This is a genomic window from Microbacterium thalassium (assembly GCF_014208045.1).
GTDB classification, from domain to species: Bacteria; Actinomycetota; Actinomycetes; order Actinomycetales; family Microbacteriaceae; genus Microbacterium; species Microbacterium thalassium.
The window spans coordinates 3,652,847-3,696,012 of record NZ_JACHML010000001.1 but is presented as its reverse complement, the minus strand read 5'-3'; the positions used below and the strand labels follow the sequence as shown (position 1 = coordinate 3,696,012).

General features: G+C 70.8%; 47 protein-coding genes and 1 tRNA gene (1 of these 48 cut by a window edge). 19 read left to right on the top strand and 29 right to left on the bottom strand.

Features of this window, described 5'->3' with window-relative positions; all coding sequences use genetic code 11:
- The coding region (locus HD594_RS17140) for an oxygenase MpaB family protein (protein ID WP_184752383.1) at positions 1 to 899 on the bottom strand (899 nt) is incomplete at its 3' end.
- A gap of 148 nt (positions 900 to 1,047) precedes the next feature.
- Between HD594_RS17140 and HD594_RS17135 the strand changes: the two genes are divergently transcribed.
- Genes HD594_RS17135 through HD594_RS17125 form a run of 3 tightly spaced genes read left to right on the top strand, consistent with a single transcriptional unit; the run spans position 1,048 to position 3,913 of the window.
- Positions 1,048 to 2,487 carry a ferredoxin reductase family protein gene (locus tag HD594_RS17135; protein ID WP_184752381.1) on the top strand — a complete coding sequence of 480 codons (1,440 nt, stop codon included), beginning with the start codon at positions 1,048 to 1,050 and terminating at the stop codon, positions 2,485 to 2,487.
- Positions 2,488 to 2,501: 14 nt separating this feature from the next.
- Entirely contained in the window at positions 2,502 to 3,101 is a 600-nt protein-coding gene (locus HD594_RS17130) for an FMN-binding protein (RefSeq protein ID WP_184752379.1), read from the top strand.
- Positions 3,101 to 3,913, top strand: coding sequence for an FAD:protein FMN transferase (locus tag HD594_RS17125; RefSeq protein ID WP_184752377.1), 813 nt, complete (start codon positions 3,101 to 3,103; stop codon positions 3,911 to 3,913). Before HD594_RS17130 ends, HD594_RS17125 begins: the two co-directional genes overlap by 1 nt.
- On the opposite strand, the gene HD594_RS17120 is transcribed toward HD594_RS17125, so the two are convergent.
- Entirely contained in the window at positions 3,876 to 4,898 is a 1,023-nt protein-coding gene (locus HD594_RS17120) for a sensor histidine kinase (protein WP_184752375.1), read from the bottom strand. The genes HD594_RS17125 and HD594_RS17120 overlap by 38 nt on opposite strands.
- Positions 4,895 to 5,587 carry a response regulator transcription factor gene (locus tag HD594_RS17115; RefSeq protein WP_246414094.1) on the bottom strand — a complete coding sequence of 231 codons (693 nt, stop codon included), beginning with the start codon at positions 5,585 to 5,587 and terminating at the stop codon, positions 4,895 to 4,897. The genes HD594_RS17120 and HD594_RS17115 overlap by 4 nt, the downstream gene beginning before the upstream one ends.
- 125 nt (positions 5,588 to 5,712) lie before the next feature.
- Here HD594_RS17115 and HD594_RS17110 point away from each other — a divergent pair, with 125 nt between their 5' ends.
- The 4 genes from HD594_RS17110 to HD594_RS17095 all read left to right on the top strand — a co-directional run bounded on the left by HD594_RS17110 (position 5,713) and on the right by HD594_RS17095 (position 10,519).
- Entirely contained in the window at positions 5,713 to 7,446 is a 1,734-nt protein-coding gene (locus HD594_RS17110) for a tetratricopeptide repeat protein (protein WP_221446658.1), read from the top strand.
- 52 nt (positions 7,447 to 7,498) lie between these two features.
- A complete protein-coding gene (locus HD594_RS17105; RefSeq protein ID WP_184752371.1) occupies positions 7,499 to 7,960 on the top strand; it encodes a MarR family winged helix-turn-helix transcriptional regulator in 462 nt (153 codons plus the stop codon).
- 62 nt (positions 7,961 to 8,022) lie between these two features.
- Positions 8,023 to 9,405, top strand: a complete 1,383-nt coding sequence (locus tag HD594_RS17100) for an alpha/beta hydrolase family protein (protein ID WP_184752369.1) — start codon at positions 8,023 to 8,025, stop codon at positions 9,403 to 9,405.
- A gap of 100 nt (positions 9,406 to 9,505) precedes the next feature.
- Positions 9,506 to 10,519, top strand: a complete 1,014-nt coding sequence (locus tag HD594_RS17095; protein ID WP_184752367.1) for a tocopherol cyclase family protein — start codon at positions 9,506 to 9,508, stop codon at positions 10,517 to 10,519.
- Positions 10,520 to 10,549: 30 nt separating this feature from the next.
- On the opposite strand, the gene HD594_RS17090 is transcribed toward HD594_RS17095, so the two are convergent.
- Genes HD594_RS17090 through HD594_RS17080 form a run of 3 tightly spaced genes read right to left on the bottom strand, consistent with a single transcriptional unit; the run spans position 10,550 to position 11,813 of the window.
- Positions 10,550 to 11,068, bottom strand: a complete 519-nt coding sequence (locus HD594_RS17090; RefSeq protein WP_184752365.1) for a ribonuclease H family protein — start codon at positions 11,066 to 11,068, stop codon at positions 10,550 to 10,552.
- Between the two features lie 50 nt (positions 11,069 to 11,118).
- Complete coding sequence (locus HD594_RS17085; RefSeq protein WP_246414085.1) at positions 11,119 to 11,460, bottom strand: DUF202 domain-containing protein; 342 nt, start codon at positions 11,458 to 11,460, stop codon at positions 11,119 to 11,121.
- A complete protein-coding gene (locus HD594_RS17080; RefSeq protein WP_184752363.1) occupies positions 11,460 to 11,813 on the bottom strand; it encodes a YidH family protein in 354 nt (117 codons plus the stop codon). The genes HD594_RS17085 and HD594_RS17080 overlap by 1 nt, the downstream gene beginning before the upstream one ends.
- 112 nt (positions 11,814 to 11,925) lie before the next feature.
- Between HD594_RS17080 and HD594_RS17075 the strand changes: the two genes are divergently transcribed.
- Together HD594_RS17075 and HD594_RS17070 are read left to right on the top strand one after the other, a co-directional pair.
- Positions 11,926 to 13,284, top strand: coding sequence for a pyridoxal phosphate-dependent decarboxylase family protein (locus HD594_RS17075; RefSeq protein WP_184753004.1), 1,359 nt, complete (start codon positions 11,926 to 11,928; stop codon positions 13,282 to 13,284).
- Positions 13,285 to 13,369: 85 nt separating this feature from the next.
- Complete coding sequence (locus HD594_RS17070) at positions 13,370 to 14,545, top strand: IS30 family transposase (protein WP_184752361.1); 1,176 nt, start codon at positions 13,370 to 13,372, stop codon at positions 14,543 to 14,545.
- 89 nt (positions 14,546 to 14,634) lie between these two features.
- On the opposite strand, the gene HD594_RS17065 is transcribed toward HD594_RS17070, so the two are convergent.
- The 5 genes from HD594_RS17065 to HD594_RS17045 form a co-directional block, all read right to left on the bottom strand.
- On the bottom strand, positions 14,635 to 15,306 hold the full coding sequence (locus tag HD594_RS17065) for an arsenate reductase ArsC (RefSeq protein ID WP_184752359.1): 672 nt from the start codon (positions 15,304 to 15,306) through the stop codon (positions 14,635 to 14,637).
- The gene (locus HD594_RS17060) at positions 15,303 to 15,719 is read right to left on the bottom strand and encodes an arsenate reductase ArsC (protein ID WP_184752357.1); all 417 of its coding nucleotides are present in this window, start codon (positions 15,717 to 15,719) and stop codon (positions 15,303 to 15,305) included. Before HD594_RS17060 ends, HD594_RS17065 begins: the two co-directional genes overlap by 4 nt.
- A 64-nt stretch (positions 15,720 to 15,783) precedes the next feature.
- A complete protein-coding gene (locus HD594_RS17055; protein WP_184752355.1) occupies positions 15,784 to 16,686 on the bottom strand; it encodes a metalloregulator ArsR/SmtB family transcription factor in 903 nt (300 codons plus the stop codon).
- Between the two features lie 149 nt (positions 16,687 to 16,835).
- Positions 16,836 to 17,330, bottom strand: coding sequence for a GNAT family N-acetyltransferase (locus HD594_RS17050; RefSeq protein WP_184752353.1), 495 nt, complete (start codon positions 17,328 to 17,330; stop codon positions 16,836 to 16,838).
- A gap of 14 nt (positions 17,331 to 17,344) precedes the next feature.
- Positions 17,345 to 18,655: an FAD-dependent oxidoreductase gene (locus HD594_RS17045; protein WP_184752351.1), complete on the bottom strand. Its 1,311-nt coding sequence runs from the start codon at positions 18,653 to 18,655 to the stop codon at positions 17,345 to 17,347.
- A gap of 85 nt (positions 18,656 to 18,740) precedes the next feature.
- Between HD594_RS17045 and HD594_RS17040 the strand changes: the two genes are divergently transcribed.
- Both HD594_RS17040 and HD594_RS17035 read left to right on the top strand, forming a co-directional pair.
- Positions 18,741 to 19,091 carry an ArsR/SmtB family transcription factor gene (locus HD594_RS17040; protein WP_184752349.1) on the top strand — a complete coding sequence of 117 codons (351 nt, stop codon included), beginning with the start codon at positions 18,741 to 18,743 and terminating at the stop codon, positions 19,089 to 19,091.
- Positions 19,088 to 19,771 (top strand): aquaporin, encoded by a 684-nt coding sequence (locus tag HD594_RS17035; RefSeq protein WP_184752347.1) that lies wholly within the window; start codon positions 19,088 to 19,090, stop codon positions 19,769 to 19,771. Before HD594_RS17040 ends, HD594_RS17035 begins: the two co-directional genes overlap by 4 nt.
- A gap of 7 nt (positions 19,772 to 19,778) precedes the next feature.
- Here the strand turns inward: HD594_RS17035 and HD594_RS17030 are convergent, their stop codons facing one another.
- Positions 19,779 to 20,132, bottom strand: a complete 354-nt coding sequence (locus tag HD594_RS17030) for a DUF2834 domain-containing protein (protein WP_184752345.1) — start codon at positions 20,130 to 20,132, stop codon at positions 19,779 to 19,781.
- A gap of 109 nt (positions 20,133 to 20,241) precedes the next feature.
- Here HD594_RS17030 and HD594_RS17025 point away from each other — a divergent pair, with 109 nt between their 5' ends.
- The 3 genes from HD594_RS17025 to HD594_RS17015 all read left to right on the top strand — a co-directional run bounded on the left by HD594_RS17025 (position 20,242) and on the right by HD594_RS17015 (position 22,652).
- Entirely contained in the window at positions 20,242 to 20,997 is a 756-nt protein-coding gene (locus HD594_RS17025; RefSeq protein WP_184752344.1) for a maleylpyruvate isomerase N-terminal domain-containing protein, read from the top strand.
- A gap of 77 nt (positions 20,998 to 21,074) precedes the next feature.
- Complete coding sequence (locus tag HD594_RS17020) at positions 21,075 to 21,566, top strand: bifunctional nuclease family protein (RefSeq protein ID WP_184752342.1); 492 nt, start codon at positions 21,075 to 21,077, stop codon at positions 21,564 to 21,566.
- A 54-nt stretch (positions 21,567 to 21,620) separates the two neighbouring features.
- Positions 21,621 to 22,652: an alcohol dehydrogenase catalytic domain-containing protein gene (locus tag HD594_RS17015; RefSeq protein WP_184752340.1), complete on the top strand. Its 1,032-nt coding sequence runs from the start codon at positions 21,621 to 21,623 to the stop codon at positions 22,650 to 22,652.
- 10 nt (positions 22,653 to 22,662) lie between these two features.
- On the opposite strand, the gene HD594_RS17010 is transcribed toward HD594_RS17015, so the two are convergent.
- The 5 genes from HD594_RS17010 to HD594_RS16990 form a co-directional block, all read right to left on the bottom strand.
- Complete coding sequence (locus HD594_RS17010) at positions 22,663 to 23,304, bottom strand: DnaJ family domain-containing protein (RefSeq protein ID WP_184752338.1); 642 nt, start codon at positions 23,302 to 23,304, stop codon at positions 22,663 to 22,665.
- Positions 23,305 to 23,309: 5 nt separating this feature from the next.
- Complete coding sequence (locus HD594_RS17005; protein WP_184752336.1) at positions 23,310 to 24,155, bottom strand: NAD-dependent epimerase/dehydratase family protein; 846 nt, start codon at positions 24,153 to 24,155, stop codon at positions 23,310 to 23,312.
- A 70-nt stretch (positions 24,156 to 24,225) separates the two neighbouring features.
- Positions 24,226 to 25,479, bottom strand: a complete 1,254-nt coding sequence (locus HD594_RS17000) for an MFS transporter (protein ID WP_184752334.1) — start codon at positions 25,477 to 25,479, stop codon at positions 24,226 to 24,228.
- Between the two features lie 155 nt (positions 25,480 to 25,634).
- Positions 25,635 to 26,621: an alpha/beta hydrolase gene (locus HD594_RS16995; RefSeq protein ID WP_184752332.1), complete on the bottom strand. Its 987-nt coding sequence runs from the start codon at positions 26,619 to 26,621 to the stop codon at positions 25,635 to 25,637.
- A gap of 139 nt (positions 26,622 to 26,760) precedes the next feature.
- Positions 26,761 to 27,078 carry a hypothetical protein gene (locus HD594_RS16990; RefSeq protein WP_184752330.1) on the bottom strand — a complete coding sequence of 106 codons (318 nt, stop codon included), beginning with the start codon at positions 27,076 to 27,078 and terminating at the stop codon, positions 26,761 to 26,763.
- A gap of 153 nt (positions 27,079 to 27,231) precedes the next feature.
- Here HD594_RS16990 and HD594_RS16985 point away from each other — a divergent pair, with 153 nt between their 5' ends.
- The gene (locus HD594_RS16985) at positions 27,232 to 28,173 is read left to right on the top strand and encodes an aldose 1-epimerase family protein (protein ID WP_184752328.1); all 942 of its coding nucleotides are present in this window, start codon (positions 27,232 to 27,234) and stop codon (positions 28,171 to 28,173) included.
- An 85-nt stretch (positions 28,174 to 28,258) separates the two neighbouring features.
- Here the strand turns inward: HD594_RS16985 and HD594_RS16980 are convergent, their stop codons facing one another.
- Both HD594_RS16980 and HD594_RS16975 read right to left on the bottom strand, forming a co-directional pair.
- Entirely contained in the window at positions 28,259 to 28,456 is a 198-nt protein-coding gene (locus tag HD594_RS16980) for a hypothetical protein (RefSeq protein WP_184752326.1), read from the bottom strand.
- 110 nt (positions 28,457 to 28,566) lie between these two features.
- Positions 28,567 to 29,412 (bottom strand): SDR family NAD(P)-dependent oxidoreductase, encoded by an 846-nt coding sequence (locus HD594_RS16975; RefSeq protein WP_271171125.1) that lies wholly within the window; start codon positions 29,410 to 29,412, stop codon positions 28,567 to 28,569.
- A gap of 98 nt (positions 29,413 to 29,510) precedes the next feature.
- Here HD594_RS16975 and HD594_RS16970 point away from each other — a divergent pair, with 98 nt between their 5' ends.
- Both HD594_RS16970 and HD594_RS16965 read left to right on the top strand, forming a co-directional pair.
- Complete coding sequence (locus HD594_RS16970) at positions 29,511 to 30,140, top strand: asparagine synthase (protein ID WP_184752322.1); 630 nt, start codon at positions 29,511 to 29,513, stop codon at positions 30,138 to 30,140.
- 84 nt (positions 30,141 to 30,224) lie between these two features.
- Positions 30,225 to 30,297: transfer RNA gene (locus tag HD594_RS16965), tRNA-Arg, on the top strand.
- A 65-nt stretch (positions 30,298 to 30,362) separates the two neighbouring features.
- Here HD594_RS16965 and HD594_RS16960 read toward each other — a convergent pair.
- The 10 genes from HD594_RS16960 to HD594_RS16915 form a co-directional block, all read right to left on the bottom strand.
- Positions 30,363 to 32,267 carry an alpha-amylase family protein gene (locus HD594_RS16960; protein ID WP_184752320.1) on the bottom strand — a complete coding sequence of 635 codons (1,905 nt, stop codon included), beginning with the start codon at positions 32,265 to 32,267 and terminating at the stop codon, positions 30,363 to 30,365.
- Between the two features lie 127 nt (positions 32,268 to 32,394).
- Positions 32,395 to 32,850: a MaoC family dehydratase gene (locus HD594_RS16955; protein ID WP_184752318.1), complete on the bottom strand. Its 456-nt coding sequence runs from the start codon at positions 32,848 to 32,850 to the stop codon at positions 32,395 to 32,397.
- A 27-nt stretch (positions 32,851 to 32,877) separates the two neighbouring features.
- On the bottom strand, positions 32,878 to 33,756 hold the full coding sequence (locus tag HD594_RS16950; RefSeq protein ID WP_271171126.1) for an amidohydrolase family protein: 879 nt from the start codon (positions 33,754 to 33,756) through the stop codon (positions 32,878 to 32,880).
- Positions 33,757 to 33,758: 2 nt separating this feature from the next.
- The gene (locus tag HD594_RS16945; RefSeq protein WP_184753000.1) at positions 33,759 to 34,682 is read right to left on the bottom strand and encodes an SDR family oxidoreductase; all 924 of its coding nucleotides are present in this window, start codon (positions 34,680 to 34,682) and stop codon (positions 33,759 to 33,761) included.
- Between the two features lie 102 nt (positions 34,683 to 34,784).
- The gene (locus tag HD594_RS16940; protein ID WP_184752316.1) at positions 34,785 to 36,047 is read right to left on the bottom strand and encodes an ABC transporter substrate-binding protein; all 1,263 of its coding nucleotides are present in this window, start codon (positions 36,045 to 36,047) and stop codon (positions 34,785 to 34,787) included.
- A gap of 5 nt (positions 36,048 to 36,052) precedes the next feature.
- Positions 36,053 to 37,177, bottom strand: a complete 1,125-nt coding sequence (locus HD594_RS16935; RefSeq protein WP_184752314.1) for a branched-chain amino acid ABC transporter permease — start codon at positions 37,175 to 37,177, stop codon at positions 36,053 to 36,055.
- Between the two features lie 37 nt (positions 37,178 to 37,214).
- Entirely contained in the window at positions 37,215 to 38,102 is an 888-nt protein-coding gene (locus HD594_RS16930; RefSeq protein ID WP_184752312.1) for a branched-chain amino acid ABC transporter permease, read from the bottom strand.
- The gene (locus HD594_RS16925) at positions 38,099 to 38,929 is read right to left on the bottom strand and encodes an ABC transporter ATP-binding protein (protein ID WP_184752310.1); all 831 of its coding nucleotides are present in this window, start codon (positions 38,927 to 38,929) and stop codon (positions 38,099 to 38,101) included. Before HD594_RS16925 ends, HD594_RS16930 begins: the two co-directional genes overlap by 4 nt.
- Complete coding sequence (locus HD594_RS16920; RefSeq protein WP_221446656.1) at positions 38,926 to 39,684, bottom strand: ABC transporter ATP-binding protein; 759 nt, start codon at positions 39,682 to 39,684, stop codon at positions 38,926 to 38,928. Before HD594_RS16920 ends, HD594_RS16925 begins: the two co-directional genes overlap by 4 nt.
- 276 nt (positions 39,685 to 39,960) lie before the next feature.
- Positions 39,961 to 40,428: a MarR family winged helix-turn-helix transcriptional regulator gene (locus tag HD594_RS16915; protein WP_271171127.1), complete on the bottom strand. Its 468-nt coding sequence runs from the start codon at positions 40,426 to 40,428 to the stop codon at positions 39,961 to 39,963.
- Between the two features lie 79 nt (positions 40,429 to 40,507).
- Between HD594_RS16915 and HD594_RS16910 the strand changes: the two genes are divergently transcribed.
- On the top strand, positions 40,508 to 42,097 hold the full coding sequence (locus HD594_RS16910; RefSeq protein WP_184752304.1) for an acyl-CoA synthetase: 1,590 nt from the start codon (positions 40,508 to 40,510) through the stop codon (positions 42,095 to 42,097).
- Positions 42,098 to 42,108: 11 nt separating this feature from the next.
- On the top strand, positions 42,109 to 43,166 hold the 5' portion of the coding sequence (locus HD594_RS16905) for an acyl-CoA dehydrogenase family protein (protein ID WP_184752998.1). 106 nt of this gene lie beyond the right edge of the window; only the first 1,058 of its 1,164 coding nucleotides appear in the window; the start codon lies at positions 42,109 to 42,111; its stop codon lies beyond the right edge, outside the window.

Sequence of the window (43,166 nt, the reverse complement as noted above, 5' to 3'; positions counted from 1 at the left end):
GCAGTTCGCTCCGTCTGCGCGTGGCGCAGCCGCGCGAGGCGCTCGCGCGCACGATCGTTCGCGCGTGGGCCCCCGCTCTCCAGCGAGCGGCGGACGATCGGCAGCAGCATCCTCGCGAGCGTGAGGACCGGCAGCGGCGATCGGCGGACGCCGAGCAGCGTGCGATACTCCCGCGGAATCGTCGCGACAGCGGCGGCGAAGAGCACGCGATAGCCGACGCCCATCATCACCCCCGGGGTCTTCGGCCGTCGCAGGAACCGCACCACCTCGTCGACGTGCGCTCCGCCGGCGAGCTCGCCGCGCTCGAGGAAGCCGTGCATGCGTGCGCGGAGATCTTCGGCCGTGCGCGGAGGATCGGGGACGTGCATGAGCGAGCCGGCCGTGGCCCAGTCCGCGACGTAGGCATCGGCGCCCCCGGGGACCGGGCCCTCGAGCGACTCGTGGCATGTCAGGAAGGCATCCGTGAACGCCAGATGCACCCACTCGACGAGGTCGCGATCGGCGGCGGTGTACGAATGGGTCGAACCGTCACCTGCGGTGTACGCGCCCCGAACCCGCTCGTGCAGCCTCGCGACCCGCCGGGTCTCGGCATCCGCCTGCTCACGCGAGCCGTACGTCACGCACATCACCCAGCGCACCGTACCGGCCAGCCGCCCGAGCGGATCCTCGCGATACCGCGACCAGTCCTGAACGCCGGCGAGCGCGCCCGGGTGGAGCGCCTGGACGAGCAGAGCGCGGATGCCGGCCACCAGCGTGCCCATGCCGGCGTGCACCGTCCACGCGGGCCCGTCCTCGGCGAAGCATCCGTCGTCGTCGCCCTCGGCGAGCCGGAGCACCCACGCCGGTGCCCCCTCCGGGTCGCCGGAGAGGGCGGTGAGCAGACGGGCGCGCAACGGCATGCTGTCAGCATCGCATCGCCCGCTGTGCACTGGCCAGGGGAATCCGGGGTGGGCCCCGAGCATGCCCCCGCTATGCGGAACCTATGAGCTTCCCCAGAACGGCCGATTCTTGGCGCAGTCTCAGAACGCCCGCTCCAGCATGAGGGACATGGCAACCCTGACCTCCCCTCGCATCGCGGCCCCCGCGCCGCGGACCGCGCCGGCCGCCCCTCCCTTCCCCGTCGGGCGGCGCTCGTCGCGGTCCCGCGCCGTGTGGAACGCCGTCGCGGTCACCGTGATCTGGCTCACGAGCCTCGTCGTCGTGGCCCTCTGGGTCAGCGGCGGCGCCGTGCAGGACCTCTTCGCGGGCGGCGCGGCGATGCTCAACACGCTGGGCCGGATCACGGGACTGGTCTCGGCGAACCTGCTGCTGTACCAGGTGCTGCTGATGGCGCGGATTCCGCTCTTCGAGCGCGGCTTCGGGCGCGACGGCATCACGCGAATGCACCGCCTGGTCGGGTTCTGGTCGTTCTGGCTGCTGGTCGCGCACATCGCGCTGCTGGTGGCGGGGTATGCGGCGCAAGCGGCGATCAATCCCTTCGTTCAGCTGTGGCAGTTCATCTGGGAGTACCCCGGCATGCTGCTGGCCACCGCGGGGACGATCCTGCTCGTCATGGTGGTCGTCACCTCCATCCGCAAGTCCCGACGCAAGCTCCGCTACGAGTCGTGGCACCTGCTGCACCTCTACGGCTACCTGGGTGTCGGCCTCGCGATCCCGCACATGCTGTGGACGGGCGCGGACTTCCTGACATCCCCGGTCGCAACCGCGTACTGGTGGTCGCTGTGGGCGGTCACCGCCGCCGCCGTCCTCATCTGGCGGCTGGGCATCCCCGCATGGCGGTCGTGGCGTCAGGGCCTCCGCGTCTCAAGCGTCCGCCGTGACGGCAGCAACGGCGTCGAGGTCCGCATGACCGGCCGCGATGTGTCGCGGCTGCGGGCCGAGGCCGGACAGTTCTTCGTGTGGCGCTTCCTCGACGGAGCCGGCTGGACACGCGGCCACCCGCTCTCCCTCGCCGCGGCGCCGACGGCGAGCGAACTCACGATCTCGGCACGCATCGTCGGCGACGGCACCCGCCGCATGACGACGCTCAAGCCCGGCACACGCGTGATGTTCGAGGGGCCCTACGGGCACATGACCGAGTCCGCGCGCAGCGGCACCAAGCTCCTCATGATCGGTGCGGGAGCGGGCGTCGCGCCGCTCGTGTCGATCCTCGAGGGCGCCGCGTTCGCGCCCGGCGCCGCCACGCTGCTGACGCGTGATCACTCGGATGCCGAGGCGCTCCGCCTCGATGCCATCGCCCGTCTCGTCTCCCAGCGCGGCGTGCGCCACTTCACGCTCAACGGCCCGCGCTCGCGTACCGGATCCGCGTGGCTTCCCGCCGGGGTCAGCGCGAACGGGCGTGATGTGATCCGCAGTCTCGCTCCCGACCTCAGCGCCTACGACGTCTACCTGTGCGGGCCGGTCCCCTGGATGGACGAGGTCAAGCGCGACCTGCGCGCCGCCGGCGTCTCCTCCACCCGCATCCACAGCGAAGCGTTCGCCGTCTAGCCCCAGGAGTCATCATGAAGAAGATCATCTACAGCGTGCTGGCGACCCTCAGCGGTCTCGTCCTGCTGTTCAGCTACAAGACGTCGTGGAACGAGTCGGTCGTCGACACCTCCGCGGCGACGATCAGCAGTGACACGACGAGCGCCGACAGCACGACCTCGGACACCGATTCCAGCGCGTCCGACTCGTCGAGCGACGACGACGAGGACGAATACGAGGACGACGAGGACGGCGAAGACGACGAGGACGACTCGTCGGCGAGCTCGGGCTCCACCTCTTCCGGCTCGAGCTCGTCGTCGTCATCGTCGTCCTCGTCCACGAGCTCGTCGAGCCTCGCGGACGGGACCTACACCGGCGACGCCGCGAACACCCGGTACGGCGCCGTCCAGGTGGCGATCACGGTCTCGGGCGGAGAGATCACATCGGTCGACGTGCCGCAGTACCCGTCGCACGATCACCACGACGTCCAGATCAACTCGTACGCGCTGCCGATCCTGGTCGACGAGACCATCAGCGCTCAGTCGTCGTCGATCAGCATGGTCTCGGGCGCCACCTACACCAGCCAGGGATACATCCAGTCGCTGCAGAGCGCGATCGACCAGGCGCAGCAGTGATGGGCGCCGCACCCGGGCGGCAGGTCGAGGTCCGCCACATCATGGGCACCGCCGTCAGCATCCATGCGCTGACCGCTCCCGGCGCCGACGTCGACGCGCGGCCTGCGATGGAGGCCTGCTTCGCCGAGCTCCGGGAAGCCGACCGCGTGTTCTCGCCCTACCGCGAGGACTCCGACATCTCGCGGATCCGCCGCGGCGAGCTCACGATCGAACAGGCCGCGCCGGACGTCGCCGAGGTGGCGGCGGCGTGCTCGCAGTGGGAGGAGTCGACGCAGGGACGGTTCTCCGCCCGCTGGCGCGGAGGCTTCGACCCGACCGGCTACGTCAAGGGATGGGCGGTGGAGAGGGCCGCGGTCCGGCACCTCGCGCCGCTCGTGCTCCAGCCGGGAGTGATCGCCGCCGGGATCAACGCCGGCGGGGACATACAGCTGTTCACCGCCGACGACTCCGACTGGGTGTGGCATGTCGGCATCGCCGATCCCGGCCGGCCGGGCGAGGTCGTCGCCACCGTCGACGTGCGCAACGGGGCCGTCGCGACGAGCGGCTCCGCCGAGCGCGGCCGGCACATCATCGATCCGCGCACAGGAGAACCGGTCGACCACGTGGTGTCGGCGACGGTCGTCGGCGACGGCCTCGCCGCCGCCGACGTGTGGGCGACCGCGGCCGCGGTCGCCGGGTTCGACGACCTGTCGTGGCTCGCCGGCGCCGACACGCGCATGGGCATCCTCCTGGACGGCGCCGGGCGCGTGCGCCGGTGGACCGGTGCGACTCCGGTCAGCGTCCAGCCCGCGAGCGTCGGCGTCCCCGCGTAGCAGACGCCGCAGGGACCTCGAGCAGGAACGTCGAACCCGACGGAGACGTGTCCTCGACGCTCACGGCCCCGCCGTGCCGGGCAGCCACGTCGCGGACCAGGGCCAGTCCCAGCCCGAACCCGCGACGGCGCCCCGTCTCGCCCGACCGGGCGAACCGCTCGAAGATCCGCTCACGGTCGGCATCCGCGATGCCGGGGCCCTGGTCGATCACCCGCACGCCGACATCCGTCTCGGACGCGTCGACGCGCACGCGCACCGTCGCGCCCTCGGGCGAATGCTGCACGGCGTTGTCGACGAGGGCGATGCACAGCCGGGTGAGGGTGACAGCGGCCATCGCGGCACGCGCGGCGTGCGGGGCGTCGACCACGATCGAGACCGCATGCTCGGCCGCGACGGGCGCCAGCGACTCCGCCGCATCGCGGGCGCAGGCCGCGGCATCCGCCGTCGCCCCGTCGCCGGCGGCATCCGATTCGGCCGTCAGCAGCAGATCGGTGAGCACGTCGTCCATCGCGTTCGCGTTGCGGCGCAGGTCGCCGAGCGCGTCGTCGATCGGATCGCCCCGCTCGTAGCGTCGCTGCACGATCTGGATGCGGCTGTTGAGAGCCGTCAGCGGCGTGCGCAGCTCGTGGCTGGCGTCCGACACGAACGCCCGCTGGCTGCGCAGGGCCTCGGCGAGCGGATGCACCGACCGCCGCGCCGCGAGCCACGCGACAACGGTCAGCAGCAGGACGCCGAGGACGCCCAGGACGATGACCCAGGGCAGGATGCGATCGACGTCCACGACGATCTCGCCGCCGCTGACGCCGCCTCCGTGGTGGTCATCCGACTCGTACTCGTACTCGCGCTCGGGTCGCGCGCGCACCAGGATCACCGCGACGAGGATGCCGACGCCCGCCGCGATGATGAGCGCGGATGCCGCGCCCACCCACAGGCCGACCCGGAGCGCCGCCGCGCGCACGCGGCGCCGGTCGTCGATGTCGCTCATGTCGGCGCTCCCACGCGGTAGCCGCGGCCGCGCACCGTCTCGATGATCTCGGGTGTGGACTTGCGCCGGATGTAGTGGACGTAGGTGTCGACCGATCCCGGTGCGTCGCCCGCGGCGAACACCGCGCTCAGGATCTCGTCGCGGCCGAACACGTGCTCGGGACTGGCCGAGAGGAGTTCGAGCAGGGCCGCCTCGGTCGCCGTCAGCGCCACGCGCGCCTCGGACGGGCTGTACAGCGCCAGCGAGTCGGGCGTGAAGACCCACGCGCCGAGGACCCGGCGGCGCCCGGTGGCCGCGAACCCGCGTCGCAGCGCACGCAGCCGCGCCAGCAGCTCGTCGTAGTCGAACGGCTTGACGAGGTAGTCGTTCGCGCCGGCATCCAGCCCGCTCACGCGATCTGCGACGGAGCCGAGGGCGGTGAGCATGAGCACGGGTGTCGTGATGCGCGCCGTGCGGACCTTCTCGATGAACTCCGCACCGTCCATGCCGGGAAGCCGGCGGTCGACGACCATCGCGTCGTAGCGGTTGTGCAGCGCGAGGTCGAGGGCGGCACGCCCGTCGACGGCGTGGTCGACCCGGTAGACGTCCGACAGCACCTCGATCGTCATCTCGGCGATCTCGGCGTCGTCCTCGACATACAGGAGGGCGGGGTGGTTCGAGCCGTCGGCGTCACGCGTCACGTCTCCCATTCTTCCCCGCATCCGGCTCGAGCGGACGCGGACCCTTGATCGGCCTGCGCGCGGCTGGTAGGCCAGGGAGCGTGACGACGCCGGATGAGGATTACCCCTTCGACCTGGGGAGATATTCACGGGCGGTGACGACCGCGTCGCCCGAGGCCCAGGTGTGGTTCGACCGCGGCCTGAACTGGACCTACGGGTTCAACCACGAGGAGGCCGTGCGCTGCTTCGAGAGGTGCGCCGAACTCGATCCCGAATGCGCCATGGCGTGGTGGGGGATCGCCTATGCGCTCGGGCCGAACTACAACAAGCCGTGGGAGGCGTTCGACGAGGACGACCTGCGGTCGAGCGTGCGGCGGACCCACGACGCCGTGGAACGCGCCGTCGAGCTCGCCGCGAACGCGACGCCGGTCGAGCAGGCCCTCGCCGCCGCGCTCCGTGCCCGTTATCCCGACGGTGTGCCGGCCGAGGACTGCTCGATCTGGGACCCTCTGTACGCCGACGCGATGAGCGCGGTCTACCACGCACACCCGGACGACGTCGATGTGGCGACGCTCTATGCGGATGCGCTCATGAATCTCACTCCGTGGCAGCTGTGGGACATCGTCACCGGAGATCCGGCGCCCGGCTCGCGCGCGATCGAGGCGCGCGCCGTCCTCGACCACGCACTCGCGGACCTCGGGGGCGAGGACCATCCCGGCGTGCTGCACCTCTACATCCACCTGATGGAGATGTCGACCACGCCCGAGCAGGCCGTGCCGATCGCCGACCGCCTGCGCGGACTCGTACCCGACTCGGGTCACCTCGAGCACATGCCGACGCACCTGGACGTGCTGTGCGGCGACTACCGGCGCGTGGTGGCCGGAAACCTGGATGCGATCCGCGCCGACGAGAAGTACGTCGCCGAGCGCGGGATGATGGAGTTCTACACGCTCTATCGCGCGCACAACTACCACTTCGCGGTCTACGGGGCCCTCTTCCTCGGGCAGTCGCGCATCGCGCTCGAGACGGTCGCGCGGCTCGAGGAGTCGATCCCCGAGGACCTGCTGCGCGTGCCGTCGCCGCCCATGGCGGAGTGGCTCGAGGCATTCGTGGGGATGCGCGTGCACGTGCTGGTGCGCTTCGGCCTGTGGGACGAGCTGCTGGCACTGGCGGTGCCGACGGACACTGCGCTGTACAGCATGACCACCGCCCTCACCTACTACGGCCGCGGGGTCGCGGCGGCGGCGACGGGCGATATCGCGCGCGCCGAAGCGGAGCAGCGCCTGTTCGAGGCGGCGTCGGCGGACGTGCCCGAGGAGCACATGCTCTTCAACAACTCGTGCAGCGATGTGCTGAAGGTCGCAGGCGCCATGCTCGCCGGCGAACTGGCGTATCGCCGCGGCGACGTGGAGGAGGCGTTCGAGCATCTGCGCCGGTCGATCGACCTCGACGACACTCTGCTGTACGACGAGCCGTGGGGCTGGATGCAGCCGACACGCCACGCGTACGGTGCTCTGCTGCTGGAGCAGGGACGCGTCGAAGAGGCGTGCAGCGTGTACGAGGCGGATCTCGGCGTCGACGGGACCATCCCCCGAGCCCGCCAGCATCCCGCCAACGTGTGGAGCCTGCACGGGTACCACGAGTGCCTGCGCCGGCTGGGGCGTCATGGCGAGGCCCGGATCATCGGCGGGCAGCTGACCATGGCGAAGGCTCTCGCGGACGTGCCCATCGAAGCGTCGTGCTTCTGCCGTCTCGACACGACGCACGCCGATACGCCCGCGACGGATCATCACCACCTGGCCCTGGCGCACGACGGGTGCGAATGCGATCACGACCACGCCGGCCAGAACCACTCGTCCCACGAGCACGCGACGCAGCACCACGGCTGACCCCCCGGCTGCCGGTGTGCGCCCGGCGCCACCCGCGCCATAGGGTGTCGCCATGGGGGATGAATCCGATCGCGCGGATGCCGACGGCCCGCGCCTGATCTACCTCGTCAAGCAGCTCGAGATGGGGATCCGCGCGCGGCTGGACGGTGTGCTGAGGCAGCACAGCATCACGGTGCCGCAATACACCGCGCTCACGGTGCTGGAGCAGCATCCGGAGCTCAGCGCGGCGCAGCTCGCGCGCCTCTCCTTCGTCACGCCTCAGGCGATGGAGGGAGTCGTACGCGCTCTCGAGGAGGCGGGCTTCATCGAGCGTCACCGCGACCCGGCCAATCGGCGGCGGCTGGTCATCTCGGTCACCGAGCGGGCGCATGCGTTCCTGGGCGAATGCCGCGCGGACGTCTCGCGCATCGAGGAGGCGGCGTTCGGGCAGCTGTCTCCGGACGAGCGGGCGGGGCTGGCGGTATGGCTGACGGAAGGACGGCGAGCGCTCAGCGAATTGGGCACGGACTCTTGATCAATCATCAAGTTAGTTGATAATTAATTAACCAGATGGTCCGTTCGAACGAAGGAGTTCGCATGCCCGACACCACCGCGCCCGCACGAGGGCGCACACGACTGAAGGCCGCAGGGGCCGCCATCGCGGCGGGAGCGCTTCTGGCGGTGGCGCTTCCCGCGTCGCCGGCGGCAGCCGCAGAGACCGAGTACACCGGAACCCTGGCCAGCGGCGCCGAGTGGAGCTTCGTCGTCCCGGACGACTGGAACGGAACGGTGCTGCTGTACAGCCACGGCTACCGGCCGTCGTTCGCGGGCAGTGCCAACCCCGCGCAGATCGCGCCGAACGACGGCACCGGGGATCTGCTCCTCGACATGGGCTACGCGCTCGTCGGTTCGGGCTACGCAGGGCGAGGCTGGGCTCTGCCGACGGCGGTCGACGACCAGCTCGGCTCGCTCGACGCGGCACTCGATGTCAGCGGCGTCGAGCCGGAGCACATCCTCGCCTACGGCACCTCGATGGGCGGGCTCGTGACCGGGCGGATCGCCGAGACCGCCGGAGACGTCATCGAGGGCGCGCTCCCGACGTGCGGACTCATGGAGGGCGGCGTCGACCTGAACAACTACCAGCTCGACGCGGCGCACGCCATCAACCAGCTGCTCGACCCGGAGCACGACATCCAGATCGAGGGATACGGCGTGACCGGCCTCGGCTCGGCGTTCGCAGCGACCGGCGCTCTGCTCGGTGCGGTGGGCGCGGCACAGGCGACCCCCGAGGGACAGGCGCGCAACGCGCTCGCCGCGGCCCTGTTCCACCTGCCGGGCGACGACTCCGGGAGCCTGCAGGAGTGGCAGGAGTCGATGTACGGGCTCCTCCAGACGACGATCGGTTTCGTCACCGCCGGGCGGTACGACATCGAGACCGCCGCGGGCGGCAACGGCACCTGGAATACCGGCGTGGACTACGCCAAGCTGTTCCAGTCCTCCGAAGACCGCAAGCTCGTCGAGAAGCTCTACAAGCAGGCGGGCCTCGACCTGAAGGCCGACCTCGAGCTGCTCACCGAGACGGCCGACATCGAGGCGGACCCGGGATCGGTCGAGACGCTGTTCGGTCACTCCGGGCTGACCGGCGACCTTCAGATGCCCGTGCTGAGCCTGCACACCACGATCGACATCCTCGCGCCCGTCCAGGTCGAGGAGGAGTACGCCGAAGACGTGCGCGGTCAGGGAGACGCGGCTCTGCTGCGCCAGATGTTCGTCGAGCGCGACGGCCACTGCGCCTTCACGCCCGCCGAGATCGCCGCGGGCATCGTCGTGCTCGAAGAGCGTGTGGTCACCGGCCACTGGAGCGGCGCGAGCAGCTCGGTGCCGAAGCTCAACAAGCTCGCCGCGTCGCTCGATGAGAGCGGTTCGGCGTTCGTGAGCGTTCCCCCGCAGGAGTTCCTCGCCGACCGCAACATGATGTGAGTCACCGGCCGGGAGCCGCGACAGCCGCGGCACCCGGCCGGCTCGCGGCGGTGCGGACCACGCGGCACCGCGCCGCCGCGAACCCCCTACAGTGGGCACCATGCGATCCCCGGCGGCATGGCTGCGCGGCGTCCGGCACCCGGAGGCCTTCCACGGGCACGGCATCCGCAAGGGATTCTTCGAGGGCTGGTACGTCAAGCTCATCAGCGCCGACCGCTCCCAGCGCTGGGCCGTGATCCCGGGGATCTTCAAGGGCCTGGACGCGGCCGGCACGCTCGACGACGAGGCGTTCGTGCAGGTGCTCGACGGCCTGACGGGGCGATCCTGGTACCACCGGTTCCCCGCTGACGACTTCCGTGCCCGCGACGACCGGTTCGAGGTCTCAATCGGGCCGAACACCTTCGACGCGTCCGGCTTCACGCTCGACGTCCCGCAGCTGCGAGGGCGGGTCGAGGTCACGACGCCGTTCGAGCCGTGGCCCGTGACGCTGCGCGAGCCCGGCATCATGGGCTGGTACGGACTGGTGCCGTTCATGGAGTGCTTCCACGGCATCGTGTCGTTCGGCCACGGGCTGAGCGGCGCGGTCGAGATCGAAGGAACGCCGACCTCGTTCGACGACGGTCGCGGCTACATCGAGAAGGACTGGGGCGAGGCATTCCCATCCGGGTATGTGTGGCTCGCGAGCAACCACATCGACGCGGCGGTCGGCGACGGCACCGACGCGTCGCTCATCGCGTCCGTGGCCATCATCCCGTGGCTCGGGTCGTCGTTCCGCGGCTCGATCATCGGCTTCCGCCACAGCGGACGGCTCCACAAGTGGACGACGTACAACCGCTCGCGCGAGCGGCGACTGCAGATCACCGACACGCACGTGCGCTGGACCGTCGAGGGGCCCGACGGCACCCTCGACCTCGACGCCGAGCGCACGCGGGGAGGACTGCTGCACGCCCCGCTGCGCACCGCGATGCATCAGCGCGTGGAGGAGACCCTCGACACCACCGTCGTGTTCCGGCACCGCGACCCGGACGGCCGGACCCTGCTCGAGGGGGTGGCCGAGGTCGCCGGGCTCGAGGTGTTCGGCGACACCGAGCGACTGCTCTCGCTCAAGACGTAGACCGGATGCCGCGCCCGGCATACGGACGGCTCAGGGCGCGGACGACACGTCGAGCCGGTCCTGGCCCGACAGTGACGACCACGCGCTCTCGACGCCCTTGGCGGCGTGGGTCGACGCGCGCACGGCGCGCTCGTCCGCCCACTCGTTGAGCACGTGGCCGGAGTGGCCGCGCACGTGCTCCAGCACGACGTCCGGCATCCCCGCCGCCCGCCGCGCGTCGCGCGCGGCGATGAGCTGCTCGAGCAGCTCGCGATTCTTCGTGGGCGACCCGCTCGAGGTCTTCCAGCCGCGCCGCCGGTGGCCGTCCATCCACGACGAGTAGGTGTCGATCGCGTACTTCGAGTCGGCCTGCACGACGAGGTTGCGCACGTCCCGGTGGTCGTCGATCGCGCGGAGCAGGCCCAGGAGCTCGCCGATGTTGTTCGTGCCCTTCGGGATCGACCCCGCCGCCCAGTGGCCGTCCTCGCCGACCCAGGCCCAGCCGGCCGGTCCCGGATTGCCCTTGCATGCTCCGTCGGTTGCCACGATGTACGGCCGGTCGTCAGTCACTCGGGAAAGGCTACCCGCCCGGGGCGCTCCCGGCGCGCCGCGCCGCCGCCTCAGCGCGCGGCGGCGATGACCGCCACGATCGCGAGACCGAGGAGGCCGACCGCCGTGGCGAACCCCGCCAGCGCGAGCGGCAGGCGGCCGTCCGGGTGCGGGGCTCGATCGCCGTGCTCGATCGCCGACGCCGTCACGGCGCTGTAGCGCCGCCGGGCGGCGAGCCAGATCAGGCCGGACGCCACCAGCCCGAGCGCGCCGGGGAGCACCCACAGCACGTGCCCGAAGACATCCGGCAGCAGACGCAGGGCGACGAGCGACCCGACGGCGACCGCGAGCGTCGTGCGGCGCCACGCCAGCTCGGTGCGCTCGGGCTGGAGCCCCGGATCGAACAGCGCCATCAGACCACGACGGCCAGCAGCACGAGGACGGCCGAGACGGTGACGGTGACGGTGAGGACCGGCCCGAGCAGGGAGCCGGGCAGCGGCTGCTCCAGGCGCAGGGCCTTCTCGGTGCGCATCCAGTTGACCCACGCGAGACCCGGGGTGAGCACCCCCGAGATCACCAGCGTGAGGGATGCCGTCAGGCGCAGCTCGGGCTGCAGCTCGAGCCCGAGGACCTCGAGGGCGACACCGCCGGCGAGCAGCGCCAGAGCGGTGCGGATCCAGGCGAGGAAGGTGCGCTCGTTGGCGAGGGTGAACCGGATGTCCGGCTCCGCGCCGTGGCCGAACACGGAACGGGGGAAGCGGCTCATCCGGGCTCCTTCGGGTCGGCGCACACGTGCGTGTTGATTCTCCCATCCTGCCCTCCCTACTGTGAGGTGACTCGAAGGAGCAGCTGTGACCGCATCCGTCCCGCCCGAGAAGATGCACGCCATCTCGCACGACACCCGCTCGATCGTCGACGAGGTGCTCGACTACGCGCGCCGGCGCGCGGTGTACGAGAACGTGCCGCTGGACAAGCCGCTGACGCCGCGCGATCTGTCGCGTCTCGCGTCCGGCTCGATCAGCGCCGACGGGATCGGGGCGCGGCGCGCCATCGCGCTGTTCGAGAACGTCCTCGCGCCCGCGTGCGTCACCACCGACCACCCCGCGTACCTGTCGTTCATCCCGTCCGCCCCGACGAAGGCCGCCATCGCGTTCGATCTCGTCGTGTCGGCGTCGTCGGTGTACGGCGGCTCGTGGATGGAGGGGTCGGGGGCCGTGTTCGCCGAGAACGAGGTGCTGCACTGGCTGGCGGCCGAGTTCGGCCTGCCGCAGGGCGCCGGCGGCGTGTTCATGCAGGGCGGCACGATCGGCAACCTGTCGGCGCTCGTGACGGCGCGGGACGTCGCCCGGCGCCGCAACCGCGACCTCGGGCGTCCCGACCCGGGTCGCTGGGCGGTCGTCGGCAGCGCGGAGGCGCACTCGTCGATCGCGTCCGCGGCCGCGGTGATGGACGTCGACGTCGTGGACGTGCCGACCGGCGACGACGGGCGCCTGCACGGCGACGCCGTCGCGCGCGCCCTGGACGAGCACGGCGACGCCGTCTTCGCGGTGGTCGCGACCGGCGGCACGACCAACTTCGGAATCGTCGACGACATCGCCTCGGTCGCGGACGCCGTGAAGGAGCGCGGCGTGTGGCTCCACATCGACGGGGCGTACGGTCTCGCGGCGATGCTGGTCGACCGGATGCGTCCGGTGTTCGCGGGCGTCGAGAAGGCGGACTCGCTCATCGTCGACCCGCACAAGTGGCTGTTCGCGCCGTTCGACGCGTGCGCGCTCATCTACCGCGACCCCGATCAGGCGCTGCTGGCGCACACGCAGAAGGCCGAGTACCTCGACACCCTGACCGGCGGCGCAGACTGGAACCCGTCCGACCTCGGCATCCAGCTCACGCGCCGCGCCCGCGGACTGCCGCTGTGGTTCTCGCTCGCGACCCACGGCACGGACGAGTACCGTTCGGCGATCGAGCACGGCATCGACCTGGCCCGCGAGATCGCCGACGAGATCGAGCGCCGGCCCGGTCTCTCACTCGTGCGCGATCCGCAGCTGTCGGTCGTGGTGTTCCGGCGCGAGGGCTGGAGCCTCGCCGACTACGCGGCGTGGTCGGATCAGCTCCTCGAGGAGCAGCTCGGCTTCGTGGTGCCGAGCTCGCACCGCGGCGAGCCGGTGCTGCGCTTCGCGATCGTGAGCCCGCTGACGACGTTCGAGCTGCTCACGAGCATCCTCGACACCCTGGCGTAGCCGCCTCCGCCTCCACCGTCGGAGAATCGCGTCTTCGTCGGAGGGTGGATTCATACGGTCGTTGCATCACTGAGCGGAGGCGGCGATGCGATTCACTGTGGCGGCGAAGGACGCGGCGTTCCTGGCGGTGTGTCAGGGGTTGTCGTTCGTGCGGGCGGGGGCGTTGATCGGCGCGTCTGGTGACGCGGTGGGGATCTGGTGGCGGAACACTGTCGGCATGCCGACACGTCGCAGTCACATCCCTGTGCTCGATCCTTTGCGGCCGGACGTGCGACCCGGTCGCGGGTTGAGTCTGGAAGAGCGGATCGAGATCCAGGCCGGGCGGCGGGCGGGGCTGTCGCAGCGTGAGATCGCGCGTCGGATCGGACGTGACCAGTCGGTCATCTCCCGTGAGCTCGCCCGTCATCGGGGCCGTGATGGTCAGTACCGGGCCGCGGTCGCGGAGCTGGAGGCGCAGCGTGCCCGGCGGCGCCCGAAACCGTTCAAGCTGATCGCCAATGCCGGTCTGGCGGTGCGGGTCGAGGAGTGGATCGATGACGGGTGGAGCCCGAAGCTGATCGCCGATGTGCTCGAACGCGACCATCCGGACGACAAGACTTGGCGGGTGAGTCACGAGACGATCTACCAGGCGCTGTATGTGCAGGGGCGGGGACAGTTGCGGCAGGATCTCGCGCGTCAGCTCTCGACCGGCCGCGAGGCGCGCAAACCCCGCGACGGCGTCCGTTGGGTCAGCCCGTTCAAGAACGCGCTCACGATCAGCGACCGTCCCGCGCAGGTCGAGGACCGTGCCGTGCCCGGCCATTGGGAAGGGGACCTGATCCTCGGCGCCGGCGGCCGGTCCGCGATCGGAACGCTGGTCGAGCGCACCACCCGGTTCGCGGTGCTGCTGCACCTGCCCGGACGGCATACCGCGGACGAGGTCGCGGGCGCGATGATCCGCGAGATGAACCAGCTGCCCTGGCACCTGCGGCGCTCGATCACCTGGGACCGCGGCACCGAACTGGCCGACTACGCCGACATCCAGCTCAAGCTGCAGGCACCGGTGTACTTCTGCGACCCGCACTCGCCCTGGCAGCGCGGCACGAACGAGAACACCAACCGGCTCCTGCGCCACTGGTTCACCAAGGGCAGCGACCTCTCCACCTGGGACGCGAACGGTCTACGAGCAGTCGCCGACAAGCTCAACAGCCGACCCCGCCCCACCCTGGGCATGAAGACCCCAGCCCAAGCCCTCAACGAATACCTCGCCACCGCCGCCTGATGCATCGACCACTTGACAGCGAGGAGGAATCCGGGCCGGAGCCTCCGACGGAGCGTTGATTCCCCGACGTTCGTGAGGCGAGACAGGTGCTAGAGGACCGGCTGAGCCGGAACGAGCTCGGCGACCAGGTCCTCGACGCGGCCGCGGATCTCGTCGCGCACGTCGCGCACACCGGCGAGGTCGAGATCGGCCGGGTCGGCGAGCTGCCAGTCGAGGTACCGCTTGCCGGGGTAGACGGGGCACGCGTCGCCGCAGCCCATCGTGATGACCGCGTCGGCCGCGCGCACGACGTCGTCGGTGAGCGGCTTGGGGAACTCCTGGTCCATCGGGATGCCGAGCTCGTCGAGCGCCGTGAGCACCGTCGGCAGGATCTGCTCGGCCGGCTGCGAGCCGGCGGAGCGGACGTGCACGCGGTCCCCGGCGAGGTGGCGCGTGAGCGCCGCCGCCATCTGCGAGCGCCCCGAGTTGCCGACGCACACGTACAGCACTTCGGGCACGGGCTTGGCGACCAGTCCCTTGGACTGCGCGAGCGCGGTCAGCCGGTCGGCGGCGAACCGCTCGGCGACCGTGGCCAGGTGCGTCTCGACGTGGGCCGTGCGCTTGAGCGCGGCGTACGACTCGAACACGATCCGCTCGGTCGTCTCGGGGCTCACGATGCCGGTGAAGTGCTGGGCGAGACGGCCGGCCGCGCGGCGCAGCACGGCCTCGGCCGACAGCAGCCCGCCCTGACCGACGTTGTGGAACGGGCTCTCGGCGCTCACGACGCCGCCGCCTCGGGCACAAGCTCGGTGATCAGCTCCTCGACGCGGGTGCGGATCTCGTCGCGGATCGGGCGCACGGCCTCGATGCCCTGGCCGGCCGGGTCGTCGAGGACCCAGTCCTCGTAGCGCTTGCCGGGGAAGATCGGGCACGCGTCGCCGCAGCCCATCGTGATCACGACGTCGGACTCCTTGACCGCCTCGACGGTGAGCACCTTGGGCGTGTTGCCGGCGATGTCGATGCCCTGCTCCGCCATGGCCTCGACGGCGACGGGGTTGATCTGGTCCTTGGGGGCGGAGCCGGCCGACAGCACCTCGATGCGGCCCGCGCCGAGCTCGCGCAGGAAACCGGCGGCCATCTGGGAGCGTCCGGCGTTGTGGACGCAGACGAACAGGACGGTGGGCTTGTCGGCCATGGGAGGGCTCCTTCTGTCGGTGAGAAAAGCATAGATCGCCGTCTATGGTTAAGTCCACTCGTCGTCAGAGTGTTCCGAGCAGCTCCCGGAGCAGAGCGCGCACGCGTGCTTCGATGTCGTCGCGGATGCCGCGCACCGCGGCGAGGGGGAGTCCGGCCGGGTCGTCGAGTTCCCAATCGAGGTATCGGCGCCCGGAGTACACGGGGCACGCGTCGCCGCACCCCATCGTCACCACGACGTCGGCCGCGCGCACCGCTTCATCGGTGAGGGGCTTGGGGAACTCGCCGCCGACGGGCACCCCGATCTCGTCGAGCGCGACCACGATCGCGGGGGCCATCGCCGACGCCGGCGCAGACCCTGCCGTGCGCACGACGACGTGGTCGCCCGCGAGGTGGCGGAGGATGCCGGCGGCCATCTGGGATCGCCCGGCGTTCTTGACGCACACGAAGAGCACCTCGGGGCGACCGCGACCGTGCGGACTCGCCGCGCTGACGATGGCGTCCAGGCGGCTCGCGGCGAACGCGCTCGTGCGCGAGGCGACGAGCGGCCCGCCCGAGGCGACCAGCATGTCGTGCGATTCGCGCACGCAGCGCGCGACCGTCTCGGGCGACACGACGCCGCGGAACCTCGCCGTCAGATCGTCGGCGATCCGGTCGAGATCGGGCTCGCCGGCCGGCTCGGCATCCGCCTCGAGGAGCGCGGCGACGCGGTCCGCCTGCGCCGGCGCGATCCGGTACCACGCGCGACGCCCGTCCGGCTCGCGTGTGACGAAGCCCTCGTCGAGGAGTGCCTTCATGTGGTGGCTGATGGTGGGCTGGCGCAGGTCGAGGAGTTCCGCGAGCCGGCTGACCATCGCGCGCCCGTCCGGCGCGTCGCGGATCTCGCGCAGAATGCGCGCCCGTGTCGGCTCCGCGAGAACGCTCAGCCCGCGCGCGCCCGCGTCGCCGTCCGCGTCCCCCGAACCCATAGACGCAAGTCTATCCAACCCGCCCGCGCACCCTCCTCCTGCGCCCGTTCGGCCCGCGCCTTGCCGAGACGCACCAATCGCGCTGAGACACTCGCCCGTGGAACGCTGTCTCGGCGGGAATGCCACGTCTCGGCGGGGGGGCGACCGGGTCAGGCGAGGCCGTTGCGGGTGCTGCGGCGCTCGATGAGCACGGTGTCGCGCCACGCGCCGGCGCGCGGGCCGACCGTCGACCGTGCGATGCGCTCGCGGCGCCCGACGATGCGGAAGCCGGCGCTCTCGTGCAGCCGGATGCTCGCGGCGTTCTCGGGGAAGACGCTCGACTGGATGGTCCAGATGCCCGCCTCGTCGGCGGCGGCGACGAACGCGTCGAGCAGCGCGCGCCCGACTCCGAGTCCGCGGGCGCTGCGCGCGACGTACACCGAGTGCTCGACGACGCCGCGGTACACCGCCCGCGCCGACACGGGCGATGCCGCGGCCCAGCCGGCGACCGCATCCGCTTCGTCGATCGCCACCAGCCGCGGCGCGGCGAGCTTCCCCGCGTCGAACGCCTCCCACGAGGGCACCGAGGACTCGAAGGTCGCTTCGCCGTCCTCGATGCCTTCGCGGTAGATCTCGGCGACCGCGGGCCAGTCGGCGGCGGTCATGCTCCGCACGTGCGTCAGCAGCACCCCGACCCGCCGATGTCGGTCGAGCACACGCCGGTCGCGGGCAGCTCGAGGCTCACGGTGGACGCCGACTCCGTATCCCCTGCCAGCCAGGCGGTGACCGAGCGCACCTGCTCGTAGCCCGTGGCGAGCAGGAAGGTCGGCGCGCGACCGTACGACTTCATGCCGACGATGAAGAATCCCTGCTCGGGGTGCGCGAGCTCGCGGAAGCCATGCGGCTCGACGGTGCCGCACGAGTGCACGTTCGGGTCGATGAGCGGCGCGAGGCGGCGCGGGGCCTCGACGATGTCGTCGAGCTCGAGGCGCAGTTCGCGCAGGGGCGCGAGGTCGGGGCGGAACCCGGTCGCGTTCACCACCACGTCGGTCTCGTGCTCGGCGAGCTCCCCGCGGCGGTGCCCGACGAGGACCACCGGCCCGGCGTCCCGCCGTGCGGACAGGATCTCGAATCCGTCCACGAGCTCGATGAGTCCCTCGGCGACGGCGGCGTGGACGCGATCGCCGAGCGCGGCCCGGCCGGCGAGGTCATCGTCGGCGGATGCGGCCACGCGGGCGGCCCGGGCGTTGCGGATCAGCCACGTCACGCGCGTCCCGGGTTCGCGGCGGGCGAGCTCGACCAGGTCGAGCAGCGTGTTCGCCGCCGAGTGGCCCGCACCGACGACCGTCGTGCGACGGCCGGCGAACCGGTCGCGGTCGCGGCCGAGGACGTCGGGCAGGGCATGGGTGACGGCATCCCGGATCTCGTCGATGCCCTCGAGCTCGAGCCCGTCGCTGGCGAGCGGGTTGGGGGTCGACCAGGTGCCCGAGGCGTCGATCACGGCGCGGGCCGTGAGGCGCTCGATCGCGCCGTCGGCGGTGCGGGTGCGGACGACGAAGGGCGCTGCGGCGCGGCCGCGCGTGCGTGTGCGATCCATTCCCTCGCGCGACACCGCCGTCACGCGCACGCCGGTCCGCAGTCGCTCGGCGATCGCGGGGAGCGCCGCGAGGGGCGTGAGGTAGCGCTCGACGAACTCGGCGCCGGTCGGCATCCGCTCGGGGGACGGATGCCGCCAGCCTGCGGCTTCGAGCAGGCGCCGCGCGGCCGGATCGACGAGGTACCGCCACGGCGAGAAGAATCGCGTGTGGCCCCACTCGCGTACGCTCGCTCCGGCGTCCGCGCCGGCCTCGAGGATCGTGACGTCGAGACCGCGCTCGATGAGGTGCGCGGCGGCGGCGAGGCCGACGGGTCCGGCGCCGATGACGACGATCGGCAGGGTCGCGAGGCGGTCGGTGCGGGGCGCCGAGGGGGCGAGGTCGATGAGTGTCACAAGGATCTCCCGGTATATCGATGTTCGTCGATATAACAGTGTGGGCGACGTATTGATTCCTGTCAATATCGACTAGCATCGATGCATGCTTCCCGTGGAACTGACCGATGCGACCGACGCGCCGGTGTGCTGCTCTCCGCTCGTGCGCGAGCCGTTGAGCGCCGCCGAGGCCGACGACCTGGCCCACACGATGAAGGCCCTCGCCGACCCGGCGCGCCTGCGCCTGCTGTCGATCGTGGCGGCCTCCGAGGGTGCCGAGGCGTGCGTGTGCGACCTCATCGAGCCGGTCGGGCTCAGTCAGCCGACGGTGTCGCACCACCTGAAGGTGCTGACCGAGGCGGGCTTCCTCTCCCGCAGCAAGCGCGGCACGTGGGCGTACTTCCGGCTCGTGCCGGGCGCCCTCGACCGCATCGCTCAGCTGCTGGCAGCCTCGTGAACTCGCGCGCCTACGTCGCCGAGTTCCTCGGAAGCGCCGGGCTGGCGGCCGTCGTCGTCGGCTCGGGCATCGCCGCCCAGACCCTGTCGCCGACCGACGTCGGCCTCGCCCTCTTCGAGAACGCCTTCGCGACCGCCCTCGGCCTCGGCGTGCTGATCGCCGTGTTCGCGTCGGTGTCGGGCGCCCACTTCAATCCCGCCGTGTCGCTCGTCGACGCCGCCACCGGCGGGCGATCGTGGCGGAGCGTCGCCGTCTACATCCCGGTGCAGATCATCGGATGCCTCGGCGGCGCGGCGCTGGCCAACGCCATGTTCGGCGTTCCCACCGCCTTCAGCACGACCGACCGGGCGACGTGGCCGCACCTGCTGGCCGAGGTCGTCGCGACCTTCGGGCTGGTGCTGGTGATCTTCGCGCTCGTGCGCACCGGCCGGGGGAACCTCGCCGCCCCTGCGGTGGGCGCCTACATCGGCGCGGCGTACTTCTTCACGTCGTCGACGAGCTTCGCCAACCCCGCGATCACGGTCGGCCGCGCGATCAGCGACACCTTCGCCGGCATCGCCCCGGCATCCGTCCTGCCGTTCATCGCCGCGCAGCTGGTCGGGGCGGCGATCGCGTGGCTGGCGGTGCGAATGCTGTACCCGGTGCGCGAACCGGAGGCGGCGATCCCGGCCGAGGTCTGATCGGGCGTCACGCCGGAGCGGATGCGTCCTCCGACGCGAGCTGGTTCAGGCGGCGCTGCCGCATCGCGAGGAACAGCGGGAACGTGAAGGCGAACGCCGTGAGACCCGACCCGACGACGTACAGCCAGCCGAAGCGCATGCCGAGCCGTCGCGCCTCGACGATGAGGAACACGCTCCCGGCGGTGGCGACGACGAGCAGGTCGACCGTGATGGACGACACCGCGGGTCCGCTCGTGACGAGGTCTCCGAGGAAGTCACGCAGCTGGATGATCGCCAGCGCGTTGAACCACCAGGTCCCGATGAGCCCCGCGACCGACAGCGCGAGGTAGACGAACGCGAGCGGACTCCAGTGACGCGACATGCGTCGATCATCGCGGAAGATCCGCGACGAGGGGCATCCGCACGGACCGGATTCCACAGCGCCGGTGGCGGCCGCCGGGCGGCCGGCGGTGCACGGTAGCCTCGGGCGCATGCTCGGTGACGTCGACGACATCCGCATCTCGATGGTGGCGCGTGCCGGCGCCGCCTTCGCCGCCGAGATCGATCGGCATCCGCCGGACGCTGCGATCCCGTGGCCGCTGTGGCCCGACGTCGCGACGCTCGTCGACCACCTCGGCCGCAACCACCTGTGGGCGGCGGGCATCGTGCGCAGCGGCGGACCGGTCGACCGCAAGACGCTGCCGCGCGTCTCGGCCGACGATCCGCGCGCATGGTACGAGGGGTGCCGGGCGGAGCTGATCGCCGCGCTCGACGAGACGCCGTTCGAGCGTCCCTGCTGGGTCGTCGGCGGGCGCGACGGCGGCACCGCCGCGTTCTGGGCCCGGCGCATGGTCTACGAGACGACCAAGCACCTGATCGACCTGCGCGCCGCGGGCGGCGGCGAGTGGGCGGTCGCGCCCGAGCTCGCCCCCGTCGACTACGCCGACGGGATCGACGAGCTCTTCGCCGAGTTCCTGCCGCGCTCGCGGCCGACGCTCGAGCCGCTGCCGGGGACGCTCGTGCTGGCGGCATCCGACCTCGACCGGTCATGGGTCATCTCGCCGGACTGGGCGGTCTCGGGCGAGCCGCAGGCCGACGCCGCGGCGCGCGTGAGGGCCACGGCGGGGGAGCTCGCGCTCTTCGTATGGGAGCGCGCGGCCCCGTGGGAGGCGCCCGCGCGCTTCGCGATCGACGGCCCGGACCCGGGCGTCGTGCGCGCCTTCGGCGCCGCGCCGGTCCATCCGTGACAGCCCGTCGGCCCCGCGCGGCCCTCCGCGGTCATACGATGGCAGGACCGACCCGAGCTCGCGAAGGGAGGCCCGCCATGGTCCAGGTGCGCGTGGCCGGAGTTGCGCTCGATTCGAGCGGACAGCATGTGATCCTGCTGAAGCCGATCACCGAGCTCCCCGGCGCCGGGAACATCCTGCCCATCTGGATCGGCGCGCAGGAGGCGACCTCGATCCTCGTCGCCGTCGAGAACGCCGCGACTCCGCGACCGCTCGCGCACGACCTCATGCGCACGATGCTCGAGACGCTCGGCGCCGAGGTCACGCAGGTCGAGGTGACCCGCATCGACGACGGCACCTTCTACGCCGACGTCACCCTCAACGCCGGCGGCACCGTCCACACCGTCGACGCCCGGCCGTCGGATGCCGTCGCACTGGCGTCGCGCACGGGGTCTCCGATCTTCGTCGCCGACGCGGTCCTCGAAGAGGCGGGGACGCCCGACATGCTGGCCGACGAGGACGAAGAGGAGCGGCTCGAGGAGTTCAAGGACTTCATCGAGCACGTCGACCCCGAGGACTTCCGCGGCTGAACCGCGCCGCCGGTCGCGGGCGTTCCGCGGCATCCGATCCGTGAAGGAGTGCCGATGAGAGCGGCGTACATGTTCGGCGCCGGGGACGTGCGGGTGGTCGACGCACCGGATCCGAGCATCCAGCTGCCCACCGATGCGCTCGTGCGCGTGACGGCGGCGTGCGTGTGCGGCAGCGACCTGCATCCGTACCGCAAGATGAAGCCGCTTCCCGACGGCCGGCCCATGGGCCACGAGTTCGTCGGCGTCGTCGAGGCCGTCGGCGACGATGTCGCGTCGCTGCGGCCCGGCCACCACGTCATCGCCCCGTTCGTCTGGTCCGACGGGACATGCGACTTCTGCCAGGAGGGCCTGCAGACCTCGTGCCGGCACGGCGGCGGCTGGGACGCCGCCACCGGGGGCGGGCAGGGCGAGCTCGTCCGCGTGCCCTTCGCCGACGCGACGCTCGTCCATGTGCCGGGCGGCATCGACGAGTCGCTGACGCCGTCGATGCTGACGCTGTCGGACGTGTACGGCACCGGGTACCACGCGGCATACACGGCGCGCGTGGGCAAGGGTCAGACCGTCGCGGTCGTCGGGGACGGGGCCGTGGGTCTCATGGCGGTGCTGTCGGCCGCGCAGCTGGGCGCCGAGCGCATCATCCTGATGGGCCGGCACGCCGTGCGTACGGATCTCGGCGTCGCATTCGGCGCGACCGAGGTCGTGGCCGAACGCGGCGAGGAGGGCATCGAGCGCGTGAAGGAGCTCACCGGCGGCGACGGCGTGCACGCCGTGCTCGAGGCGGTCGGCTATCTCGACGCCTATGAGCAGGCACTGGGCATCGTGCGCCCGGGCGGCGTCATCAGCCGCGTCGGCGTTCCGCAGTACTCCGACGGGCCGATCGGGCGCGGGCAGTTCACGCGGAACATCACCATCACCGGCGGCATCGCGCCGGTGCGCGCCTACATCGACGAGCTGCTGCCGTGGGTGCTCGACGGCACGGTCGACCCGGGGCGGGTGTTCGACGCCGAGGTCGCGCTCGAGGACATCGCCGACGGCTACCGGCGCATGGACTCGCGCGAGGCCCTGAAGGTTCTCGTCCGGCCCTGACGCCGGGCGGTCACTCGTCCTCGCGTCGTGCGCGCCGGCCGCGCCGCCGGCGTGGGGCGGGCTGTTCCGGTTCGGATGCTTCGCGGCGGGCGGCGTCGCGTCGCTCACGCCAGGCGACGACCTCGTCGTCGACCTCGCGCAGCGGGGTGACGACCGGTGGCCCGCCCAGCAGCTGCATGCGCGCGACACGCACCCGCCGGTTGAAGTCCTCCAGCGCTTCGCGGACGTCCTCCTCGCGTGAGAGCTCGTCGAGCCGCTCGTCCAGGTGCGCGGACTCCACGCGCAGCGTGAGGGCGGGCGGGCCGAGCCCGGTCAGCTGCTCGGACTCGATCTTGCGGCGGATCCACCAGTCCGGGTCGTGGTGGTCGCCGAGGTGGGGGATGGGCTTGCCCGAGCCCGGCAGATCCTCGAACTCGCCGCGGCGGATCGCCTGCTGGACCGCGACCTCGACGTAGGCGGCGCGGTCGGTGGCGGTGGGCTGTCGCGCGGGGTCCGGTACCGGGGCGTCGGCGGACTCCGGTGCGGTGGCATCCGCGTCGCGTGCGGCCGCGGCGGTGTCCTCCGGATCGGAGGCCGCGGTCGTCCGCGCAGCCTCGGCCTCGAGCCGTTCGACCCGGTAGCGGGCCGCGGCGACGCGAGGATCCTCGGACATCCGTGTCACTCCACGTGATCGCGCCAGGAGTGCTGCGGGTCGTAGCCGAGCAGGCGCCGGGCCTTGTCGATGCCCAGCAGCGTCTCGTGCGCCGAGACCTCGCGCGTGACGGGCGTGTCGGGGAAGACCTCGGCGATCAGCTCGCCGTTGGGCCGCGACATGACGGTGTCGGCGGCGGCGATGATGTACGGCTCGAACCCGGCCGGCGCGTTCTCGAGCGCCTTCTCGATCGCCTGCGCGCCGTCGCGCGCGTCGATGTAGCCCCACAGGTTCCACTTGCGCATCAGCGCGTCGCCGTCGAACGACGGGAACTCGGCGTAGTCCTCGGGGACCATGACGTTCGAGAACCGCAGGCCCGTGATCGACAGGTCGGGATGCCACCGGACGAGCTCGCGCGCGAGCTGCTCCTCGAGGGTCTTCACGATCGAGTACACCGACTCGGGACGCGGCGCGTACTCCTCGTCGACCGGGATGTAGGGCGGCGGCACGTCGAAGGGCAGTCCCAGCACCGTCTCGCTCGACGCGTACACGACGCGGCGGATGCCCAGCCGCACGGCCGCCCAGAACACGTTGAACGTCGCCGCCATGTTGTTGTGGAACGTCGCGACGTCGGTGCGCAGACCCGGGGCCGGGACCGCCGCCAGATGCACGACCGCGTCGAACGGCGCCGAGCGGTCGACACCGGCGAGGGCGTCGGCGACCTGGCCGTAGTCGGTCAGATCGATCTGGACGAAGCCGGGCGCGCGGGCCCCGACGACGTCGAACGCGACGACGTCGTGCCCGTGGTCGCGCAGCTCGCGGAGCACGACGGCTCCGAGCTTTCCGGTGGAACCTGTCAGGGCGATGCGCATGGTTCCAGCCTGCCACGCGGCGGGTCCCGTGGCGCGGCCGGCGGGTTCGCGCGGCGGGCCGCCGAGAGGCTCAGACCTGCGCGGCCCGGGTGCGGCGCACGACCGCGGCCTGCGCGACCGCGGCGGCGAGGACGACCCCCGCGGCGATCGCGGGCGCGAGCATCGCCGCGGCGGTCCCGGCCTCCTCGGCGACGAGGCCGACGAGGGCGGTCGCCGCCGACTGGCCGACGACGACGCCCGAGCTGAGCATCGTCATGACGGTGCCCGAGCGGCCGCGCGGGCTCGCCTCGGCGGCGAGACTGTACTGCGTCACGAGCGTGGGGCCGATGCCCATCCCGACGATCAGCAGGCACGCGGCCATGCCGGGGATGTTGTACGCGAGCGGCGTCGCGGCGGCGCCCGCGACGAGCACGCCGCCGAAGACCAGCCATCGTGCCGAGAGGGTGAAGCGATCGGGCAGCGCCGCGACGCTCAGAGCGAGCGCGGCCGAGCCGATGCCCATCGCCCCGTACACCAGGCCCGCCTGCTCGGCGGCGCCGCGGTCGGCCATGAACGCCGTCAGCGCCGTGAGCATCGAGCCGAAGAAAAGTCCCATGCCGAGGGCGCCGATCACGGGGATCACGACGCGGGCGCTCAGCAGTTCGACGGCGGGCGCCTGGCCGGGCGCCGACTCGTCGGCATCCGTCGCCGGGCTCGTCGCCCGGGCGGTCGGATGCAGGGCGAAGGAGGTCACGAACACGAGGGCGAGGACCGCCGCGCCGATGACGGGGGCGGCGGGGCCCTGGCTCGTCGCCAGCAGGCCCACAACGACCGGGCCGAAGACGAACACGACCTCGTCGGCGGCGGATTCGTACGCCATCGTGCCGTTGAGCACGCGCGATCGGCGCTCGCGCGAGAACGTGCGACCGATGATCGCGACGAGGCGGCTGCGCGAGAGCGGCGCGACCTGCGGCATGCTCGCGCCGATGGCAAAGGCGATCGCGAGCAGCACGGCGTCCTTGACCGGCGCGAAGGCGAGCCAGGCGATCGCGATGAGCAGGGCGCTGTTGACGATGCCGGCGACCAGCAGCACGCGGCGCTGCCCGAAGCGGTCGGACGCGGCACCCAGGAGCGGGCCGAAGACGGCGGTGCCCAGGCCCGTCATCGCCGAGGTCATGCCGGCGACGGCGATCGATCCGCGCGCCGAGACGACGAGGGTGAGCAGGCCCACCACCATCATCGCGAACGGAAGACGCGCCACGAGGGCGACGGGGAAATAGGACCATCCGGCCGAGCGGATGAGGCTCGCAGGACGCTGGGTGAGAGAACTGGTGGTGCTGTGCATGAGGTGAGGGAAGGGGGTCGGGACGGCGTGCCGTGCCGCCTTCGCGCCCGAGCGCCAGGTGATGCACAGAGATCAGGACGACGTTACCGCACCCGGATCAACGAGTCCTGAGAGCGGATGCCCGCGGGGGGCGAGGGCGCGCCCCGGGCGGACGGTCAGCCCGAGATCGCGTCGACGAACGCGACGGCGGCGTCCGAGATCTGCGAGCGCGCCTGCACGTTCGTGATCGTGGGCGTGCCGTCGCCCGCCTGCGGCCCGTAGTCGCCGAACTGCGCGTGCGACGCACCCTCGATGACCGTGAACACGGTGTCGGGCGGGAGATCGGCGCGCGACGCGTCGATGTTCTCGGGCGTCGACAGCCCGTCCTCGGACCCCGAGATCGAGGTGACCGGGACGGTCAGCGACGTGCTGATGTCGCCGGCGGGGTACGACGCGAAGAACATCAGGCCGGTGGCGGGCGCTGTCGCGTCGGAGTCGGCGGCGTCGGCCTGGATCGCCGCGACGGTCCCGCCGAGCGAATGGCCGCCGACGACCCACGCGTCGAGCTCGGGGTGCGCCCCCCGGGCCGCGTCGAAGGCGCCGAGGGCGAAGAAGGCGATCCCGAGCGGCTGCTTGGCGATCACGACGGTGTGGCCGTCCTCGACGAGGGGACGCAGCACGGCGGCGTACGCCCGCGGGTCGACGAGCGCCCCGGGCTGGAAGAACACGCCGGTCGTGCCCGGCTCGGCTGTGGGCGTGAGGACGATGTCGGTCGCGGACTCGGCGACCGTGACCTGGGCGTCCGAGATCATGGCGTCGAGTGCCGGCTCCACGGCCGCGTACGGGCGCAGCCAGGCCGTGATCGCGATCCAGGCGGCTCCCGCGACGACCAGCGCGATGCGTCCGGCGACGCGCCAGCGGCCCGGACGCGCCGGGCGCACGAAGCTGACGGTCAGCGTCGCGATCGCGCCGATGGCGGTCACGCCGAGCAGGACGAGGTACGCGGGGTGACCGCTGACGACGCCGCCCCACGCGGAGACGAGGGCCCACGCGACCACGCCGAGCGCGGCCACGGCGACCAGGCGCGAGATCCACGCGAGCGCGCCCGCGCGGGGTCGCGTGGGGTCGGGGATCGGCAGCGGGGAGTCGTCGGCGGAAGTCATGGGAGTCCTAGCTGAGGGGAAGACGGGCTCTGCCATTCTGCCGACAGATCGCGGCGCCGGCTCCGATCGCACGGATCGACGCGTGTCATCGCCGGATGAGCGGGAGGCATGCCGGGCGCTCCAGCGGCGGTGCGCCGGCTCAGCGCACGGACGCGAGCGCGTCGCGGCCGCCCACGAGATACGAGCGCCACCGGGCGTCGGTCTCGGCGCGCACCTGCGCGATGCCGCCCCACTCCTCGGGAGCGGGCACGCTCCCGCCGCCGCGGAGGGCGCGGGCGGCGTCGCCGAGCGCGGTCACGGCGCCCTCGAAGTACTTGGCGGCGTTGACCCGCTCGTGGCTGAGGGTGCACAGCGACTGGTCGCCCGCGGCGGACTGCAGCGACTCGAGCGCGGCGCGCTGGGCGTCCAGCACGCGCGCGAGCACGGCGTCCGCCGTGGGGGTCGCAGTCAAGGTCATGGGATCATGATACCCCTGGGGGTATAAACGGGTCAAACCGGTCGTGTCGGCGTGCGGTCAGTACAGTTGTCAGGTCGCAGGGCGTCCGTCCTGGGTACACACGATGCACCGGCCGCCGCCTCCCGCGCGGGCGCCGTGCGGGAGGAGACCGACATGCCGTTCACGACGTCCGGCACACAGCACGCCCTGCGCGCCGGGCACTACGAGGCGATCATCGCCAGCGTCGGCGCCACCCTGCGCACGCTCACCTACGACGGCCGCGACCTCGTCGTCCCCTTCGACGCCGATCAGGTGCGGCCCTCCCATCGCGGCGTGACGCTCGCACCGTGGCCGAACCGGGTCGTCGACGGCACGTACACCTTCGACGGCGTCGAGCGGCAGCTCGCCCTCACCGAGCCGGCGCGCCACCACGCCCTCCACGGACTGGCCGTGTGGCTCGACTACGAGGCGATCGACAAGGGCCCGAGCCACGTGACGCTCGCCGCGACGATCCCGGCGCAGACGGCCTACCCCTGGCGGATCGACATCGAGACGACCTTCTCGCTCACCGCCGACGGGCTCACGCAGACGGTCACCGCGACCAACACGTCCCCCGCGCCCGCGCCGTGGGGCACCGGGCCGCACCCGTACCTCGTCGCGGGCGACGGACTCGTCGACGCCTGGACGCTCGAGCTGCCGGCATCCGAGGTCCTCGCCGTCACCGACGAGCGCCTCATCCCGATCGGGCTGCGCGCCGTCGACGCCGAGGACCCCGAGCGCTTCGACTTCCGCGCCGCGCGCCGCATCGGCTCCGCCGAGATCGACCACGCCTACACCGGCCTCCAGCGCGATGCGGACGGCATCGCGACGGTCCGGGTGACCGATGACACCGGCGCCGGTGTCGAGATGTCGTGGGATGCCGCGTGCCCGTGGGTCCAGGTGCACACCGCCGACAAGCCGGATCCCGCCCAGTCGCGTCTGGGCCTCGCCGTCGAGCCCATGACGTGCGCGCCCGATGCGTTCAACGCACCGGAGTACGACTACGACGCCGGGCTCATCGTGATCGAGCCGGGTGAGACGACGTCCGCATCGTGGCGCATCGCCGCGATCGGCTGACGCCCGCGACACGTCCGACGCGACAGAGGGCCCCGGAGTATTCTCCGGGGCCCTCCGTGTCTGCGGCGGAGAGGCCGCGCACCCGTCAGCTGTCGCGCAGGTTCTCCTTGATGTCGTTGCGCGCCTTCACCGAGTCGCGCTCCGCCTCGGCCTTCTTCACCTCGGCCTCGGCGCCGACCTCATCGGCCTTGTCGCTGATGCGGTCCGTCGTGTCGTCCCACGTGTCCTTGACCTTCTCGCCGACCGCAGCAGCCGTCTTCTTGGCGTCGTCCAGGAATCCCATGCCGTCCTCCTTCGCGAATGATGGTCCTCCGACGCTACGTCGCACCGGATGACCGCCCCAGGGGGTTGCGCGGGACGGGTCGCGTTGCTAGCGTCCGCCGGCGTCGCGCGTCAGCCGACGGGCGTCGTCGTGTCGATCGCCTCGCGCAGCGGGCGCCGCATGGCAACCCAGTAGCGGGTCGGCGTGATGCGCGAGAGAACGTCGACCAGGCGCGCCTCGCGCCCGATCATGACCCGCGGGCGGCGGCGCACGGTGGCCTCGACGATCCGGCGAGCGGCGTCGACGGGCTCGGTGTGGTACATCGCCGCCTGGGCGGCCGCCGCACGCTGCGCGATCGCGGGATCCAGCGCCGCGGCATAGCGCCCGTGCAGGATGATGCCGGTCTTGACCCCCGCGGGGTAGACCGCGCCGACGGTCACGCCGGTGTCCTCCAGTTCGTGCCGCAGCGCCTCGGTGAAGCCGCGTACGGCGAACTTGCTCATCGCGTACGGGATGCGACCGGCGGGCGCGGCGAGGCCGTAGATGCTCACCAGATGCGTGATGTGCGCGGCCGGCTCGCGTCGCATCGCGGGCAGCAGCGCCTGCGTGATGTTGACGGTGCCCCACAGGTTCACGTCCATCAGCCAGCGCATCTCGTCCATCGTCAGCTGGTCGATGCCGCCGAGCATCGACGAGCCCGCGCACGTGATGAGGGCCTGGACGTGCGGGTGCCGCGCCGTGATGTCGTCGGCGGCCGACGCGACGGCGGCGTCGTCGGTGAGGTCGACGACGTGGGTCGTGTGGTCGCGCCCTTCGAGCCCGGCGACGAGCGCGTCGAGGCCTTCCGCGTTGCGGTCGATCAGCGCCAGACGGGCGCCGCGTCGCGCGAGCTGACGGGCGACCTCCGCTCCCATGCCGCTCGCGGCTCCGGTGATCACCGTCGTCTTGTCGTGGATGTCCAGTCGCGCCTTCGCCACAGGATGCTGCCCTTCGTCGTTCTCTGCAGGTCTCCAAACCATTCTCACCCAGTCCGCGAGTGCCCCTTGCCGGTAGCCTTTGACCGAAGGAGGCGCGCATGGGGAGGACGTCGGATGCCATCGCCGAAGGCGTCTCGATCGCGTCCGCGGCGGCTCGGCTGACGCTGCGCAACCAGATCCTGGTCGAGGTCATCGCTCACGATGCGCCGTTCGACGCCGACACCTTCGTCGGGCTGGCGCACCAGACGATCGTCGCCCTCGCCGATGAGCAGGACGCCGCGGCCGAGATGGTGGGGAAGCAGCGCCGCCGGGCGTGGGGCAAGTTCAGCGACCCCGACGGGACGCACGACTACCGGGACCGCGACACCCGCAACCTGCGGCGGCGACAGCGTCAGTACCGCGGCGTCGCCCGCGAGCTGCGCCGGCTCGCCGACGACCTCGAGGCGCTGCGCGTCCTCATCGAGCAGGCGCGCGAGTCCGCGTGGGGCGACGTCGAGGCGAACCTCCAGCGGCGGCTGAAGGTCGAGGCGATGCGGCCGGATCTCGACCCCGACTACGAGCGGATGCGATCGGCGCGCATGCAGTCGCTCCGGCTCGTCGATCTGCCCAAGCTCGCGGCCCACAAGCGGCAGACGCAGAGCCCGGCCCGTGCCGCGCGGGCAGGGGTGACGGATGCCGCACCGGCACGCCGCGCGGGGGGGATCGACCTGAGCGAACTCGACTCCTGAGCGGCACACGCGGCGGCCGCCCTCGATTCGCGAAGATCGCCGGCATGGGCTATTCTGGTCTCTTGTGCGCATGAGAGCGCACGGGCGCCTCTAGCTCAATGGATAGAGCATCTGACTACGGATCAGAAGGTTGGGGGTTCGAGTCCCTCGAGGCGCGCACTGTGTTGAGACAGTAAACGAACGGCCCGCGATCGCGGGCCGTTCTGCTTTTCCGGGGGCGCTTCACCACAGCGCCGAGACCCGCACCCACGCGAACTTGTGGGCGCCGAGCAGGATGCCGTCGTCGAGGTCGATGTCCGCGCCCGTGATCGCATCCGCGGCGTGCCGCTCGAAGCCCGAGAGCGTGTCCGCGTGGACGATCGCGGGCTCGTCGCCGACGTTGGCGAGGACGAGCACCCGCTTCAGCGGCTCGCCCGCGGCCGGGCGCTGATAGCCGATGACGGATGCGTGCGGCACGTGGAAGGGGATGAGGGCGTTGCCGCCGAACTCCGGCGTCGCCTTCCTCGTCGTGATCAGCGTCGTCAGCCGCGCGTACAGGCGCCCCGCCACCGTCGAGCCGTCGTGTCGCTGGTCGTACAGGGCCGTCGGCCGCCGCGGCCGATTGACCCATCGGCTGTCGCCGGCTTCGGACGGATCGTCGAGATAGCCGTGATCGTTGAGCTGGCCGACCTCGTCGCCGAGGTACAGCAGCGGGATGCCGCCCGTCGACAGCGCGATCGCGTGGGCCAGGACGACGCGGTCCTCGCCGCCGCGGTCGCCCGCCTCGACACCCGCGAGCGAGGCGGTCGTGCCCGTCACCCGCGCATCGCCGGTCTTCAGATTCTCCTGGAACGCCACTCCGCGCGCGAAGGAGCCCTGCAGGCCCTTGACGTAGAACGCGTTGAGGAAGCGGCGGTGCGCGAAGCCGTCGATGCCGAGGTCGGCGGCGTCCTCGTCCGAGAACGTCCAGCCGATGTCGTCGTGGCTGCGGACGTAGTTCACCCATGCCGTGCCCTCGGGCAGCGCATGGCGCGTGTCGAGCGCCTGCTGCAGCAGGCCGGTGTCGCGGGTGGCCAGGCTCTCCCAGGTGAGCGCCATCTGCAGCGGGTTGTACGACAGCTGGCACTCGTCCGGAGAGACGTACTGGATCACCTCGTCGGGGTGGACGATCGCCTCCGACTTGAACAGCACCGACGGTGCCCCGATGCGCAGCACGGCGTTGAACGCCTGCAGCAGGAGGTGGGCCTCGGGGAGTGACTCGCACGGTGTGCCCAGGCGCTTCCAGATGAACGCGACGGCGTCCATGCGGAGGATCTCGACGCCCTGGTTCGCCAGGAACAGCATCTCGCCGGCCATCGCCCGGAACACGGCCGGATTCGCGTAGTTCAGATCCCACTGGAACGAGTGGAAGGTCGCCCAGATCCACCGTCCGTCCGGGAGCTGGACGAACGACCCCGGGTGATCGTCGGGGAAGATCTCGCGCGTGGTCTTCTCGTACTCGTCGGGCATCGTGCGGTCGGGGAAGATCAGATAGAAGTCCTCGTACCCCGGCTCGCCGGCGATCGCCTTGCGCGCCCATTCGTGCTCGTCGCTCGTGTGGTTGAAGATGAAGTCCACGACCAGCGAGATGCCGGCCACGCGCAGCTCGGCGGCGAGCGCGGTGAGGTCCTCCATCGAGCCGAGCGCCGGATCCACGCTGCGGTAGCTCGAGACGGCGTAGCCGCCGTCGCTGTTTCCCTTGGGGCATTCGAACAGCGGCATCAGGTGCAGGTAGGTCAGGCCCAGTTCGCGGAAGTACGGGATCTGCTCGCGGATGCCGGCGAGCGTTCCGGCGTAGCGGTCGACGTAGCAGACGCCGCCCAGCATCCGCTCCGACTCGAACCAGTCCGGCTCCTCCTCGCGCTGCCGATCACGCGCCCGCAGCTCGATCGGGCGGGAACGCCACGATGCCGCCGCTTCGGCGACGACGGCGGCGAGCTGTTCGAGAGCGTCCGGGCGGTCGCCGTAGAGGCTCCGGAAGAGCCCGTGGAGCCGGGGGAGGTGCGCCTCGACGCGGCGGCGCAGGTCGGCGTCCACCCCGTGCGCGGCTTCGAGGTCTGCGAGGATGCGGGCGGCGTCGGCCGCGGCATCCGTGTCGAGCATCGTCATCGATCGCCCCCCGTCGCGATGCTAGCGCGCGGTCGCGGGCGAGGCGAGGGCAGGGCACCGAGGCCGCCCGCTGCGGCGGATCGGGCGGGACGTTCGTCGCCTTCGCGAGAGCGCCCCGCCCGGCGGGTCAGGCGTAGACCCTCGAGATGCTCTCGATGACGACGGCCGGGCGCTCCTGGCCCTCGATCTCGACGGTTGCGGCGACGTGCAGCTGGTAGCCGCCCTTGACCTCGGTGACCGTCGTGAGGGTGGCGTTCAGACGGATCTTCGACCCGGCGGGAACGGGCGAGGTGAACCGGACCTTGTCGAGGCCGTAGTTGACCAGCGTCGATGCGTCCGAGACCTCGAGGATCTCGGTCCACATCGGGATGAACAGCGACAGGGTCAGGAACCCGTGCGCGATGGTCGTGCCGAAGGGCGAGTCCTTCGCGCGGACCGGGTCGACGTGGATGTACTGGTGATCGTCGGTCGCGTCGGCGAAGGTGTTGATGCGCTCCTGCGAGACCTCCAGCCAGCTCGACGAGCCGAGGTCCTTGCCTTCGAGCGAGGGCAGCTCGGCGACGGTGACGGTGACATTTGCCATGGTGTTCTGTTTCCTGTTCTTGTTGGCCTACGACAGCCCGAGGAGGCGGATCGCGTTGTCCTTGAGGATCTTCGGCCGGACCGTCTCCTTGATGTCCAGCTGATCGAAGTCGGTCATCCAGCGATCGGGCATGATCATCGGGAAGTCCGAGCCGAACATCACCTTGTCCTGGAGGTACGAGTTCGCCGCGCGGACGATCTGCGGCGGGAAGTACTTCGGGCTCCACCCCGACAGGTCGATCCACGCGTTGGCCTTGTGCGTGGCGACCGAGATCTGCTCATCGACCCACGGCGCCGACGGGTGGGCCATGATGATCTGCAGCGACGGGAAGTCCGCGTACACCGCATCGAGCAGGATCGGGTTCGAGTAGCCGAGCTTGAGGCCGCGGCCGCCGGGGGTGCCGGCGCCGATGCCCGTCTGGCCGGTGTGGATGATGACGGGTACGCCGAGCTTGTCGATGGCCTCCCACAGGGGACGGACCGACTCGTCCGACGGGTCGAAGCCCTGCACGGTCGGGTGGAGCTTGAACCCGCGCACGCCGTAGTCCTCGACGAGCTCGATGGCCTCGTCGATCGCGGCCGTGCCCTTCAGCGGGTCGACCGAGCCGAACGGGATCAGCGCGTCGGCGTGATCGGACGCCTGCTCCGCGATGCGCTTCGACGAGATCGGGGTGTGCCCGAGCGCGGTCGACGCGTCGACGGTGAACACGACTGCGGCCATGTCACGCTCGCGGAAGTGCTGCGCGACCGAGGCGAGATCGGTCCCGACATCCGACGTCTTGAAGTACTTCGCCGCGGCGGCGACGAGGTCTTCGGGGAGGGAGTTCTCGCCGTTCTCACCGGACTCGATGTGCACATGGATATCGAGCGCGACGAGCTTGTCGAGGTCGATCTCGGGGCGATACACGACTAGGCCTTCGGCGCGAGCTCGTCGGGCATGGGCGGGAACGTCTCGCCGATCGACTGGAGGTTCTCGACGAGGGTGCCGCCGAGTTCGGCGTCGATCTCGTCGGCCGACCAGCCGCCGTCGTGGAAGTAGCTGGCGACGGGCTCGGGGTGCGACCACACCTGCAGGCGGTCGCCGCCGACGCCGATCGCCTGGCCGCTGATTCCCGCCGCCTCATCGGAGGAGAGGTAGACGATCAGGCCGGAGACGTCATCGGGCAGACCGAATCCGAGCTCCTTGCGGAAGTAGTCGTGCATCGGGCGTCCGGCGTCCATCGCCTCGATGGCGGAGGCGAAGAAGGGCATGGTGCGCGTCATCGCGGTCGCGGCGACGGGGATGACGGCGTTGACGGTGACACCCGCCCGCTTCATCTCCATCGCCCAGGTGCGGACCATGCCGACGATGCCGGCCTTGGCGGCGGCATAGTTGGTCTGCCCGAAGTTCCCGCGCTGACCGGTCGGCGAGCCGATGGTGATGATGCGGCCCGGCTTGCCGTTCTCCTTGAAGTAGGCGAAGGCCTCGCGGACGACGGTGAACGTCCCCCGCAGGTGGACGGCGATGACCGCGTCGAAGTCGTCGTCGGTCATCTTCAGCAGCGACTTGTCGCGCAGAATGCCGGCGTTGGTGACCACGATGTCGAGGCCGCCGAATTCACTCACGGCGGCATCGACGAGCTGCTTGGCCGCATCGCTCGTGCCGACCGGAGCGACGACGGCGGTCGCCTTCCCGCCGGCGGCCAGGATCTCCTCGACAGTGGACTGCGCGGCGTCGGCCGACACGTCGTTGATCACGACGGCGGCGCCGGCTGCGGCGAGGGCCTTCGCGTACGCGGCGCCCAGCCCGCTGCCGCTGCCGGTGACGATGGCGACCTTCGAAGCCAGTGAAATGGACATCATTCTCCTCTGAGGAATCTGGGGGAGCGGTGGATCAGGAAGGGTGGAAGAGGGCGCGGGGGCGCCGGTCGCAGCCGGCGCCCCCGCGCCTGTGGATCACTCGTTGAACGCCTCAGCGGTGGCCGAGGGGCCGAAGGTCGCCTCGAGCACCGAGGAGCCGGCCTCCGTGTCGGACGGACGGAGGATGTAGGTCTCCATCGACGGGGTCTTCTCCGGGTCGCTGTAGTCCAGCGGCACGAGCACGCCCGTGTCGACCGAGGTCAGCGTGGCGAGCGCCGCCTGGATGCCCGCGCGGGTCAGGTCGCCCGCGTCGCACGCGGCCTCGATGGCTGCACCGAAGATCGCCATCGCGCCATAGCCGAAGTTGACGTTGGCGTCCGCGTTGTTGTTGTCGGCCGCGTAGTCCGCGTCGAACGCCGCGGCGACCTCGACGGCCTTCGCGCTGTCGGGGTTGCCGAAGGGCATCATGCTGGTCGTGACGTAGCCGTTCTCCAGGATGAAGTCGCCTGCGGGCGCGCCGGGGGCGATCTGGAACGGAGCGTAGCCGGGCGTGTTGGTCATGAGCGGAACGTCCAGCCCGGCCGCCTTCATGGCGGTCGCGGCCTGGTTGTAGCTGCCCGGGCCGGTCGACATGAAGACGGCGGTGACTCCGGCGGCCTTCAGCTGGTCGACCTGCGCGGCGAGGTCGGTCTCCTTGCCGGTGATCTCGACGCCCGTCAGGGTGTAGCCGTTCTCGTCGGCGAAGTACTCACCGCCGGCGCGCGCGTCGCCGCCGAACGGACCGGGGACGTTGATGTAGCCGATGGTGTCGCCCGGGGCGATCATCCCCTGCTCCTCGAGCCAGCTGAGTCCGTTGATGACCTCGGTCGGGTACGTGGTGCCTGCGAGCACGTAGTACGGGTTCTCGAGGGCCGTCGTCGACCACCCGGCGACCACGGCGGTGATCTCGGCGTTCGCGATGAAGTCCTTCAGCGCGTCCTGCTGCGGGGAGCCGAGGATCATGCCGAAGCCCAGGACCTCATCCTGCATTCCCTGGAAGAGCTGGGTCGCGGTCGCGCTGTCCGAGCCGTGGTCCTGGACGTCGATCTCCAGATCCCGGCCGCACAGGCCGCCGGCCGCGTTCACCTCGTCGGCGTAGATCTGCGTGCCCGAGACCATGGGAACGGCGGTCGCGGTGTAGATGTTGGAGACGTCGGTCAGGACGCCGAGGGTGATGGTGGTGTCGGTGACGCCGTAGTCGGTCGCGACGCCGTCGCCGCCGCCGCCATTGTCGCCGCCGCCGTTGTCCGACGAGCAGCCAGCCAGGAGCAGCGACGCTGCTGCTGCGGCTGCCACGCCTGCGATGATGCGCTTGTTCATGCGTGTTACCTCGTTTTTTCGGGGACAGCTCCCCGACTGTCCGTGTCGTGTGATTGCTGTGGCGGTGCCACTGGGGAAGGCTTGGCGCGACGAGACCGGATGCGGCGGACGATGCCGGCGCCGCCCGTGGGCTCGAACACGAGGATGAGGACGACGATGACGCCGAAGACGATGGTCGAGAACGTCCCGCCCGGGATCCCGTTGAGGCCGGTCTGGTCGATGAACGGCAGGAGCGGGGTGCCGCCGAGCTTGTTCATCGTGAAGGCGAGCAGGGCGACGAACGCCCCGCCGAACACGGCGCCGCCGATCGACCCGAGACCGCCGATGATGATCATCGCGAGGAAGTTGATCGAGAAGACGATGTTGAAGGTCTCGGGAGTGAGCACCTGGGAGTACAGGGCCACGAACACCCCGCCGACACCGGCGTAGGCCGACGAGACGACGAACGCCTCCGCCTTGGCGTGCTGCACGTTCACCCCGATCGCCGCCGCGGCGGTGGGGTTGTCTCGGACGAGCTGGAGCGCCTGACCGGGGCGGCCGCGCACGATGCGCAGACCGATCCAGACCGCCAGGAAGAGGGCGATCACGGCGATGAACCACAGGCGGGCGATGCCGTCGATGTTCGCGCCGAGGATCTCGAGCTTCGGCGTCGATCCCGACAGCGGGATGCCGAAGAGGTCGAACTGCTGGACCGAGCGGCCCTGGAGCCCGCCGGTGAGCGGGGTGACGTAGGTGAAGACGTACTCCGAGATGAAGATCAGGGCCAGGGAGGCCATACCGAGGTAGAGCCCCTTGAGTCGCGCGGCGACCGGGCTGAAGATCAAGCCCAGCAGCGCGGCGAGGGCGACGCCGCCGATCGCGGCGAGCACCGGGGGCAGACCGAGCCCCCAGCGATCCTCCACACCCGGCTCGCCGGCGAGCACGATGTAGCCGTAGGCTCCGACCGCGACGAAGACACCGTGGGCGAGGCTGAGCTGCCCGCCGACGCCGACGAGGATCGTGAGTCCGATGGCGGCGATCGCGAAGGCCACCGCGCTGGTGAGCGCCGTCTGCACGTCACGGGGCTGGAAGAACGGAATGGACAGCAGCACGATGGCGACCACCGGAAGCAGGATGTAACGGGTCCACATCCGCTTCTTGTCCACCCCGCGCTCAGGGGCTGATGACTTAGACACGACTGATCTCCCTCGATCCGAAGAGGCCGCTCGGTCTGACCAGCAGAACGATCAGCATGATCACGTACGGCACGACGATGGCGATCTGCTCGCCCATCCAGGGTGCGTAGGCGGCGACGAGATACCGCGACACCGACTCGGTGAACCCGACGATGAGAGCACCGATGATGGCGCCCTCCGCCGAGTCCATGCCGCCGATGATGATCGCCGGGATGACGGCGAACGCGAGCGCGCTTCCGAAAGCAGGAAGGCCCGCCCCCGGGAACCCGGCGAGGAAGATGCCGGCGATCACGGCGAGCCCGCCGCCGATCCCCCACGACCACAGCGCGACGCTTCGTCCGCTGACACCCATCAGGGCCGCCGTCTCGGGGTCGCTCGCGGCCGCCCGCATCCGGACGCCGAAGGTCGTGTAGCGGAAGACGACGAAGAACGCGCCGATGGCCAGGATCGCGGTCGCGAACGCCGCGACTCGCGCGACCGGCATGGCGGCGCCGCCGATCTGGATCACCGCGTCGGCCCACGGTCCGGGGATGTAGAGCATCAGGTCGCGCATCTCGACCAGGAGGATCGCGGTGACGATCATGTCGATGGCGATCGTGATGATCGTCGCGACGAGGTGATCGTGCGACTTCGACAGGGAAAGGATCAGCTGGATGATGACCGCTGCCGCGGCTCCCACGGCGATGCCGATCAGCGCGACGATCCAGAAGTCGAGGCCGGTGTTGAGCTTGAACACGACGTAGACGCCGATCATCATGACCGCGCCCTGCGCCAGGTTCACGACCTTGGTGCCCTTGTAGATGACGACGAACCCGACCGCCAGGAGCGCGTAGATCGCGCTGAGCGAGAGGCCGGTGAGGAACACCTGCAGCACGTTCATCGCTTGCCCTTCTTTCCGCGCACGACGCGCGTCGCAATCGCCGAGGTCTGTTCGCCCACCGTCGTGGTGCCCAGGTACGCCTCGATCACGTGGGGGTCGTTCTGGACCTCGTCGGGGGTGCCGTCGGCGATCTGACGCCCGAAGTCCAGCACCGTGACGCGGTCGGCGATGCTCATGACCATCGGCATGTCGTGCTCGACGAGCATCACCGAGATGCCCAGAGCGTCGCGGATCGCCCCGATGAGTCCGGCGATCTCCATCTTCTCGCCCGAAGGCATGCCGGCCACCGGCTCGTCGAGCATGAGGATCTCGGGTTCGGTCGCGAGTGCTCGAGCCAGCTCGACCTTCTTGCGCCAGCCGTACGAGAGCAGTCCCGCATCCGTGGTCAGCACGTCGTTCAGCCCGACGAAGTCGGCGATCTCGAGCACGCGATCCCGATGGATGCGTGCCTCGCGCCGCGCACCGGGAAGTCCGAGGCCCGTCGAGAGCATCCCCGCCTTGGTCAGCCGATAGCGCGCGACCATGAGATTGTCGAGGACCGTCTCGTGCGGGGCGAGGGCGATGTTCTGGAAGGCCCGTCCGATCCCCTGCCCGGCGATCACGTGCGGCTTCATCCCGAGCAGCTCGACGTCGCCGAGCGTCACCGATCCGACGTCGGCCTTGTAGACGCCGGAGATGACGTTGAAGCACGACGACTTGCCGGCCCCGTTCGGGCCGATGACCGCGTGGATCGTTCCCGGCTGCACGGTGAACGACAGGCCGGAGAGGGCCTTGATGCCGCCGAACGAGAGCGAGACGTTCTGGACCTTGAGGGTGCGGGGGCTCATGCCGACCACCTCGAGAGTGTCTTGTATTCGTGGGCTTCGGACTCCGTTTCGACGGCATCGCCGCCGAGGAAGAGCTTCTGCACGTCGGGGGAGTCGCGCAGGGGCGCGGCCTCGTCTTCGAGCACGACGTGACCCTGCTCGATGACGTAGCCGTAGTCGGAGATCCGCAGGGCCATGGCGGCGTTCTGCTCCACGACCCCCACGGTGATTCCGAGCGCATTGATCTGTGTGATGACCGAGGCGACCTGCTCGACCGTCTGGGGAGCGAGGCCGAGCGTCGGCTCATCGAGCAGGATGACCTTCGGAGAGCTCATCATCCCCCGGCTGATCGCGAGCATCTGCTGCTGGCCGCCCGAGAGCAGGCCGGCGCGCTGGTTCCGGCGCTCGGCGAGGATCGGGAACAGCTCCAGCACCTCGGCGAGCTTCTGATCGCGCTTGCGCCCGCTCTTGACGGTCGCAGCCCCCGCGCGCAGGTTGTCGATGACGGTGAGATCGCCGAAGACCCGGCGACCCTCCGGTACGTGCACCACGCCGAGCTCCACGATCTTCGCGGCGCTGAGCTTGCTGATGGGGTCTCCCCCGAGCAGGACGTCGCCGTCGGTGATCGTCCCCCCGTGGAAGCCCAGGAGACCGCTCGCGGCGCGCAGCATCGTGCTCTTGCCGGCGCCGTTTCCGCCGATGATCGCCGTCACACGCCCCTCGGCGAGGCTCAGCGTCGCGTCCCGAAGGGCCTCGACTCCGGCGCCGTATCGCACCGATAGATGCTGGAACTCAAGCACTGCCAATCCCATCCACGTCGTTGTGAACCTCGTATCGGGCTCCTGCCGCCGAACGTTGAATGTGTCAACGATCTGGCGACACCATGAACGTAACCGACATCATTGAAGATGTCAATCAAATCCCGCTGACTGGAATCATGTTGACTGTTCGCGCCTCGTCGCGTAGGCGGGCAGGCGGGAACTCCGGGGCGGATGTCCGCCCGCGGGGGGGGGGAGAAGCTCACGACGGCCGAGCCCGGACGGGCTCGCCGATCACTCCTCGAAGGCGACGCGCTGAAGCAGGGCGAGCAGCGTCGCCCGGTCTTCGGCGTTCAGGCTCGGCCCCATGCTCTGCTCGCCGTCGCGAGCTGCTGCGCGGGCTTCGCCGTGCACCTGCCTGCCGGCGTCGGTCGCGACGATGATGTTCGTTCGGCGGTCCGTGGGCGAGCTGCGTCGTTCGACGTAGCCGCGCTGTTCGAGGTCGTCGATCAGCGCGACGATCTGACTCGCGTCCAGGCGCAGGAAGTCGGCGAGTTCGCGCTGCGTCGGATTCTCTCCCGAGGCCGCCAGGGACAGCACCGCGTACAGGCGGCCGTTGAGGCCGAACTCGGCGAAGAAGGCTCGGTCGCGCGCGACCCACACGGCGCGGGAGCGTGTGAGGAGGAAGCCCATGTCCTCGTAGAGGGTGGCGCTCTTGAGCCGCTCCTTCGCGTTCTCCTTCACCGTGTGCCCTTCTGTCACGCAATGGTGAACACCATATCGCATGCGCTGGTAAGGATAAATCATTGACAAGGTCAACGGTCTCTGTTCGAATGTCCCCATGTCAACGTCGACCGGAGCTTTCGGCGCCCCTCACTCTCAGATTCCTCCCACGAACTACGGGCTCGGCACGTGGGCGGAGCGGCGGGTTCTGCTTGCGCCGGACCTGCCGGCGTGGACCTTTGAAGGAGAGTCGACCTCGTATGCCGAGGTCGATCGGCGGGTGCGCAAGCTCGCCGGCGCACTCGCCGACCTCGGGGTCCGCCACGGCGACCGCGTCGCGTACATGGGGTTCAACCACCCCGCACTGCTCGAGACGCTGTTCGCGCTCGGACGCATCGGCGCCATAGCGGTGCTCGTGAACGCGCGCCTTTCGCACGGTGAAGTGGGGTACATCCTCAACGACTCCGGAGCGCGGATGCTGCTGTTCGGGGCGGAGCAGCGAGCCATCGCGCGAATGCTCGAGCAGGAGGCGTTCGGCGTGCAGATGGTCTCGGTCGACTACGACGCCGGTGACGACGAGACGTGGGCGCGCGAGTACGAGGCGCTGCTCGCAGCGGGTTCGGAGGAGTCGACGCCGGCGGCAGTCGGGCTCGACGACCCGTGTCTGATCATGTACACGTCCGGCACGACCGGCCGCCCCAAGGGCGCCGTGCTCAGCCACGCCAACATGACCTACAGCGGTCTGAACATGCTCATCTCCACCGACCTCCGCACCGGCGACGTGTCGCTCGCCGTCGCGCCGCTGTTCCACATCGCCGGATTGAACGCGCTCGTGCTGCCGATGTTCCTGAAGGGCGGGCACATCCTCATCCAACGCCACTTCGACCCCGTGGCGGTCGTGGGCACACTGCGGGAACTGCACGTGAACTCCATGTTCGCGGTGCCCGCCATGCTCGATGCGATGGCAGGCGTCGACGGCTTCGAGGTGATGGCGTTCCCGGACCTGAGGACCCTCATCGTGGGCGGCGCCCCCGTGCCGAGTCGGGTCCTGCGACAGTGGAACAGCAAGGGCGTCGAGCTGCAGCAGGGATACGGGTTCACCGAGGCGGCGCCGGCGGTGACGCTGCTGTCGCCTGCCGAAGCCATCCGCAAGGAGGGGTCGGCCGGCAAACAGCACTTCTTCACGGACGTGCGAGTGGTCGCCGCCGACGGGCACGACGCCGCGGTCGGCGAGTCCGGCGAGATCTACGTGCGGGGCTTGAACATCATGCTCGGGTACTGGGACAACCCGCGGGCGACGGCCGAATCGTTCGACGGCGAGTGGTACAAGTCCGGTGACGTCGCGGAGAAGGACGAGCACGGCTTCCACTTCCTCAAGGACCGGTCGAAGGACATGTTCATCTCGGGAGGGGAGAACGTGTACCCGTCCGAGGTGGAGAGCGCGCTGCTGGACGTTCCGGGCGTGGTGGAAGCCGCCGTCATCGGGGTTCCCGACGAGCGTTGGGGTGAAGTCGGCAAGGCGCTGATCGTGCTCGAGGCCGGCGCCGCCCTCGACGCGGACGGCATGCGGGCCGCATTGGCAGACGGACTCGCGCGCTACAAGATCCCGAAGCTCTTCGAGTTCGTCGCTGAGCTTCCACGCACGGCGACGGGAAAGGTGCAGAAGCATCTGCTGCGCGACGCCCACGCGGTCGGGGCGCTCTCGTGACCGCGGGCGGCATGCTCGCGGCGGACCTGCTCGGATTCGAGGACGACCTCACCGAGCCGGAGCGGCAGACTCTGCTCGCGCTGCGCGCGTACCTGGAATCGGAGGTCCGCCCGCAGGTGAACGGCCTGTGGGAGCGGGCGGAGTTCCCGGCCGAGATCATCGGGCCGCTGGCCGAGCTCGGCGTCTACTCCTTCGGCGGAGACCACGCGGCCTTCGAGAACTCGGCCGTGTTCCGCGGGTTCGTGACGCTCGAACTGGCGCGGGTCGACTCCTCGCTGGCGACGTTCGCGGGCGTGCACACCGGGCTGGCGAGCGGTTCGATCGCGCTGTGCGGCTCGGTCGAGCAGCAGGCCGAGTGGCTTCCGAGGATGGCGACCGGGGAGGTCATCGGCTCGTTCGCGCTCACCGAGCCGGAGTCCGGGTCGGATGTCGCGCGCGGCCTGCGGACCACGGCGCGCCGGGACGGCGACCACTGGGTGCTCAACGGCGAGAAGCGCTGGATCGGCAACGCCACGTGGGGCGATGTCGTCGTCGTATGGGCCCGCGACGAAGCCGACGACCAGGTCAAGGGCTTCATCGTGCCGACGAGCACGCCCGGCTATCGGGCCGACAAGATCGAGGGTAAATACAGCCTGCGCATCGTGCAGAACGCGCACATCACGCTGACCGACGTGCGCGTCCCCGACTCCTGGCACCTCGCCGAGGCGAACAGCTTCGCGGACACGAACAGGGTGCTGCAGGCCACCCGTCTCGACGTCGCCTGGTCGGCTGTCGGGAACGCCATCGGCGCGTACGAGCACGCTCTCGCCTACGCGCGGGCGCGAACGCAGTTCGGCAAGCCGATCGCGTCGTTCCAGCTCGTCCAGGACCTGCTCGTGAAGTCCCTCGGCAACATCACCGCGTCACTGGCGATGGTCGTCCGCGTCGCGGCCCTGAACGACCGCGGCGTCTCCTCGGACGAGCACTCGGCGATGGCGAAGCTGTACGCCACGTCCCGGACGCGCGAGGCGGTGGCCTGGTGTCGCGAGATCCTCGGCGGCAACGGCATCGTCATCGACTACGACGTCAT

Bases quoted from the DNA above. Each gene is read 5' to 3' on its own strand.
- HD594_RS17135 (WP_184752381.1), top strand. From the start codon at position 1,048: ATGGCAACCCTGACCTCCCCTCGCATCGCGGCCCCCGCGCCGCGGACC.
- HD594_RS17130 (WP_184752379.1), top strand. From the start codon at position 2,502: ATGAAGAAGATCATCTACAGCGTGCTGGCGACCCTCAGCGGTCTCGTC.
- HD594_RS17125 (WP_184752377.1), top strand. From the start codon at position 3,101: ATGGGCGCCGCACCCGGGCGGCAGGTCGAGGTCCGCCACATCATGGGC.
- HD594_RS17120 (WP_184752375.1), bottom strand. From the start codon at position 4,898: ATGAGCGACATCGACGACCGGCGCCGCGTGCGCGCGGCGGCGCTCCGG.
- HD594_RS17115 (WP_246414094.1), bottom strand. From the start codon at position 5,587: ATGGGAGACGTGACGCGTGACGCCGACGGCTCGAACCACCCCGCCCTC.
- HD594_RS17105 (WP_184752371.1), top strand. From the start codon at position 7,499: ATGGGGGATGAATCCGATCGCGCGGATGCCGACGGCCCGCGCCTGATC.
- HD594_RS17100 (WP_184752369.1), top strand. From the start codon at position 8,023: ATGCCCGACACCACCGCGCCCGCACGAGGGCGCACACGACTGAAGGCC.
- HD594_RS17095 (WP_184752367.1), top strand. From the start codon at position 9,506: ATGCGATCCCCGGCGGCATGGCTGCGCGGCGTCCGGCACCCGGAGGCC.
- HD594_RS17085 (WP_246414085.1), bottom strand. From the start codon at position 11,460: ATGGCGCTGTTCGATCCGGGGCTCCAGCCCGAGCGCACCGAGCTGGCG.
- HD594_RS17080 (WP_184752363.1), bottom strand. From the start codon at position 11,813: ATGAGCCGCTTCCCCCGTTCCGTGTTCGGCCACGGCGCGGAGCCGGAC.
- HD594_RS17075 (WP_184753004.1), top strand. From the start codon at position 11,926: ATGCACGCCATCTCGCACGACACCCGCTCGATCGTCGACGAGGTGCTC.
- HD594_RS17070 (WP_184752361.1), top strand. From the start codon at position 13,370: ATGCGATTCACTGTGGCGGCGAAGGACGCGGCGTTCCTGGCGGTGTGT.
- HD594_RS17060 (WP_184752357.1), bottom strand. From the start codon at position 15,719: ATGGCCGACAAGCCCACCGTCCTGTTCGTCTGCGTCCACAACGCCGGA.
- HD594_RS17055 (WP_184752355.1), bottom strand. From the start codon at position 16,686: ATGGGTTCGGGGGACGCGGACGGCGACGCGGGCGCGCGCGGGCTGAGC.
- HD594_RS17050 (WP_184752353.1), bottom strand. From the start codon at position 17,330: ATGACCGCCGCCGACTGGCCCGCGGTCGCCGAGATCTACCGCGAAGGC.
- HD594_RS17040 (WP_184752349.1), top strand. From the start codon at position 18,741: ATGCTTCCCGTGGAACTGACCGATGCGACCGACGCGCCGGTGTGCTGC.
- HD594_RS17030 (WP_184752345.1), bottom strand. From the start codon at position 20,132: ATGTCGCGTCACTGGAGTCCGCTCGCGTTCGTCTACCTCGCGCTGTCG.
- HD594_RS17025 (WP_184752344.1), top strand. From the start codon at position 20,242: ATGCTCGGTGACGTCGACGACATCCGCATCTCGATGGTGGCGCGTGCC.
- HD594_RS17020 (WP_184752342.1), top strand. From the start codon at position 21,075: ATGGTCCAGGTGCGCGTGGCCGGAGTTGCGCTCGATTCGAGCGGACAG.
- HD594_RS17015 (WP_184752340.1), top strand. From the start codon at position 21,621: ATGAGAGCGGCGTACATGTTCGGCGCCGGGGACGTGCGGGTGGTCGAC.
- HD594_RS17010 (WP_184752338.1), bottom strand. From the start codon at position 23,304: ATGTCCGAGGATCCTCGCGTCGCCGCGGCCCGCTACCGGGTCGAACGG.
- HD594_RS17005 (WP_184752336.1), bottom strand. From the start codon at position 24,155: ATGCGCATCGCCCTGACAGGTTCCACCGGAAAGCTCGGAGCCGTCGTG.
- HD594_RS17000 (WP_184752334.1), bottom strand. From the start codon at position 25,479: ATGCACAGCACCACCAGTTCTCTCACCCAGCGTCCTGCGAGCCTCATC.
- HD594_RS16995 (WP_184752332.1), bottom strand. From the start codon at position 26,621: ATGACTTCCGCCGACGACTCCCCGCTGCCGATCCCCGACCCCACGCGA.
- HD594_RS16990 (WP_184752330.1), bottom strand. From the start codon at position 27,078: ATGACCTTGACTGCGACCCCCACGGCGGACGCCGTGCTCGCGCGCGTG.
- HD594_RS16985 (WP_184752328.1), top strand. From the start codon at position 27,232: ATGCCGTTCACGACGTCCGGCACACAGCACGCCCTGCGCGCCGGGCAC.
- HD594_RS16980 (WP_184752326.1), bottom strand. From the start codon at position 28,456: ATGGGATTCCTGGACGACGCCAAGAAGACGGCTGCTGCGGTCGGCGAG.
- HD594_RS16970 (WP_184752322.1), top strand. From the start codon at position 29,511: ATGGGGAGGACGTCGGATGCCATCGCCGAAGGCGTCTCGATCGCGTCC.
- HD594_RS16960 (WP_184752320.1), bottom strand. From the start codon at position 32,267: ATGACGATGCTCGACACGGATGCCGCGGCCGACGCCGCCCGCATCCTC.
- HD594_RS16955 (WP_184752318.1), bottom strand. From the start codon at position 32,850: ATGGCAAATGTCACCGTCACCGTCGCCGAGCTGCCCTCGCTCGAAGGC.
- HD594_RS16940 (WP_184752316.1), bottom strand. From the start codon at position 36,047: ATGAACAAGCGCATCATCGCAGGCGTGGCAGCCGCAGCAGCAGCGTCG.
- HD594_RS16935 (WP_184752314.1), bottom strand. From the start codon at position 37,177: ATGTGGACCCGTTACATCCTGCTTCCGGTGGTCGCCATCGTGCTGCTG.
- HD594_RS16930 (WP_184752312.1), bottom strand. From the start codon at position 38,102: ATGAACGTGCTGCAGGTGTTCCTCACCGGCCTCTCGCTCAGCGCGATC.
- HD594_RS16925 (WP_184752310.1), bottom strand. From the start codon at position 38,929: ATGAGCCCCCGCACCCTCAAGGTCCAGAACGTCTCGCTCTCGTTCGGC.
- HD594_RS16910 (WP_184752304.1), top strand. From the start codon at position 40,508: ATGTCAACGTCGACCGGAGCTTTCGGCGCCCCTCACTCTCAGATTCCT.